The sequence below is a fragment of the bacterium genome (assembly GCA_036524115.1).
Classification (GTDB): domain Bacteria; phylum JAUVQV01; class JAUVQV01; order JAUVQV01; family DATDCY01; genus DATDCY01.
Map to the genome: position 1 here is coordinate 1 of DATDCY010000037.1, position 47,123 is coordinate 47,123.

The window sequence follows — 47,123 nt, forward strand, 5'->3', positions numbered from 1 at the left end:
CCTGGACGTCCTGCGGGTCCAGGGCCGCTGCCTCCGAGAGCTCGGCGACCGCCTCGGCGAGCCGGCCGGCGCGCGCGAGCGCCACACCGAACTGGTAGCGCGCGAGCGCCGAGGCCGGATCGAGGCGCGCAGCCGTCGCGAACTGCCGCCGCGCCTCCTCCTCGCCGCCGCGCGCGGCAAGCGCGCCGCCGAGGTTGAGGTGCGCCGCGACGTAGCCGGGGTCCAGCGCCACCGCGCGACGAAAGGCGGCGATGCTCTCCCCGTCGCGCCCCGCCGCCTCGAGTGCCGCGCCGAGGTTGTTCCAGGCCGTCGCCAGGCGCGGTTTGGCCGCGATCGCCCCGCGGTAGAGGGCGACCGCCCCATCCCCGTCCCCTCGGGCGAAAAGGATCTCCCCGAGGTTGACCATGGCTTCCGCCTTGCCCGGATCGAGCGCGATGGCCCTGCGGTAGTGCTCCTCGGCCGCCGTCAGATCGCCGTTCTTCTGGCGGAAGACCGCGAGGTCGTACTCGACCTCCGCCGACGGCGGCATGTGGTCCTTCGCGTAGAGGAACAGCGTCAGCTCGTCGTGCCAGATCCGTTCCTGCCGCACCGTGAGGCCGCCGAGGGCGAGGATGGCGAGGCACGACGCGGCCAACGCCCCGCGCGCCAGCCGCGGGCGAGCGGCGACACCCGCGCGGCACGACCAGACGAGGGCGGCGACGGGGCCGAGCAACGGCAGGTAGGTGTAGCGATCGGCCATCGTCGCCGCGCCGACCGGGACGAATCCGGCCACCGGCGCCAGGGCGACCGCGTACCACGCCCAACCGAAGACCAGCCAGGGGAAGCGACCGCCGAAGCGGACGACGAGGACGGTGACGAGCGCCAACGTGGCCAACGACACCGCCGACGCGGCCAGCCCCGGCCCACCCCGGACCGCCGCGTACATCGGCGAGAGCCCCGCGGGCACCAGGGTCAGCTCGAGGTAGCGCGCGTAACTGACGACCGCGTTCAGCACGCGCTCCGCCAGCGTCGCCGCGCGCATCGCCCCGCCGCGCTGCTGGGTGACGAGGGTGACCACCGCGACCGCGGCGGCGAGCGCGGCGAGCGGGAGCTTCTCGATGACGCGCCGGCGCCACGTCCGGGCATCCAGGCGCCCGAGGGGCCAGAGATCGAGCGCGAGCAGCAGCACGGGGAGCGTGACCAGCATCGGCTTCGCCAGCAGGCTCAGCGCGAGCAACCCGGCGCACGCCGCCAGCGCCGCCGGCCGCCGGCCGCGGACCCAGCGCAGGTAGGCGAGCAGCGAGAGCAGGCCGAAGAAGGCCGAGAGGACGTCCTTGCGCTCGGCGACCCAGACCACGGACTCCACGCGCAACGGGTGCGCGGCGAAGATGGCGGCCGTCAGGGCGCTGGCCCAGAGGGCGCCGGTGGCGCGGCGCAGCAGGGCGAAGACGAGCACCGCGTTCGCGGCGTGCAGCGCCACGTTGACCAGCCGGTGCTTCCAGGCGACGAGGCCGAACGCCGAGACGTCGGCCATGTGGGAGAGCCAGGTGAGGGGGATCCAGTTGGCCCCGTGCCGCTCCGTGAACGCCCGCCACACGCCCTGCGGCGTCAGGCCGCCGCGCACGATCGGGTTGTCGATCAGGTAGTAGCCGTCGTCCCAGTCCGGGAGGAACTCGTTGCCGAGCGACGGGAGGAAGCAGGCCGCGACGAGCGCGACGAGGGCTGCCGCGAGGAGCGCCGGCAGCGCCGTCCGCACCCGCGCGCGCGTACCTGCGTCCCCGACACCGTCCCTTCCGATCACGCGGTCATAGTATACTTGATGCAGGAATGAGCGCTCCGGCCCCGATCCGCCCCGGATCCTTCCCGCTCCGGAATCATCGCGCGCTGATGCCCCCCGCGCTCGTGTTGCCCGCCTTGGCAGCGGTGCTCCTTTACATTCCCGTCATCGGCTTCGGCGTGACGAACTTCGACGACAACATCTACGTCAGCGAGAACGACGCCGTTCGGGCGGGCCTCGGCCTGCGGGGGCTGGCGTGGGCGCTCGGCGGCTTCCACGCCGGCTATTACATCCCGGTCACCTGGCTGTCGCTGATGGCGGACGCCTCCCTCTACGGGCCGTGGCCGGGCGGCTTTCACCTGACGAACGCGCTGCTGCATGCCGCCAACGTCTTCCTCTACGGCTGGCTGCTCCAACGGTGGACCGGCCGCCTGGCGCCGAGCGTCGCCGCGGCGTTCCTCCTGGCCGTCCACCCGCTCCACGTCGAGTCGGTGGCGTGGGTGACCGAGCGCAAAGACGTCCTCGCGATGTTCCTGCTGCTGATCGCGCTCCATCTGCACCGCTCCTGGCTCGGGGACCCGGCGGGGGCAAACCGGGGGCTGTTCCTCGGCGCGTTCGCCCTGTCGCTCCTGGCCAAGCCCATGGGCGTCGTGCTGCCGGTGCTCCTGCTGCTTCTCGAACGCTGGCCCCTCGGACGGCGGACCGGGCCCGGCCGACAGCTGGCGGACCTCGCCCCCGTCGCCGCCCTGTCCACGGCCGCGGCGACGCTCACTCTCGCGGGACATTGGCTCGGGCAGGTCGTCGCCCCGCTTGGGACGATCCCGATCGGCCGGCGGCTGGCGACCTGCCTCGCCGGGTTCGGCTGGTATCTCCGGAAGGCGCTCTGGCCTGACGTCCTCGCAGTCCACTACCGGCTTCCTCCGGCCGGGCCGTCCGCGGCGGCGCTGTTCCTCTCCGCCGGTCTGCTGGCGGCCTTCTGCCTCGCGGCGTGGCGGTGGCGGCGGGAGCAGCCGGCGCTCGGCGTCGGCCTCGGCTGGTATGCGGCCGCACTCGTCCCGGTGAGCGGCCTGTTTCAGGCGGGGATCCAGGCCACCGCGGACCGCTTCGCGTACCTGCCGCTTGCCGGGGCGTACATGGCGGCGACGTGGACGGCGTCGCGGTCCCGGGTGCCGGCGGCCGCAGTCCATCGGGCGGTCGTGGTGGCGCTCGCAGCCCTCACCGCCATCTCGGCCGCTCAGCTTCCCTACTGGCGGGACTCCGGCTCACTCTTCAGCCGGGCGCTCACGGTGGACCCGGACGATCCCGTGGCCCGGGCCAACCTCGGCTCCTTCCTGCTGGAGCGCCGCCGGTATGCCGAGGCCGAGGAGCACCTCAGGCGTGCGCTGGCCATGGACCCCGGAAACGTCGGGACCCGCGTCAACCTCGCGGACGCGCTCGTCGCGCGCGGCATGACCGCCGAGGCGGTGGAGGAGTACCGGCGCGTCGCGGCGCCACACCCCGAGCACCGCAGGGCCCGTTTCTCCCTGGCCCTGGCGCTGGCCAGGCTCGGCGAGACGGACGCGGCCCTGCTGGAGCTCGACGGCATTCTTGCCGTCTCCCCCGGCTTCGCGGAGGCGCACTACCAGAAGGGGCTCCTTCTGGCCATGAAGGACCTCGACGCACAGGCGCGAGTCGCGCTGGAGGAGGCGGTGCGGCTCGATCCCGGCTTCGGCCCGGCGCACCACAACCTCGGCGTCGTCCTGATGAGGCTTGGGGAGACGACCGGGGGCGAGCGTCACCTGGCCGAAGCCGGCCGCCTTGGTGTCCGCGAGCCATAGCGCGGGGCCAAACCGGTATACTCTCGGCGACCATGTGCTCGTATCCAGTGGCGATCCCCGCGAATCCGCCGGGAAAGGACCGCGGCCACATCCTGTCGATCGTGCCCTGGGGCGCGGTGCTCGCCCTGGCGGCGACGCTTCTCGTCTACCTGCCGGGCCTGGGCAACGGCTTCACCAACTGGGACGACGACCACTACGTGACCGCAAACCGCTTTGTCCAGCGGCTGAGCGGCGCGAATCTCCTCCACCATGCGACCTCCTTCACCGCGGGCAACTACCACCCGCTGACGCTCGCCGTGCTCAGCCTCATCCACCGCGCCTTTGGACCCGACCCGCGCGCGTTCCATGCGGCCAGCCTTCTGCTGCACTGTGCGAACGTCGCGCTCGTGCTGCGCCTGGCCCTGCGCCTCGGAGCGGGCGCGAGCGCGGCCGGCATCGCCGCGCTCCTGTTCGGCGTCCACCCGCTCCACGTGGAGTCCGTCGCCTGGGTCGCCGAGTTCAAGGACGTGCTCTCGGCCGCGTTCTTCTTCGCCGCCATCCTCGCGTACCTCCAGTATCGCGACGGGACGCGACGGCGCCTCTGGTACGGCCTGGCCCTGGCGTCCTTCCTGCTCTCGCTCCTTGCCAAGCCGATGGCCGTCACGCTCCCCGTGGTCCTCCTGCTCTGCGACCGACTGCAGGGCAGGCGCCGGGACCGGGCGGCCCTGATCGAGAAGGCGCCGTTCTTCCTGCTGGCGCTGCTCTTCGGCGGCGTCGCTCTCGTCTCGCAACAGAGCGCGCTGCGGTCCGGCATCTTCGCCCTGGGGGAGAACCTCCGGATCGCCGCGCACGGACTGCTCTTCTATCTCGCGAAGGCGATCGTGCCGACCGGTCTCTCGGCTCTGTACCAGATCCCGCGGACGGCCGACGGCGGACTCCCGCCGGCGTTCACGTGGGCGCCGCTGGTGATCCTGCCGCTCGTTGCGCTTGCCGCCTGGTGGGGCCGCCGCTCGCGGACCGCCGCCTTCTCCGCCCTGTTCTTCCTCGTCACGCTCCTGCCGGTCCTGCAGATCGTCCCGGTGGGCCCCGCTGCGGCCGCAGACCGCTATTTCTACATTCCCTCCTTCGGGCTGTTCTTCGCTGCGGGACAGGCGTACGCCTGGCTGGGAGAACGCGCCGCGCGCGGCTCCCGTTGGGCGGGCGTGCTCCTGCCCGCCGGGGCGGCCGCGGTGGTCCTGCTCTTCGGGGGGCTGGCCCGCGAGCGCGTCGGCGTCTGGAAGGACTCGCTCACGCTGTGGACGGACGCGATCGCGAAGGACCCCGCGTCCGACATGGCGTATGGGTACCGCGGCATGGCACGCGCGGCCGCGGGGGACGACACGGCGGCCATGGCCGACTTCGACCGGGCGCTCGAGCTCGGGGCGCGACGGCGCTTCAGCGCAGAGGTCTACTACAACCGCGGCGCCCTCCATCAGGCGCGCGGCAGGATGGCGCAGGCCCTGGCGGACTATGACCGGGCGCTGGAGATCGACCCGCGGGCCGTGCGCGCCCTCGTCAACCGGGGCAACGTGCTCGACACGCTGGGCCGCACTGCGGAGGCGGTGCAGGACTACGAGCGCGCGATGTCCCTCGCGCCGGACGATCCGCTGCCCCGCTACAACCGCGGCCTGGTGCGCCAGATGGCCGGGGCGGAGGAGCAGGCTGTCCGCGACTACGACGACGCGCTGCGGCTGGACCCGGGGTTCACCCTCGCCCTCGTCAACCGCGGCATCGCACAGGGGCGGCTGGGCCGCCTTTCGGCCGCGATCGACGACTTCACGCGGGCGGCCGCGATCGAGCCGCGCTCCGCGACCGTCTTCGAGAACCGCGCCATGGCGTACGCGGCCGCCGGCGACCAGCAGCGGGCCGCGGCCGATCGCGAGCGTGCGCAGGCCCTCGCAGCCGAGAGGCGGCCCGACCCCCTCGGAGCAGCCGTCCCGTGATCGCTGCCGCGGGATCCGCGCCCTCGCCAGCGGCGGCGCCGGGACACCGCCGGCGCCAGCTCGTGGTGCTTGCGGCGCTCGCCGCGCTGAGCATCGCCGTGCACGCCTTCGCGGCGGCCGTCTGCGCCCCCGAAGCGCCGTTCCTCAAGTACCCGCTGGCGGCCGAGCAGTACCTGCGTGGCGGGCTCGGCGCGGAGCGCATCGCGGACTTCAGTCAGCTCTACCTGGCCCTGCACGTCGCCGTGCAGATGGCCGGCCTGGACCCGCTGTCGACGTTCCGGATCCTCCACGTCGCCTTTTCGACCGGCGCCGCGCTGCTGCTCTTCCTCGCGGTGCGCGCCGCCGCATCCACGGGCGTCGCGCTGGCCGCGACCGCCGGGTTCCTCCTCAACGCGAGCGTGCTGGTCTACACGCAGCTTCTCGAGCCCGAGGCGATGCTGCTGTTCCTGCTGCTTGCTTTCGCCTTCTTCGCGGTGCGGGAGGAACGGCGCTCTCTCGTGGCGGCGGGCGCTTTCCTCGCCCTGTGCGTGCTCACCCGCCCGACGTACCTCCCGCTCGCCGCCGCGGTGCCTCTCTGGCTGCGCCTGCGCGCCGGCGCGGGGCGGCCCTGGCGGGCGCAGGCGCTGTGCTTCCTCGCGCCGCTCGCGGTCGCGCTGGTGCCGGCCGCGGCGCTCTCGCCGGCCCGGCCGGGGAGCGACATGCCGCTGGTCATGAACCCGGGCAACGTCTTCTTCGAGGGGAACAACCCACTGGCAGGCGGCCTCGGGCTCGCCTACCCGCCGCTGGTCGACGACGTCGCGGGCGAGTCCCCGGAACAGCCCGACTACCAGCACGCGGTCTACCGCACGATCGCGCGCGGCGTCTCCGGCCGGCCGCTCGACGCCGCCGAGGTCAACGCCTACTGGAGCGCCAAGGCGCTGGCGTTCCTGCGCGACGAGCCCCGGGAAGCCGCACGGCGCCTTGCAGGAAAGGTGCGGGCGTTTCTCGGCGGCTACCGGCGGCACGACGTCCTCGCCGCCTTCCTGCTCGACCGGCGCCTGGGCGACAGCGCCCTGCCGGCGGTCCCCTTCGCCGCCGTCTCCGCCTTCGCAGTCGTCGGACTGGCGGTCCTCGCGCCCGCCTGGCGACGCTGGCTCCCGTTCCACCTCGTCTGGGCAACCCAGCTCGGCCTGGCGGCGCTCGTCTACGCCACCGACCGCCAGCGCGTCGCGGTCGCGCCCTTCTTCGTCTTCTTCGCCGCCGCGGCGGCAGCCTGGGCGCTCCAGCGCCGGAGGAATCTGGCGTTGCTCGCGGCCGTCGCCCTGCCCCTGACCGCCCTCTTCTCCCTGCGCAGCGACGTCATGCGCGAGGACGAGCACCTGTGGAGCGTCTACGCGAAGTCGGGAGAGCTGCGCGGCGAGGCGGCGGAGCGCCGCGAGCGAGGCGACCGTGCCGGGGCTGCGCGGGCGACCGCAGCCGCCCTCGCGCAGACGCCGTGGATGGCGGACTGGATCCGGCCGTCGGGCCTCTCGTTCGGGCCGGAGGGCCTCGCCGGAGCCGCTCTGGCGCAGGCTGCCACCGTATCTCCCGCCGACTTCTCGGGACAGCTTGACCGCGCCATCCTCCTCATCGAGGCCGGGCGGCCCGCCGAGGCCGAGCCGCTGCTGCTGGGCCTCGCCGCCGGAAGGCGCCGGTTCGCGCGCGTCTTCGACGGCTCATCCCGCCCCGAGTTCTATCTCGGGGTCGTCGCCGCCCTGCGCGGGGACCGCGATGGCGCCGTCCGGCGGCTGGAGGAGACGCTGGCGCGATCGCCCGGCGATCCGTTCGCCCTCGCATGGCTGGCGGCGCTCACCGGGCGCGACGAGCCACGCCGCCTGCTGGCACGGTACTTCGACGAAGCAGACGCAGCTTTTCTCGAGGGGCAGGCGCACCTGCGGCTCGGCCACCCGCAGGCCGCCGTCGAGGCGTTCGCGGCGGTCAACCGCATCCTCCCGGGGTACCGCCGCGGCAGGATCTACCTCGCGGTCGCGCTCGGGGCCGCCGGCCGCTACGAGCAGGCCGCGGAGCTCTATCTCGACACCGTCAGGGAGCGGCCGGAGCCGGTCCTGCTGGAGGCCGACGTGCGCCGGATCTTCGACGGCCTGGTGGCGGCACACCCCGCCAGCGCCGACGCGCGCCGCTGGCGGGAATTCGTCCGCTGCGAGTTCGAGGCCTGCCCGCGCTGATCGCGGCGCCTCAGCCGGCGCGCCGCGCCCGCGCGCGCCGCTTCAGTGCCTCCAGGTAGAGGTCGAACACCTGACCGAGGTACTCGAAACGCTGCCTCAGCCCGAGCTTGGACTTGCCCGCCGTCCGGTCGCGGAACACAAAGGGGACCTCCACGATCTTCGCCGCGTTCCCCTTGACGATGATCTCGAGCCCGATCTTGTATCCCCTGGGCTTCAGGGAGACGCCGGCCAGCACGTCGCGCCGGAAGAGGAAGTACCCCGACATCGGGTCCCGCACCGCGGTCAGCGGACGCGCCAGCAGCGTCGCGACGCGCGAGTTGAGTGCCCTGCTCCTGGGCCACCCCTCGGCGGCGCCGCCGGGGACCAGCCGCGACGCAATGGCCAGGTCCGCGCCCTGCTCCCTGACCGCGGCGAGAAGGGCCGGGAGGATCTCGGGGGGATGGCTCAGGTCGGCGTCCATGACGCAGATCAGCTCCCCGGCCGCGGCGGCGAAGCCCTCGACGACCGCCCGGCTCAGGTCCCTGCCACCGCGCCGCCGCACGACCCTGACGTTGAGTCGCGCCGGGAGCTCGCCCGCAACCCGCCAGGTCCCGTCGGGACTGTCGTCGTCGACGACGATGACCTCGTAGCGCTCCCCGGCGAGGGCGGCGGCGATGCGCTCGGCGAGCGGGCCGACGCACTCGGCCTCGTTCAGCGTCGGGACGATGATCGACAGCACGCGCTCACCTCGCGGGGAACCGGGCCCCTGCCCCCCCGGGCGCCGCGCCCGCCTGCCGCGCACGCTCCCGCCACAGCGCGGCCTCGTCGCGGTCCCCGGCCATCTCCAACGCCTCCGCGAGGAACTGCATCGCCCAGTCGAAGCCGGGAAGGATGCGCAGCACTTCCCGGAACTCGCCGGCGGCGCGCTCCGCCTCGCCGCGCCGCAGCCAGGCGAGACCGAGCTGCATGTGGGCGTGCCCGTTCTCGCGGGTGACCGCCAGCGTGCGCGTCCAGAGCGTGACCTCGTCGCGCCAGTAGCCCGACTGCGCCCAGGTCAGCGTGGCGAAGGCGGTGAGCACAGCCACCGCGACGCCAGCGCGATGCACAGCGCGCACGCGCAGGTGCGCGCCCAGATCCGCCACGCCCCAGACGACCGCCACGAAGACGCCCACGAGAGGCACGTACGTGTAGCGGTCCGCCCGCGCGAACTCGCCGACCTGGACGATGCCGATCACCGGCACGAGTGTCCCCAGGTACCAGAACCAGCCTGCCGCCAGGTACGGGCGGGCGCGCGCGCGCCACACGCACAGCGCGGCGGCCAGGAGCAGCAGCGCGCCGCAGGCGACCGCCGCCCCCACCCGGACGCCGGCGCCGGGGTGGGGATAGTAGGCGGCAAGGTCGCGCGGGTAGAGCGCCTGCACGAGGTACTCGGCGTAGGAGAGCAACGCATTCGCCACGCGATACCCCAGCGCATAGGCCGCCTCCCGCGTGACGGAGCCGAACGCGATCTGCGCACGGTACGACAGCGCCGCCGCGACGGGCACCAGCAGGAGGAAGGGGACCTTCTCGAGCAAGACGCGACGGCGCGAGCGACGCCATTTCTCCCGCGAGGCCGCCCCGCCCGCCGGGCCAAGCCGCCCGAGGGGCCAGAAGTCCAGCAGCAGCAGGACGAAGACGAAGGTCACGGCCATCGACTTCGACATCAGCGCTGCGGTATAGGCCCCGAACGCAGCGGCATAGCGCAGCGGTCCCGGCCTGCGGACGTAGGCCACCCAGGCGGCGATGCCGAGAAACCAGAAGAGCGCACAGAGGACGTCCTTGCGCTCCGAGACCCAGGCGACCGACTCCACGTGCAGCGGGTGCATGGCGAAGAGCGCCGCCACGAGCGCGCTGCGCCAGAGCGCGCCCGTCGCCGCGCGCAGCGCGATGAACAGCGCCAGCGCCGCCGCGGCGTGCAGAAGAACCGCCGTCACATGGTGCCCGGCCGGGTTCAGGCCAAACAGCGTGACGTCGGTCATGTGTGACAGCCACGTCAACGGGTGCCAGAACGCCGCGTCGGTCGTCGTGAAGGCCCAGCGGACGGCCGCCGGCGTGAGCCCGCCCAGGACCGTGGCGTTCTCGGTGACGTAGTAGCAGTCGTCGTAGTCGGCGAGGAACTCGTGGCCGAGAACACGCGAATACACCGCCAGCGTGGCGGCCCCCAGCGCGAGGGCGACGACGAGCGCCCGCGCGCCCTCGCCCGGGCGGGCCTTCAGCCTCAAGCGGCGACCTCGCCCTTGGCGTCCCCCCGGGCAGGGCGCCGCGGAACTCGACTCCAGCCGGTTCTCGGGAAATCCGCCAGGTGCATGCGCCGCCTCCGCCGCGGGCACTATAGCACACGCCGCCGGGCGCCCAGAGACGCGGATGCGGCCCGACGCCGCGACCTCGCCGGGTCACGGGCAACCTTGACATTCCGGGGCCCCGCCCGAAGAATCGTCGCGTCATGCCCGACAATGCCCGTCCGCGAGGCACCTGGTTCGAGCGGCACCCGGCGACGACGCTGATCACCCTCGTGCTCGCCTTCGCCGTGGCCGTCGACCTGGCGGCGCTGCGCATCTTCCTCGAACCGAAGACCTTCTCTTTCCGGAGCAGGCACCCCTACTACCATCACACGCTCGTCCCCGGGTTTTCCGGCGCCGCGCGCTGGGGGGACATCGAGTACCCCATGGTCACGGACTCGCTCGGCTTCCGGGACTCCGCAGCGCGACAGGTGTCCCTGCGTCCCGCCGGCACGCGGGTCGTCTTCATCGGGGACTCGGTCGTCGAGGCCCTCGGCGTGCCCTACGCGGAGAGCTTCATCGGCGTGCTGGCGGCCGAGCCGGCACGGAAGGACGTGGAACTGCTGAATGCCGCGGCGCTGAGCTATTCGCCGACGATCTACTACCTGAAGACGAAGTTCCTGCTCGAGAACGTGGGCCTGCGCTTCGACGAACTGTTCGTCTTCATCGACATCACGGACATCCAGGACGAGATCAGATACAAGAGCTTCACGCCCCGGCTGCCGGCGCTGCTCGACCGGGTCTCACTCGCGGTGGACGGCGCGCTCTACCGCAATTCCTTCGCCTACCACACGCTCTACGAGCGGCTGGTCCGCCCCCGCGAGAAGCGGATCGAGACCGTCTTCGACCCCGAACGCTGGTCCCACCGGGACATCGCCGTTTCGGGCCTGTCGTACAGCGACGAGGACCGTCGCCGGATGGAGGCCGTCCCGGAGCCCGAGAACGGCCGGTGGCACTGGACGATCGACCCCGAGGCCTTCCGGCAGTGGGGCGAGGAAGGACTGAAGATCGCCGGTTCGCACATGGAGGCGCTGGCGAGGCTCTGCCGCGACCGTGGCATCCGGCTGACGCTGGTGGTCTACCCCGCCCCGCTCCAGATCTACGCGCACGACCTCGACAGCCTGCAGGTGCGCTACTGGGAACGCTTTGCACGCGACAACGGCGCCAGCTTCGTCAACCTCTTTCCAGCGTTCATCGGCACCGCGACGCCCGATCCCGATGCAACGTACCGGAAGTACTTCATCGCGAATGACACGCACTTCAACGCCGAGGGCCACCGCTATCTCGCCCGGCTCCTCGACGCGTACGTCCCGCCGCGGCGCGCCGCTCCCTAGCCTTCGATCAGCCGCCGCCCGCGCCGGCGAACCACCGCGCGACGAGGCCGCCGGCGAGGCTCGAGGCCGGCCCCGACAGGTGGTCGTCGTAGTCGAAGTACAGGTGGCGGCCGGCGTCCTCCTCCCGCTTGATGAAGTCGGTGAGATCCAGGAACGGCACGCCCGTGTCCCCGCACTGCTCCCGAAGCAGACGGCGGTGCAGATGATAGGCCGGCCCGGTCATGTCGACCCCTTCCGGGTACCCGAGGCTGAACTCCCGCTCGAAGCGCTGGTAGTAGTTCGTCACCGTCCCGCGCTCCGGGATGTAGACGACCAGCAGCCGGCAGCCGAGCCTCGACAGGTATTCCCGCAAACCGCCCAGCGCCCCCCGGAGGTCGAACGGCGTCCTCAGGTCCGTCTCCAGATACTGCGAGCCCCCCATCCGGTAGGGGCTGAAACGGGCCGACTTCATGAGCGCGAGCACGCGTGGCGAGACGTGCTCCGCGAACTGCCGTTCAAACTCGGGATCGCTCCAGGGGTTGTTGGGGCTCGGGACCGGTTGGAGGAAGTTGGCCATGCGCCACGGCCAGCGCCAGGGAAGCTGCTCGCGGTTGCGCGCCATCGCCAGCAACTCCAGGAAGCGGGGCTTCCACGCGGGGTAGGTTCCGAAGGAACGAGGCCGCGGCACCCCCACGTCGGCCGGCAGGTCGTTGGCGTAGACGACGAGGAGGAGAATGTCCGGGCGCAGCTGCGGAGCGGCGTCGACAATCAGCCGGAGCTCCGACTCCAGGCCGGCGCCGCTCACCCCGAGGTTCAGGGCCTCGACGTAGAGCCCCTGGCGCCTCAGATCGGCTTCGAAACCCTCGGGAATCGTCTCCCCGTCGGGCGTCAGCCCGCCCTCCACGAAGCTGTCGCCGACGAACAGCACCCGCTGCGCGCCCGGCGCCTTGCGGGCCGCCCAGCGACCGCCCCGGAAGCCGTACTCGTTGAGCCGGTGAACCACCCGCACCCGGTCGAGAACGTCGTCGTGAACGACCCTGATCGAGCGGATCGCCTTGGTGTCGCCCCCCTCCAGCCCGATGCTCATGTAATCAATGCGGTTGAGCCCCCTGATTTCGGGGAGCGGGAACACGAGCCGCAACGCCACCTCCTGGAAGAGCAGGCAGACGGCCGCCAGCCCCAGCGTCCGCACCGCTCGACTGCGTCTCACCGCCCAGTCTCTCCCGCGCGCCGGCCGTCGGTCGCGGCAGGGCCCGGGGCGTCGGGGCAGAAGCGACGCGCCAGTTCCTCGGCAAACAGCCCGGCGACGACCCTGTTGGCCGCCGGGGTCAGGTGCACCCAGGACACGAGCTGGTCCCGGTCGTGATCGAGGGCGGCGATGACGTCGACAAAGGGCACCGAGCGGGTCCGAGCCCAGCCACGCAGGTCGTCCATCAGCCGCCGATGGAGCAGCAGCGCGTACTCGTAGTAGTCGATCGCCGATCCCCACGCCATCCGCGCGGCGAGCCGGTCCGCCTCCTCGGCGTAGGTCACGCCACGCCGTCCGAGGCGCTCCCGCAACGGACGGGGGTACGGTGCCGCGGCGGTGGCCTGCTGGTTCGCGACGACCAGGTGGATGCCCAGCGCCGCGCAGGCCTCGCGAATCACCTCGAGGTTCCTCAGGAAGATCGCGCTGCGGAGATCTGCGTCCAGGTCGAACTTGTCCGCCGCCTCGTCGACGATGTCGTGGCCGCCGATCAGGACCCTGTCGACGAACAGCGCCAGGAGCGAGTGCGCGGTGAGGGCGAGCCGCGCCCTGCCGCCCCAGGTCGTCGGCACTACGGTGCCGACGGTGTCGTTGCGCCCGTCGTAGAAGGTCACGGCGTCAGGCGCCAGGGGGAGGCCTTCCGCAAGAAACAGTGCCGCAGTCTCACCGGAGGTCTCGTGGGGTATGCCGAAGTTGATCACCTCGAAGCGACGGGTGCCGGCGCACCGGTCGTTGAGGAAACGCTCCAGATAGAAGGGGTAGGTCTCGTCATCGCGGTCGTAGTACCCGAAGGTCGAGGACGACCCCAGCGTGAGGACCCGCACGACGTCCGGCGGCTTCTGCGTGCCGAACTCCTGGCCTCGGAACCCGTGGCTGTTGATCGTCACGCGGATGCGCTCGCCCGTCTCCACGTCGCGGGTGGACTTGGTCTCGTTCGGGAAGAACTTGGCGTACCCGGTGTGCTGATCGCCGAGTCGCTCAACCGAGTCAGGGCGCGATTCCGCCAGCTCGTGCTGCTCGTTGTCGCGCCGGAAGCGCTCGTCGGTCACCGTCCTGCGCCAGCGGCGCTCGGCCTGGTCGGGGTTGGTGTTGCGATCCCAGGCGGTGCCGTACAGGAGCGCGCGCGGCCCGATCTCGTGCGAAACCCAGACGCGAATCCCGAGCTCGGCCAGCGCGACCACGGCGACCACCAGGTAGAGGGCGAAGAGGACCCGTGACGAAGACAGGGCCCGCAGCGCCGGCGAGATCTTCAACGACGGAAGGCCCCCCGTCGAACGCGCTCCGTCGGACAACACATTGGGAAGCTATGGTACCACTTCTTCAGGCGGCGAAGCTCGCCCGGCGCGGGGACGAACGGCGACGGCCGCGTCCGCGCGGCAATCCTTGACATTCGACGGCCCTGCCAGAAGAATCGGACGGACATGGGTGAAAGCGGGCCGGAGATCAGCGCCGTCATCCCCTGTTTCAACGAGGAGGCCGTCCTCGAGCGGACGGCGCGGGCCCTCGCCAGCGTGCTCGAACGGACGTTCCCCCGCGCCTGGGAGCTCATCCTGGTGGACGACGGCAGCCTGGACGCGACCTGGGAGGTGGCGCAGCGGCTTGCGCGCGAGCCGGGCATCCGGGCCACGCGCCATCCCGCCAACCGCGGCAAGGGCGCCGCCGTGCGGACCGGCGTGCTGCTCACGCGCGGCGACCCGGTGCTCGTCTGCGATGCCGACGGGAGCACGCCTCCCGCCGCGATCGGGGACCTGCTCGACGCCCTTCGGCGCGGCGCGGACATCGCCATCGGCGACCGCTGGGGCCGGGGCGCAGCCCTGGGGACGCCGCAGCCGCCGCTGCGGCGCTTCCTCGGCAAGGGCTACGCCCTCCTTTCGCGCCGGCTCACCGGCGTGCGCGTCACGGACTTCAACTGCGGCTTCAAGCTCTTCCGGGGCGAGGTCGCCCGCGCGCTCTTCGCGGCCTGCCGCTCGGAGCGCTGGACGTGGGACGTGGAAATCCTGGCGGCGGCGGCGAACCGCGGCCTGTCGATCCGCGCCGTCCCGGTGAGCTGGAGCCAGGGACCGCGCTCGACGGTCCACCCCGTGCGCGACGTCCTGCGCAGCCTCCGCGATCTGGGCGGCGTCTGGTGGCGTCTCAGGCGCCCCGGGGCCGGGCCGGCGGGGCGGTGACCGGCCGGTGAACGGGCCCGGACGGCGGTGGCCGCTCGTCGTGGTCCCCGTCGCGTACGTCCTGCTCCTGTGCGTCCCCCCGCTGCTGCGGGGCGACGGGCGGGTCCTCGGTTCGGAATCCGGCGACCTCTTCCTGCAGTTCGTCGGCCAGCGCGAGTTCGGCTTCGGGGAGATCGCGCGCGGCCACCTGCCGCTCTGGAACCCCCGCATCTTCAGCGGCATGCCGGCGCTCGGCAACATCCAGTTCGCGCTGTGCTACCCCCCCAATCTCCTCTTCCTGTTCCTCCCCCTGGCGTGGGCGTTCAACGCCTCAATCATGCTGCACCTGTCGCTCGCCGGCATCTGCATGGGGTGGTGGGTGCGCAGCCGGGGGGCCCCCCTGCTTCCCGCGCTCGTCGCCGGAATCCTGTACCTCGGGTGCGGCGCCCAGTTCTCGCGCGTGCTCGCCGGGCACCAGACGATGATCTGCCTGCTCCCGTGGGCGCCCCTGCTGTTCTGGGCCGTGGACGCCGTTGCGGCGGACGCACGCCCCGGGCCGGCGCTCGCGGGCGCGGCCGCGACGGCGATGATGCTGCTCGCGGGCTACCCGCAGTTTGTGTTCCACATCGGCGCGGCGGCGGGGCTCTACGCTGTTCTGCGCCTGACGGAGGTCGCCGCGAAGGGCCGCAAAGCGCTGCTGCTCGCGCTCATCCCGCTGCTCGCGGCGGGCATGACGGCTTTCCAGCTCGCGGCCACCGCGCAGGCGTCGGCCGGCAGCCTGCGCTCGGGAAAGGTCCCCTTCGAGTACGCCGCGATGTTCTCCCTCCCGTTGGAGAACCTGCTCACGCTCGTGAGCCCGTTCGTCTGGGGCGGGGCCGGCGGCGAGGGGTACTGGGGACGCTGGTACCTCTGGGAGACCCAGCTCTTCTTCGGCTGCACCGGGCTCGTCGCGGCGCTCCTGGCGCTGGGCAGGAAGGCGGACCACGACCGGTGGCCGATCCTCGGGGTGGCGCTGCTCATGGTCCTGCTCGCGCTGGGCGACACGACTCCGCTCTTTCGCGTGCTCTACGACCACGTCCCGCCGTTCGGGCACTTCCGCGGGGCCTCGAAGTGGGCGCTCCCGGCGAGCCTGTTCCTGGTCCTGCTCGCCGCGCGCGGGTTCCAGTCCCTGCTCGAGGAACCGGAGCGGCGGCAAGCGCTCCCATGGGTCCTTGCGGCGGCGGCTGTCGCCACGGGCGCGCTCGCCGGCCTCGGCTGGAACGCGAGCGAAACGGCGGCGCCGGCGTGGTGGCGAGCCTTCGTCGCGGCGGTCGCCGGCAGCCGTCAGAGCTACGAACTGGGCCCCGACCTGGCGGCGAGCGGCGAGTTTCTGCGATCGACTCTCGGGGCCGCGTCCCGCGCGCTCGCCGTCGCGGCCGTCACGTTCGCCGCCATGGCGGTCCTCGCGGCAGTGGCGCGGCGGCGGCGCGGATTCGCGCCAGCCCTCCTCGTTCTGGCCGTCGTGGAGGTGTTCTGCTTCGACCGCGCCTACCTGGCGACGTTTCCGATTGAGGGCGCCCGCCGGCCGGACGTGGCCGGCGCGCTGCGCGGCGACAGCGGCGACTACCGCGTCCACGTCGCGGACCACCCGGACAGCGCGATGAGCACGGGCGCCAGGGACATCTGGGGCTACGACCCCTTCGTTCCCCGGCGATACGCCGAGTTCGTGGCGTTCTCCCAGGATGCTCCCCTGGACACGCCCGCCGTGGACATTCCCCTGCAGCGTCTCGATCCGTTGCTGGCGCTGCTGCGGCTGCGCTATGTCGTTTCGCCCGCGGCGGCGGGCGGCCTCGATGTGGCCGGTCCGTTCCCGCACCTGCCCCGCGCTCTGCCGGTCCCCGGGTACGCCGTCGCCGCGCCCTCGCGGGAAGCCATCCTCGCGGCCCTTCGCCAGCCCGGGTTCGACCCTTATCGCACCGTGGTGCTCGAAGAGGCGCCGGTATTCCCCGCGGGATCGCCGCCGCATGCGGGCGATGGCCATGGGACGGCGCGGGCGGTGAGCGCCTCAACCGACGAAGTCGTCGTGGAGGCCGAGTCCAATGGCCCGACGCTGCTGCTGTTGACGGACCCCTTCTCCCCCGGGTGGCGGGCGACGGCCCTTCCCGGATCCTCGCAGGCGGAATACCGCATCCTCAGGGCGGACTATGTGCTTCAGGCCATACCGCTGGGACGTGGCACCCATCGTATCAGGCTGCAGTACGCGCCGCGCGGCCTCGGCTTCTGGGCCGCGGTCTCGCTGTGCACGACCATCGGCGTGGCCGCCGCCGGATTCGTCCTCCGCCGCCGGGGCCGGCGGCGACCGCCCGCCGGCCAGCCCGGCGCGCCGGCTACCTTCCGGTGAGCTGTCTCAGCCAGTTGAGGACGACCGCGATGTCGAGCGAGTAGAGGTAGTTGTACTCGATGTAGCACCCGGCCGAGCAGGACTGGCAGGGAATGACGGCGCTGTGATCAAAGGCGGCCTTGAACCCGTCCGTCAGGACGTTCTTCGCGTCCATCAGGCCGACCATGACGCTGCACGGGTAGAGCCGGCCGTCCGCATCGACGTTGCAGTAGAGCTGGCCCGCGGAGCAGCCCAGCCCGTGGTGCGTGGGCTTCAGGTACGCCTGCCGGAAGTCCGGCCAGTCGTGAAGGTAACGGAAGTAGCGCAGGGAGTTCAGGACGGGGGCGCCTTCTCTCTTGCGCGCCATGAGCAGCTCGATCGCATCGCGGTACTCCTGCGCCGAGGGCATGAGGTCCGGCGCCTCGGCGGATCCGAGCGCCTGGTGGTGCAGCACCTGCCACGTCGTCGAGAAGCCGCGCTCCCGTGCGGTCCGCAGGATGAAGTCAATCGACCCCAGGTTGTTCTTCGTGAGCACCGTGATCGTCCACACCGGCAGGACCGGGCATGCGGCGGCAAACGCGTCCATCACCTTGGCGAAGCTGCCGGGCTCCCGGTTGGCGTCGTGCACGCGCTCCTCGCCGTCGAAGCTAACGACCAGCACGTCGAGCCCCGCCAGGTCGCCGATCTTCTGCGGCACCAGCGCCCCGTTGGTGTCGAGGCTGGTGATGAGTCGCAGCGTCCGGCAATGCCGGATGATGGCGCCGATGTCGTCGCGGATCAGCGGCTCCCCGCCCCAGAGGGCAATGCGGGCGCCGCCGAGCCTGCGGAACTCGGTGATCACGGAGAGCACCTGCTCGGAGCCCGTGTGGGAGCAGCCGCTGGAGCGTGAGCCGGCAATCCGCGAGGCCCTCGTGCGCGTCGGGGCGGTCAGGGAAGAGGGCGACATCCTCGGCGTCACGGTGGAGCGGGCGCGCGAAGCGTACCCGATCTACGCCCTGGGCTACTGCGAGCGCTATGCCAGGGCGGAGGAAGCGCTGCGCCGCCACCGCAACCTCCTGCTCCTGGGAAGGAGCGGCACCTTCCAATACAACAACATGGACCACTCCCTCGAAGACGCGCTCAGGCTCTACGCGAGCCTCAGCCGCCCCGACGCCGCGCGCGGCGCAGGATGACGCGGCAGCGGGTTTGGCCAGGCACCCTCCATTGAGAGAGCGTACATGACCAATGTACTAGCGTGACTTCTGATACGAAACACTGGCGGCAAGCGCGTTCACGCGCGAGTCAGAGCCCAGGGCGGCGTGAATTCGGCTGGCGACAAAGCGATTCCCCGCGGCAGAGAGATGCCCGGCCGCCTGGAAGTACGGCGTATCCCCGGCTGAGATGAACTGGGCCTCGAGTTCCTCGCCCGGCAGTTGCCGGAAGTCCGGAACGAGATCGATGAAGATCGCCCCGGTACGGGCCGCCGTATCGCGCAGCAAGGCGCTCCAATAGAGGTAGGTCGGGGTGTTTGCGAAGCAGTCATCGTGGAGCGGCAAGTACACGACTGCGAAGACTCGATTGCGCTGCTGGTGTGCGTGGGCGAGCTGTTCGACGAGAGCCTGGACAATCGCCGGAAGGTACGACGCCGACAGAACCTCGCTCTCCGCCGCGGGCCGGCGCAAAGAGCGCGCCACCTCGGTGAGCCGCAGCAACCGCACCCCCGAGACCAGGGGGTAGATCCCGGGGTAACGCCAGATGCTCGACCGTCGAGGCACGGGCGTGTTCTTCGTCAGCAGTCGACCGTGCTCGAGCGCGAGTACCGGCTTGCCGAATCCGAGTGTCTCGGTCTGCTGCATGCGCTCGAACATCAAGCCATCGAATACCAGCAGCTGGATGTCATCTTCAAGGATCGCGCCGTCGCGCATGTACCAGAGGTACGCCTGGTCGGCGCCATAGCCGCCCTGCCCCATATTCACCGGCTCTATGAGCGGATCGATCCGCGCCAGCCGGTTGCACCAGGCATCCTCGGTGTCCACCCCGTAGCCGAACGTGAAAGAGTCGCCGGAACAGACGACCCGGATCTTGCCGGGCGGCGGCCCGGGCGCGATTTCCGCCGCGCCACGGAACCCGCGGGCGTTGGTGGCCACGCCGCGACCTGGCCCATACAGATCTGCGGCGCGGACGTTTCGCCTGGCAACCCACCCGAGATCGGGATCGTAGGTGCAATAGCGCCACTCGGCGACGGGAAGGCTTTCGCGCGCCGCCCGGAATGCGTGCAGAAGGCTCGCGGCCCCTTCGAGGAACACGACGACGCTCACCCCGAACGCGACACCTCCGAGCGCCAGCGCAAGGCGCGGCACACGCCGGACCGCGCGCGGCGCGGACGCGCCTTGTTCGCGCACATCACTCGGCATGTTGCGATTCTCCGCGCTGGATGCAGACGTGTCAATCAGCCTCGGAAGGCGGGACCGCCGACCGTTGACTTCCGGGCGCCTCCGGCCAGACAATCGCGGCCGTCCATGAGGGAACACTACGTCATCGCCGACGCTGGCATCGGCGGCCTCGCGGTCGCGCATCGCCGTGCCGCATGCGCCGGGACGCCGCCCCGCTTCTTTGCGGCGTTCCGGATACGCAGGCCGATCGCCAGGATCGGCTACTCGATCTTCCTCTATCGGACCGACCAATGAGGCGCCTTCCCTGGCCCGTCGTCTACGGCGGCGCCGTCGCCCTGTTCTTCACCTCCGTCAAGCTCTTCGACCCCGACCTCTGGTGGCACCTCGCCAGCGGGCGGCTGATCCTCGCGCGCGGGCTGCCGACCATGAACACCTTCTCGCACACCTGGCCCAACTACCCGTGGCGCATCACCGAGTGGGCCTTCGACGCGCTGCTCGCCCTCGCCGACCGCGCCCTGGGACTCACCGGGGTGGAGCTGGTGCCGGCGGTACTGGTGGCGGCGGCGTTCCTGCTGACCTGGGACACCATCCGGCGGCGCTGCGCCGGAGCAACGCCGGCAGCGTTCCACCTGCTGCTGCCGCTGGCGGCCGCGGCCTCGTGGTATCGCTTCACGCCCCGCCCGCACCTCGTCACCTACGTCGGCCTGGCCCTGCTCCTGAACCTGCGCGAGCGCAGGCTCCGGCGGCCGGCCCTCGCACTGTTCGTCGTCGCCTGCGTCTGGGCAAACTGCCACTCGGGCGTCGTGTTCGGCGCCGCGGCGGCCATGCTCGTCGCCCTTGCCACGCTGCTGCAGGGAGAGCGCGACCGCGCGCGCCGGGAGGCGGTCGCGGCCGCCGCGTTCCTGGCGGGCTCGCTGGTCAACCCCAACGGCTGGTACCCCTATCAGGACGCGGTGTTTCACCTGGGCGTCACCAGCGTGCTCCCCTTGAACGAATTCCGCCGGGCGAACCTGCACGATGACCCGTTCTTCTTCCTGCTCGCCGCCATGGCGATCGCGGCGATCCCGGCCCACTGGAAAAGGCGGCGCTTTCTGGACCCGCTTCTGGTGGTCGCGTTCCTCCCGGTGGCGATCTTCGCGATGCGCGTCATCCCGAAGTTCGCCATGGTGGCGCTGCCTGGGCTGATCCAAGCGCTCGAGGAGGCGCGGCTGGGGTTGCAGGCGCGACGGCGCGGCGCGACGGCCGCGGCCGCCCTGTGCCTGCTTGGCGTGGTATCGGCGTCCGCGGTGGCGCTGGAGGCACGGTCGGTCTTCGTCATCAACCGCTTCGGCTGGGGCGTCAACTGGAAGCACCTGCCCGAGGGGGCCGCGCGCTTCGTCGAGGACAACGATCTCGCCGGGAAGATGTACAACGACTTCGCGCAGGGCGGCTACCTGATCTGGCGGCTCTGGCCCCGGCGGCCGGTGTTCCAGGACGGACGCGTACCCTTCTACCCGCCGGCGTTCTTCCGCGAGATCCTCGACGCCTTTGGCGATCCGCGCGGCGGCCCATGGCAGGCGCTCATGGACCACTACCAGGTCGAGTATGCCATCGTGGACCGCATGCCCTTCGGCGACGGCCTCGACGCAGGCTCGCGCTTCGCCGCGATCGGCTGGGTGCCGGTGTACATGGACGGGGTCTCCTACGTCTATCTCCGGCCGTCGTCGCTCAACAGGGACGTCGAGCGGGAGCATGGGCTGATGTACCTGGGCTATCGGGAGTCGCCTGAGGACCTCTTCCTCGCAGGCCAGGTCGCGCCGGAGGAAGTGCGCCGGGAAGTGGCCGGCATCGACCCCGGCCGCCTCATCCTCCTCGAGGACTTCCGCGGCCTGACCATGGCCGCGCTGGGCGCCGGCGACACGGCGCTGGCGGCGCGCTTTCTCAGTGAGGGGATGCGGCAGTACCCGAGCGACCCGTTCCTCGGGTCAGTGGCGCAGCGGCTCGCCGCTCGGCCGGAGCGCCGCCCGCCGCCGGCGCGCTGAGCCCCGTCCCGGACGCCGGCGAGACGTCAGAACCCGACTTCGACCAGGGAGAGCGGCCGGTTGCTGATCGGCGCAACGGCGACGACGGTGCCGGCCCGCACGCCGACAAGTGATCCCGGCTCCAAGGGGACGTTGGCGCCGGGGAGCGACACGAAGCCGGTCCCGGCCGCCACGTAAAAGAGCGCGTTGCGGGTGAGCGTCCAGCGCTGCCCGGCGGCGATGTCGACCCGCGCGAGCCCGACCGCCGCGGCGAAGGGCAGCTTCCGCCGGACGATCCCCCCCGGGCCGACCGCCGCGGCCTGGCCGAGGTGCTCGACGGTCGGGGACGGCCCGCCCACCGCCCGCGGGTCATCCGGCGTCAGATAGAGATTGCCGGTGAACGGCGGCGACGAGATCACCAGTGTGGCGAGGTGCCCGCCGGATGTCGTGTTGAAGAAGGCGTGGCTGCTCCCCGGAGGGCTGATCACGATGTCCCCGGGCGCCACGGTGAACGAGCTGGCACGCGATTTCTTTCCAGAGGCGGCCGGCGGCCCGCTCCTGACCTCGCCGGTCCCCGCGACGATGACGGCCGCTTCGTAACCCTTGCCGTGCAGGTGCAGGGGACAGTGCTGCCCCGGCCCCATGATGTGCATGTGGACGCCGAACGCGGGGGTCCCGAAATACGTCTCGCTGAGATCGGTGTTCTCGGGCGCTTCGGCCACCAGCCGCTTGACGTCCTGCGCCGGACTGGCGAACAGCAGGAGGGCCGATTCTCCCGTCGGGGCGGCGGGCGCGCGCTGCGGTCCCGCGAACAGGACAAGTGGCGCCAGGAAGGCCACAGCCGCAGCCAGCCGAGTCGTGCGCTTCGACATCGGGGACGACTGTAGTCCCGCGCGCTCGACGGTGTCAACGACGAGCGGCGGACGGCGCGGGGCGCGAGGCGCGGGGGGAAACGGCGTGGTAGCATTCATGAATGATGTCACTGACGAAGGGCCGCGCTGCAATCGCAGTCCTCTTCCTGCTCGCCTTCGTCGTCTACGCCAACACCTGGCACAACCAGTTTTCCGGGGACGATGCGGCGGTGATCGCGCACGACGCGAGGATCCGGACGCTCGCCCGCGTCCCGGAGATCTTCACCCACGATTACTGGAGAATCCCGGGGTCGAACCTCTACCGGCCGCTGACGCTACTCACCCTCTCGGCGAACTACTTCGTCTCCGGTGAGTCCCCCTGGAGCTACCGCCTCGTCAACCAGCTCCTGCACTGCTGCAACGTCGTCCTTCTCTTCCGCCTGCTCGGCCTCTTCCCCTTCGCCAACCCCGCCCTGCCCTTCCTGGCGGCAGCCCTCTTCGCCGTCCACCCGGCAGCGACCGAGGCCGTCGACCTGGTCGTCGGCCGCGCGGAGTTGCTTTCGTTCCTCTTCGCGATCGCCGCCCTGCACCTGTACTGGACGCGGGCGGCCGGCAGGTGGCGGCTGCACCTCTCGGCCGCAATGTTCCTGCTCGCCCTGCTCTCGAAGGAGACGGCAATCGTCCTGCCCCTGCTCGTCCTGGCACACAGCTTTTTCTTCGAGGGCGGGAGGTTCAGAGCCACGCTCAGGACGCTGGCCGGACACTGGGGAGCGCTCCTGGCATATCTCGCCGTCAGGTACGCCGTCCTTGGCGCCCTCGGCCCGGCGCCGGGCGCGCAATTCTTCGACGGAATCCCGCGGACCGCGGTCGCCTTCACGATGGCGAAAGGGATCGCCTATTACTGGCGCATCGTCTTCTGGCCGAAGGATCTCGAGGTCTACTACGACTTCAACACGATCTCGCTGGCAACGTCGTTCGCCGAGCCCGCGGTCGCGCTGTCGGCCCTGTTTCTCGCGGGACTGGTCGCCGGGGCGTGGTTCCTGCGGACGCGGAACACGACGCTGGCCTTCTTCATCCTCTGGCCGTTCATCTGCTTGCTCCCTGTCACGAACGTCGTCATCCCGACCGGCGTCCTCGTCGCTCTCAGGGTGATGTACCTGCCCCTCGGAGGCTTCAGCGTCGTCCTCGCGTCGCTGCTGCTGGGCGCCCGGTCGGCGCTCACGAGGATCGCACCTGCCGTGCGGACGCCCCTGGTAGCGGCAGCCTCGAAGGCCGTCTTCCTCGGTGTCCTCGCCCTCCTGGGAATCCTCACGCTTCGACGCAACGCCGATTGGCTGGACACGGAGACGCTCTTTCGGCGGGAGCTCGAGATCTCGGCGAACGATCCGCACGCCATGGCCGTCTACGCGGGCGCCCTCCCGCCGCAGGAGGCAAGACCCCTGGCACTCCGGGTCGTGCGCGAAGCCCCCACGGACCCTTTCAACCACCTGCTGCTCGGGACCATCTACGAGCGCACGGGGGACACCGCCGCGGCCGAGGCCGAATACCGCCGCGCCCTGGAGCTGCAGCCGCTCGCGGATGCCCACGCCGCCCTCGGCGCCCTCTTCACCGGCTCGGACAGGCTCGACGAGGCCGAGGCGGAGTTGCGGGCCGCCCTCGCGCTCAACCCCTCGCTGCTCGGGGCGTACGAGAACCTGGGGACGGTCCTGCTCGCGAAGGGCGAGCGGGAGGCGGCCCGCGGCATGGCGCGCAAGGCCCTGGAGGTGGATCCACGATCGGCCGGCGCCTACAACCTCCTCGGCAACGTCTACCTCGAGGCGGCGGACTACGCACGCGCGGCGGATGCGTACCAGAGGGCCGCGGCGTTGATGCCGCAGATGTACCCTGCGCTGTTCAACCTCGCCGTCGCGCTCGAGAAGCTGGACCGCGGCAGGGCGATCGACGCCTGGCGCCGCTACATTGCCGTCGCAGAGGCCGCCGGCGTGGAGGCGGACTGGGTGCGAAGGGCGCGGGAGCGGCTGACCTCCCTCCAGGCCGAAGGCAATTGACCGCAGTCCTCTTCCTATAGAATGGCCGTCATGAGCGGCGCCGACGGACGTCTCGGGCCGGCCCTCCCCCGCCCGACGCGCTCGGGAGGGGATCGCCGGTGGCTCGCGGCGGCGATGGCGCTGCTGGTCGCCACGGCGACCGTGGCGGCCTTCTTCCCGGTCGGCGGCGCCGGCTTCCTCGGCTACGACGACCCCCACTACGTCACCGGGAACGAGGTCGTCCAGAAGGGCCTTCACGCGGCCGGGGTCCGTTGGGCCCTGACGTCATTCCTCGCCGCCAACTGGCACCCGCTGACCTGGATCTCGCACATGCTGGACGTCTCGCTCTTCGGCATGAGCCCCGGGGCGCACCACCTCGTAAACCTCGGCATCCACGTCGGGACGTCCGTTCTGCTCTTCGTCCTGCTCCGCGGCATGACGGGCGCCCCGTGGCCGAGCTTCCTGGCGGCCGCCCTCTTCGCGGTCCACCCCCAGCGCGTGGAGTCCGTCGCCTGGGTCAGCGAACGCAAGGACGTGCTCTCCGTGCTCCTGGGCATGGTCACGCTGGCGGCCTATCTGCGCTACGTGAGGCGCCCCGGCACCGGGCGTTTCCTGGCGGTCGCCGGCTTCCTTTCGCTCGGCCTGATGGCCAAGCCGATGCTGGTGACGCTGCCCTTCGTCCTGCTGCTGCTCGACTGGTGGCCGCTCGGCCGGTTTCGCGCGGCACCGTGCCAGGGCCGGCACGCCGGCGGGGCCGCCGTCCGCCTGGTCGTGGAGAAGACCCCGCTCATGCTGCTCGCCGCCGCCTCGAGCGCCGTGACCTACCTGGCGCAGCACCACGGCGGGGCCATCATCTCGGCCGGCCTTTTCCCGCCCGCGGCACGCATGGAGAACGTGCTGATCTCCTACCTGCGGTACGTATACACGTTCTTCCACCCGCTCGACCTCATCCCGTTCTACGTGCATCCGCGCACCACGCTTCCTCTGCTGACGCTGGCGGCCAGCCTGGCGTTCCTCGTGCTCGTCACGGCCCTGGCCGTCGCCCGGCGCGGCCGTCACCCCTGGCTGCTGACCGGCTGGCTGTGGTACCTGGGCGTGCTCGTCCCGGTCCTCGGCCTGGTCCAGGTCGGCCTCCAGGGCATGGCGGACCGCTACAGCTACCTGCCGAGCGTGGGCCTCTGCCTCGCGGTCGTCTGGGAGATCGCGGCGCTGGCCGGTCCGGTCCGTCGCGCAAAGGCCGCCGCCGTCGCAGCGGGCGTCGTTGCCGTGGCAGCGCTGCTCGCCTGCACGCGGTTGCAGTCCGCCTATTGGAGGGACACGATCACCCTCTTCACGCGCGTCGTGACCGTCGACCCGAGGAACTTCACGGGCTTCAACATGCTGGGGGCGGAGTACCTCCTGCGCGGAGAGCCCGCGAAGGCGGTGCCCCTCCTCCGCAGGTCGGTGGAGATCTGGCCCGCCTACCAGGACGGGCGCTACAACCTGGGGCTCGCGCTCGCGCGGCTCGGCCAGACCGAGGAGGCCATCGCGCAGTTCGAGGCGAACCTGCGGGTAAACCCGCGGGACGTCGAGACCCTCTTGAACCTGGGGCGGGGGCTCGCGAAGCTCCGCCGTTTCCCCGAGGCGCTGCGGCGTTTCGACGCCGCGCTCGCGCTGGCGCCCGACGAGCCGTCGGTGCTCTTCGAGCGCGGCCTCGTCCACGTGGAGCTCGGGCAGATTTCCGCGGCGGCGGACGACTTCGGCCGCGTCCTCGAGCTGGACCCGGCGTGCGTCGAGGCGCGCGAGAACCTCGATCTCGCGCGGCGGATCACGCGCGGGGACGGCACGGCGCCGCCCGGAGGATCAGGAGAACTGCCAGCGGCAGCAGCGGCAGGAAGACCCGGTCGAAGGTGACCTGGATCTGCAGCGCCGGGTCCCGCCAGGGGGTGAACAGGTAGACCGCGGCGATCGCCGCGCCGTAGAGCGCGCACGTCGCGACCAGCAGCAACCCCTGGGGATCGGAACGCGCCCCGCGCCGCCAGACCAGGAAGCAGACGATCGGCAACGTCACCCAGATGAGGTGCCAGGTGCCGACGTCGAGGGCGTGGGCCGCCAGTTCCCGCGCCAGCAGCGGCAGGCGCCCGAGCGCCTCCGGCAGGTTCTCCGGCCGCAGCCGCGCCAGGTAGTTCTCGTCGGACACCGGTGGGATGAACCGCACGTGCCACCACCAGACGGACATCAAGGCACACCAGACCGCCGGGAGGCCGAGCAGCGCTGCGAGGTCCCGGCGGCCGCCCCAGCCGCGCGCGAGGAGCACGAGGCCGAGGCCGGCGACCAGCGACGCGGCCAGCACCAGCCCCTCGTTCTTCACCGAGGCGCATCCGAAGAGGTAGACGCCCGCGAGGCAGAGGTCCGCGGCGTGGCCGCGCTCGAGCCAGCGCCAGAGCGCCTGCACGCCCAGCAGCAGGAAGAGGCTCAGCCACAGCTCCACGCCCGCCGCGAAGAGACTGCGCTGCCAGCCCGCCGTGAGGACCAGGAGCAATGCGGCGAGCAGCGCCGCTTGCCGCGATCCCCACGAGCGGGCCATCCGGTACAGTTGCAGCACGCCGAGCAGGGCAGCGAGCGCGGCGACGGCCTGGAAGTGCGCCTCGCGGAAGCGCCCGGCGACCTGCGCGGGAAGCGACGCCAGCCACGGCACCAGCAGCGGATATCGCGGGTGGATGTGCAGCCGGTAGGGGTCGCGGAACGTGTCGGAGACCAGCGTGCGCTCCGCGGCGAGGATCTTGGCCTTGAGCGCCCAGAGGATGCGGGCGTCCCAGTCCAGCAGAGGCGTGGCGAAGAGGAGGGCCAGCAGTGTCGCAAGCACGAACGCCACGGCCAGGGCCGTCCCTTTCTCGCCGAGCGTCCAGGGAGCGGCAGGCGCCGCCCCCTCCGTCCCTTCCGCGCGCCGGCGGCGCAGGAGGCAGGCGCACGCCGCAAGCGTCGGGACCACCGCCAGCCAGGATGCGCCAGCCGGGCGCACCCAGACGCCCCAGAGAAAGACCAGATACGATACGGCCACCCCGAGGCCGATGCTCTCGGCGGCCGCCGGCGGCCACCTTGCGGGCTTGCGGTCCACGTCGGGGCCCCAGCAGCGCAGGAGGAGGAGGCCGGCGCTCCAGAGGGCGACAAGCGGGACGAGCGCGGTCACGGCTGGCGCCGCTCCTGAAACTCCGGGACGAGGGTCCCGTCGACGTCCCGCAGCCACAGGACCCAGTCCACGGCAAAGCTCCCCGGATCGCGCCGCGGGTAGGACGACGGGGGCAGTCGCATGAGGACGTGGTTGTACTCCGGCTCGACATCGACCTGCCAGATCCGCCGCGGATAGAGGTAGTACGGCAGCAGCGCCGGGTCCCATTCCGAGAACAGCAGCAGCGATGCCGTCGGCGGGATGTGGGCGTCCGCGTACGCGAACACCTCGCGGTAGGGGCCGTAGTGCAGGTACTCCTTCGCGTCGGCCGGCCCGTGCCGCCACAGGCTTACCTCGTCGAACCGCCGGCTGCATTCGACGGCGGCGCCGGCGACGGCCGCGAGGAGGAGCACGGCTGCCACCGCGCGGGCGGGCCGCGCAAGCCCCCCGGGGTTGTGGGGGCCCCTCATCGCCGCCCTCCCGCCGCGCGGAAGTGCGCCTCGGCGTCCTCCCGCCGTCCCAGTTGCTCGAGCACCACGCCGAGATTGTAGTGCGCCTGCGCCGCCAGGGGAGACGACAGCACCGACGGCGCCGAGAGATTGTCGACCGCCCCCTGGAGATCGCCGGCCTGGGCGAGGACGACGCCGAGCTGGTACCGGGCCTCGGCAAAGCCCGGGTCCTGCGCGATGGCCTCGCGCAGGTGCGCCGCAGCCTCGGGAAAGGCGCCGTGCTTCGCCTGGATCAGCCCGGCCATGAAGTGCGCGAGGGGATAGCGCGGTTCGATCCTCAGCGCCTCTTCCAGGAAGGCCACGGCGCCCCCCCCGCGCCCGAGGTCCTCGAGAAAGAGCCCCGTGGCGTACGCCTGCCGGGCGCCGTCGCGGGCCAGGCGCACGGATTCGCGCAGGTGGGACAGCGCCTCGTCGAACCTGCCCTCCTCGGCCAGGATCTGCCCGATCCGGAAGTGCGAGAGCGGGTCCCTCGCGTTCACGGCGAGGGCGTGACGATAGAGGGTGACGCCGTCGCGCCAGTAGCGCACCTGCGCCTCGGTCATCCCCGCCAGCGCTCCCAGCCCTGCGGCCGCGAGCAGGAGCGCCGCGGCGACGTGACGGCGCAGGTGCGGCCCCGGGACGCTCCATGTCGCGGCGACGAGCACCCCGATGAGGGGCAGGTACGTGTACCGGTCGGCCCTCGCCTGGCCGCCGACCTGGACGAACCCGAGCACCGGCACCAGCATCCCGAGGAACCAGAGCCAGCCGATGAGCAGCCACGGCCGCCGTTGCCGCTCGCGGAAGGCGAGCCCGCACGCCGCCGCCAGGAGCACGGCCGCCCCGACGACGCGCTGCCACGGTATGCCGTCCTGGGGGTAGGGGTAGAACGCCGCCAGCCCTGCCGGCCACAACGCCTTGCCGAGGTATGCGACATAGGACGTCAGGGCGTTTCCCAGCCGGTCCGCCGCGTCCGCGGCCCCCAGCGAGGCCACCGCCCCGCCGCGCGCTTGAGCCGCCAGCGTCAGCAACGCGTCGAGGACGCTCAGCGCGAGCAGGGGCAGCTTCTCGCGCACGAGCGGCCGGAGGCTCGCGAGGTATTCCGCGGTGCGGCCGCGAGTGGACGCCCTCCCGAGCGGCCAGTGGTCGAGGAGCAGCAGCAGCGCCGGCACCGTCACCAGCATCGGCTTGCTCATGAGCCCGAGGGCGAAACTCGCGGTGACCCAGTGGAAGGACCGCTCTCCCGGGCGCCGGACGTGCCAGAGATAGGCCGCGACGGTCAGGAGGAAGAACGCGCCGGACAGCAGGTCCTTGCGCTCGGCGACCCACGCCACGGATTCGACGCGCAGCGGATGGAGCGCGAAGACGGCTGCCACGAGGGCGCCGCGCCAGACGGCGCCCGTGAGCCTCGCCAGCAGCGCAAGCAGGAGGACGGCGTCCAGGACATGGAAGGCGGCGTTGACGAGGTGATGGCGTCCCGGTGCCGGGCCGAAGAGCTGCACGTCCAGCATGTGGGACACCCACGTCACCGGGTGCCAGTTGGCGTTGTCGAGGGAGGTCAGCGCCCACCACAGCCCCTTCGCGGTCACCCCCTGGAGGACAACGGGGTTCTTCGAGACGTAGGCGCGGTCGTCGCCCGGGATGAACGGGAGGTTGTGCACCTGCGCGTAGGCGGCGACCGTCATGGCCGCCAGGATCAGCGCGAGGACGAGCGTGCGCCGGCGGTCCGTGCTCCCGGGTCCGGTGCCCGCCCTAGGCACGGCGCCCCTTGAGGGAGCGGGACGCGAAGAGCGCCAGGGTCGACGCCCCGAAGAGCGTGCACCCGATCCAGAAGAGCGGGGCCGCCGGGTCGCGCGAGACCTGGACGCCCACGTACTCGCTGCCGAACTCGTCGCGTCCCCAGCCGGTGAGGAAGACGCTCGTCCCGCGGTGGGCCAGTCGCCCGTTCATGCGCAGCCACCCCTGCTTGACCTCCCGACCTCCTTCGAGGACCGCAACGCGGACGCCGACGGACTTCAGCTCCCGGCGGTACGCCACGACCGAGCCCCGGTATGCCCCGAGCGACACCGGCGGCGCGCCCTCGCGAAGCACCAGCTCGGCAGCATCGCGACGGCCGTCGTGTTCGACGGTGAGGCGCACCGTGCCGCTCCCCGCGTCGAGGCCCTGCACCGACACGGTCAGGGAGCCGTCCGGGAGCCGGGCCGGCCGCCCCTCGGCCAGCTCGAGGAGCGCGACCTTGCTTCCGGCCGCGTCCCGGATGCCCATTCTGAGCTGGAGGGGGTAGAACTCCTCGGTGCGCTCGCGGGCCAGCAGCGTGAAGCCCAGCGGCACGTCCGCCTTCGTCCGCGGGTCATAGGCGCTCGAGGTCTCCACGCCAACGAACAGGTACTGCGTGCCGACGAACCCCCACAGCGCCTTGCCCACGCCGCCGGCCATCACGCAGATCAGGGAAAGGTGAAGGACGAGGTCCGAGCAGGTCAGGACCCACCCCAGGCGGGCCGCGTGCGCGCTCCGGGCGCGGAAACGCCGCCAGGTGCAGAGGGCGACGTTCACCGCAAGCAGGGCCACGACGGCCACGAAGGGCGGGCTGCGGTACCCGTCCAGGAGCCCCACCGCCCGCGCGAACGCCGGGAACCCGGCGCCGAAGGTCTCGCGATAGAACTGCTCAGCCCGGTCCGCGGGCACGAGCGTGCCGGGGACGCTGAACAGCGCGCACAGCAGCATCAGCGCCAGCGCCAGCTTTATCGAGTGGGCCTGCTCCCACGCCCGCCGCAGCATACCCGATTCTCGGGGCAGGTCGCGGGGTTGTCAACGCCGCCGGCGCTCGTCTCCGGGGCACGGGCCGGCCCGCCCGGCATTCGCTATACTTGCGCCCATGCCGCCCGCCGCTGCCCGCCCCTCCGACCGACGTGCCCGGGTCCTCGGCGTCGCGGGGATCGCCATCCTCGCGCTGGCCGCGTTCTGGCCGATCGGGCGCCACGAGTTCCTCGACTGGGACGACGGCATCTACGTCCGCGACAACGACATGGTGCGTGGCGGCCTGACGCTGGCGGGACTGCGCTGGGCCTTCACCGCGCTCGAGGGCGGGAGCTGGCACCCGCTGACCTGGCTGTCCCACATGCTGGACGTGCAACTCTTCGGGCTCGACGCGGGCGCGCATCACCTCACGAGCCTCGTGGCGCACCTGGCGGCATCGCTCGCGCTCGTCATCGTCCTCGGGCGGCTCACCGGGAGGGTCTGGCCCGGCGTCCTGGTCGGCGCGCTCTTCGCCGTGCATCCCCTGCACGTCGAGTCCGTGGCGTGGCTCTCGGAGCGCAAGGACGTGCTGTCGGCGCTCTTCTGGATGCTCACGATCGCCGCGTATGAGCGTTTCGTTCGCCGTCCCGCCAGGGCGCGCTACCTCGTCCTGATCTTCGTCTTCTGCCTCGCGCTGATGACAAAGCCGATGGTGGTGACCCTCCCCCTCGTGCTGTTGATCCTGGACTACTGGCCCCTCGGAAGGCTCCATGACCGCGGCGCGGCGCCGCTCCTGCGGGAGAAGCTGCCCCTGTTCGCGCTGGCGGCTGCCGGCGCCGTCGCGACCGTCGCGGCGCAGGCCGTCGCGGGAAAGACGGTGGCCACGCTGACGGTGCTCCCGCTGCCGCTGCGCCTGGCGAACGCGGCGACGAGCGCCGCGGCCTACCTGAGGGACATGGTCATCCCCCGGAACCTCGCGTTCTACTATCCGTATCCCATCGACGGCGTCCCGCCCGCCGCGATCGGCGGGGCGGTCGCGCTCCTCGCGGGGTGCTCGCTGCTGGCGCTGTGCCAGCGTCGCGCGCGGCCGTTCCTCCTGGCGGGATGGCTCTGGTACCTCGTGACGCTGCTGCCGGTGATCGGCATCGTCCAGGTCGGGATGCAGGCCCGCGCCGACCGGTACACCTATCTTCCGCTCGTGGGCATCTTCGTGCTCCTCGCGTGGGGCGGCGCGGACCTTGCGTCGCGATCCGCCGGCAGGCGCGTCGCATTCGCCGCCGCCGGCGTCCTGGTCGCGCTCCTCTGCGCCGCGCTCGCACGGGGGCAGGTCGGTTCGTGGCGGGACACGGAGACCCTGACGCGCCGGGCGATCGCCGTGACGGCCGGGAACTGGGTGGCCCACGTGAACCTCGGCCAATACCTCATGCGCCAGGGGCGCGACGAGGAAGGGCTGCAGCAGTACCGCGAGGCGGCCGCGCTCGTCCCGGCGCGCGCCGAGCGCCACTTCCAGCGCGGTCTGCGGCTCGCGGGCGAGGGCCGGGACCGGGAGGCGGCGGCCGAGTACGCCCGCGCAGCCGAGCTCTTCCCTCCCTTCGTCATGGCGAACTTCTCCCTCGGCCTGCTGGAGGCGAGACAGGGCGACGTGGCATCGGCCTCCCTGCACCTGCGGGCGGCCATCGCCTACCGGCCCGACTTCGTCGAAGCGCACTTCGAGCGGGGGGTGCTCATCGCGCAGGCCGGCGAGTGGGAGGAGGCCGCGGCGCACTTCTCGGAGGTTCTCCGCTACCGCCCCGACTTCCCCGGGGCCCGCCACAACCTCCAGGTCGTCCTCGAGGGGCTCGGCTATGGGCCGGATTACGTCGACCAGTTCCTGCAAAACCGCGGGGGGCACCCGGACGTGCAGCGCTGGAGCGCGCCCTGATGCACCTGCCGCGCACGACGGACCGACGGCGACTCCTCGTCGCCTGCCTCCTGGTCTTCTCCGCGGCGACAATCCTCTACCTCCCGGCGACGCGTTACCCGTACAACCTGCTCGACGACCGCGCCCTCGTCACGCAGAACCCTCTCGCCCGCAGCGTCGGCGGGCAGACGCCGGGCGGCCTCTTCTCCGTCCACGAGGGCTACTGGATCCCCGTCACCTGGCTCTCCTTCAGCATCGAGCAGTTGGTGGCCGGCGGGAGCCCCGGACTCTCCCACGGCACGAACGGGCTCCTGCACGCCGGCAACGCCGTCCTGCTGCTGCTGCTCCTGGCGCGGCTGACCGGCAGGATCGCGCCTGCGTCCCTCGTGGCCGCGGCCTTCGCCGTGCACCCCGCCGGCGTCGAGGCGGTGGCATGGATCTCCTCGCGCAAGGACGTCCTCTCGACCTTCCTCGCGCTCTTGTCGCTCCACGCGTATGTCGCCTGGACCCGCCGGCCCCGCGCCGGCTTCGCCGCCGGCGCGCTCGCTCTCTTCGTGGCGAGCGTCCTGGCCAAGCCGATGCTGGTCCTGCTGCCCGTACTCCTGCTGCTGCTGGATTTCTGGCCGCTGGGGCGCTGGCGGTCGGAGCGGCCGGCCGCGCTGGCCGCCGCGAAGTTCCCTTTCGCCGCCGTCGGCGCCGCGGTCGCCGCGGTGTATCTCCTGACCCAGAAGAGCCATGTCACGGGCCTGGCGATCGTCGGCCTCGGTTCCCGGCTCGCCCACGGCCTGGTCGCGCCACTCTTCTACCTGGGCATGCTGCTGCGGCCCGCCGACCTCGCCTTCATCTACCCGATCCGCGAGCACCCCTACCCGCTCTGGCTGGTGCTCCTCACGCCCTGCCTCGTTGCCGCGGCCACGTGGTGGGCCGTGCGCGAGCGGCACCGCTTCCCCTGGGTACTCGCGGGCTGGTTCTGGTACCTCGCGACGCTCGCGCCCGTCTCGGGGTTCGTGCAGGCGGGTGTCACGATCGTGATGGACCGCCTCGTCTACGTGCCGGGGATCGGCATCCTGCTGCTCGCGGCGGGGGCGCTCGGCGCGGCGCTCGGCGGCGCGACGGACAGGCGACGGCTCGCCATCGCCGCCGCCTGCGTGGCCGGCATCGCCATGCTCGCTGCAATGCAGAGCCGGCAACTCTCGTACTGGCGGGACGACGAGACGCTCCTCTCCCGAACCGTCGAGGTCGCGCCGGACAGCGGCATCGCCCAGTGGAACCTCGCGATCACCCTCCTCCAGAAGGGAAACCGGGACGGGGCGCTGGAGCACGCCCGAGCGGCGCGCCTGGCCGCCCGCGGGGACGGCGAGATCATCTACAACGCGGGCCTGGTGCTCGACAACCTCGGCCGGTTCGAGGAGGCCGCGGAGGCGTTTCGGGAAGCCATCGCCCTCGGCGACCCGAGCGCGCGGGTGCGGGCGGCCCTGGGCGTAGCCCTCGGCAGCACGGGGCGGATCGAAGAGGGGCTGCCGTTCCTGGAGGAGGCCCGAAGGCTCGACCCGCGCTCGAGCGAGGTCGCCTTCAACCTCGGCGTGGCGCTGCTGCGGCTGGGCCGGCCGGCGGAGGCGCTCGCGCCCCTTTCCGCGGCGGCAGCCCTCTCTCCCGGCGATCACCGCGCTCTCTTCAACCTCGGGATCGCCCTCCAGGGCGCCGGCCGACCCGCGGAGGCGGCGGACCGCTTCGCGGAGGTCCTCCGCATCGCACCCGGCCTCGACGCCGCGCGCCGGCACCTCGCCGAGGTCCGGGAAGTGCTCGGGCGGAACGCAGCCGCGGGGGACGCACGGTGACGACCCGCGCCGACCTGCGCTTCCTCGGCTCGATCCTCGCGTCGAATTTCCGCCGGCTGGCCCATCCCTTCAAGATCTCGTTCGCGGTCACCTACCGCTGCAACATGCGCTGCGCGATGTGCAACATCTGGCGCAAGACGCCGGCCGGCCGCGAGCTGGACGCCGCCGAGATCGACCGGTTCTTCCGGCACGCGACGGGCGCCTACTGGGTGGGCATCACCGGGGGCGAGCCCTTCCTGCGCGAGGACCTGCCGGAGATCATCGACAGCGTCTGCCGCCACTCGCGCCGCCTGCGTTCCATCCACTTCGCGACGAACGGGTCGTTCGGAGAGCGCGCCGTCGCGGCGGTCGGACGCATCCACGGGCACCTGCCGCGCCTGCCGGTCGTCGTCACCGTCAGCATCGACGGGCCGCGCGAGCTGCACGACCGGATCCGCGGCAGGAGCGGCGCCTGGGACGCGGCGGTCGCCACGTTCACGCGGCTGAAGGCGACGCCGGGCGTCAAGGCGCAGGTCGGCTTCACGCTCTCGCACGCCAACGTCGGCCGGTTCGAGGACGCCCTGGGCGCGCTGCGCGCCGCCTTCCCCGCCCTGCGCTTCGACGACGTCAACGTCAACATCTTCCAGCGCTCCTCCTTCTACTACGAGAACCTGGAGGTCCCGCGGCCCGACCCGGGGCTGCTGGCCGCGCAGATCGAGTGCATCCTGGCCCTCGACGGCGGGGAGGCCTCGATCCACAACTTCCTGCGGCGGCGCTACCTGCGCCTCCACGACAGCTTCGCCCGGACCCGCCGGTGCCCGCTCACGTGCCAGGCGCTCTCCTCGACGTGCTACGTCGACCCGTCCGGGGACCTCTACCCCTGCGCCGTCTACCGGAGGCGTCTCCTGAACGTCCGGGAACTCGATGCGCCGCTGGAGCAGGCCTGGTCGTCCGAGCAGGCGCACCGCATCGCCTTCGAGTGCTCCCACGACCAGTGCCCCGGGTGCTGGAATCCCTGCGACGCCTTCAGCGCCATCGGCGGCTCGCTCGTGCGCGCGGCGCTCGGCAGACCCCGGCGATGAGAACGCCGCATGTGGACCGCATTCGCAGGAGTCTCGGGCTGCTCGGCGCCGTCGCGGCCTCGAACTTCCGGCGCCTGCGCCACCCGACGACGCTCTCGTTCGCGGTCACCTGGCGCTGCAACCTGCGCTGCCGGACGTGCAACATCTGGCGTCGCGCGCCGACGGACGGGGAGCTGACGCCGGCGCAGGCCGACGACTTCTTCCGCCGCACGGACGGCTTCCGCTGGGTGGGCCTCACGGGCGGGGAGCCGCTCCTGCGCCCCGACCTCGCGGCGATCGTCGACGCCGCCGCCCGCTGCCGCACCCTGGACACCATCCAGATCAACACCAACGGGCAGCTCCGCGAGGCGGCGCTCGCGCTGCTCGAACACGTCCGCCGGCGCCATCCCCGCCTGCGCGTGGTCCTCACGGTGAGCGTCGACGGACCGCCCGATGTCCACAACCGCATCCGCGGCAAGGCGGGTGCCTGGGAGCGCGCCGCCGCAACGTTCGTCGCCGCCAAATCGGTCCGCGGCGTCAAGGCGCAGGTCGGCTACACGATCTGCGCCGACAACCTTGGCCGATTCGCGGCCGCGTACGAGGCGCTGCGCTCGGCGTGGCCGGCCCTGCGCTTCGACGACGTCAACGTGAACGTCTTCCAGACCTCGGGCCACTACTACGGCAACGAGGGGATGGCCCCGCCGGATGACACCGCCCTGTTCCGCGAGATCGACGCCATTCTCGCGCTGGACCGCGACCGCCCCAGCGTGAACAACGCCCTGCGCCGGCGCTACCTGCGTCTCTACCAGCGCTACCTCGCCGAGCGCCGCAGCCCGCTGCGCTGCCAGGCGCTCTCGGTGACCTGCTTCCTCGACCCGGCGGGCGACCTCTACCCGTGCGTCGTCTTCCCGAGGGTCCTGGCGAACGTGCGTTCGCTGGAGGGGGGCCTGCGCGACCTGTGGGGTACGGCGGCGGCCCGGGCATTGCACCGGCAGTGCTCGAGCGGCGGATGCCCGGCCTGCTGGAGCCCCTGCAACGCGTTCAGCGCCATCGGCGGCTCGCTCCTGCGGGCGGCGTTGACCTGAAAGCGCCGCGAGGGACCGCGGCACCAGGCGCGTCAGGGCGCCAGCAGCCGCAACACCTGGGGATAGAGTTCCCGCGCCAGGTAGCGATGGCCGGCGACGTTCGGGTGGTTCTCGTCGAGAAAGAGGGAACCCCAGAACCGCGCGACCTCCTCGGGGCGCTCCCGCGCCGCCTCCATGACCGCCGTGATCTCGACGATGCCGGAGCCGCCGCCGGCCACACCGAGCGCCTTGCTCAAGTCGCTGCGCAAGTCGGGGAGCGGATCCACGAACGTGATCCCGTGCTTCCGGCAGAAACCTCCGAGGATCTCCTGCGGCGAATCCACCCGGGCGACGTAGACCAGCTGGAAATCCCGCGGCGACGCGAGCACGACGAGCGGCACGTGCTGCGCGCCGGCCAGGGCCGCCAGCTTCTCCAGCCACGTCAGGTAGTCGCGCCACCCCCGCTCGACCTCCGGGAGGTCCGCCCTGAAGACGAGGTTCTCCTCGGTGAGGGTCTCGCGCCGCCTCGCCTCCCGCTGCAGCCGCTCGCCCGAGGGCTCCAGGAACTCGATACTCGCGATCACATCCCGCAGGAACAGGTACAGCGCGCTGTGCCCCGACAGGAAGTAGTGGTAGTACGGGCCGTCGATGACATCCGGCATCGTCGGCATCTCGCCCGCCCCCCCGAACCTCCTCAAATACGCGTACGGCTCGAGAACGTCGTTGAGGTTGAACTGGAGGATCGCGAGGTCCGGCTTGAACGCGAGGGCACGCTTGAAGTCCTGGTACTCCTGGAAGATCGAGTAGCCGGGGACCCCCAGGTCGAGCACTTCGTGCTTCCCCGGGGCGCCCCCGCCGTTCAACAGATGCTCCAGCACGCGCGGATAGGGCGCGTCGTCCGGCACCCCGTGGCCGAAGGACACCGAGTCGCCGAGGACGACGATCCGGGTCGTGCCGGCCGGCTTCTCCTGGGAGACCTCCGGACCCCGGAAGCCGGACGAATTGATGGTGACGTCGTCAATCCCGGCGAAGTACTTCCGGACGCCGCGCCGCAGCCGGTAGATCTTGTCCCGGTCGTACTCGAAGAGACTTTCGTCGCGAAGCCGCTCCGGTGAGTACTTCAACCTGCACAGCGCCTCCGCCGTCCCGAGCAGGACGACGAGCGAGCAGACCGACAGGAGGATGTTCTTGCTGAGATCGCCCGACATCGAAATGCCGCCCTTCCGCCCCGGCGCGTCCGCCTCAGGCGCGGAGTTCCTCCCGGAGCACCTCCCGGCTGTCGTAGACCAGGAGCGCGAAACGCACGACGTTCGCTGCCGTCACCGCGAGCGCCGCCCACCACAACACCGGCCGCAGCCACACGCCCGCCCCGGGACCGCCGGCGGCCGGCTCCCGCCAGAGCAGGACCCCGCCGAGGAGGAAGACGGCGAACTTGCCGGCGAGGTAGGCCGCGCGCGACGTCCGCGATGCCACGAGGAGCCGCCCGAGGCGCGAGGTGTTGATGCCGAAGGTGCCGACCCCGCGCCGGTAGAGCAGACTGCGCACGAAGTCCGAGGCGAACGAGCGAGCGATGAAGACCAGGGGCACCGCGAGCGGGACCAGCCGCTTCCAGGCGAAGAAGACGAAGAGCAGGTTCTCCGTGATGCGGTCGCCGAGGGTGTCGAGAAGCCCGCCGGTCAGCGTGGAGGTGCGCAGGCGCCGCGCCACCCACCCATCGACCCCGTCGAGCAGGAAGACCGCCACGAGAAGGGCCACCCCGAGTCCCCGCAGGGTCTCGCTCTCGGCGCTCAGCGCGGCCAGCGTGGGGAAAACCAGGACCGTCCGGAGCAGGACCAGGAGGTTGGCGGCATTCTTGACCATGTCGGGCGAGGATAAAGGAAACGACGTTCGACCATCAAGGCCAATCGCCGCCTGAAGAACTCGACTTCTCGGCGGTCACCGCGCCCCCGGAAGGCTGGTCCTCGGATGCGGCCCGCTCGAAAGCCTCCAGGTGCCGTCGCGCCCTCGCCGCCAGGGGAGACTTTCACGTTCCCCGTTCATCGCCTCGCCCTTCCGTCCGCCGCCTCGAGCCGCTCGGCGACGTCCCGGTACGCGTCGATGTGCCGGAAATACTCCGGAACCGACTCCAGCCACCGCGCGGCCTCCGGGAGCATTCCCAGGTCGATGTATCCCCTGGCGAGCCCCAGCATCGCCAGGGGACTCACGCCGGGGATCCGTTCCATCACCTCTTCGAAGCGGCGGATGCCCTCCACGGGCCTCCCGGCTTCGAGGAGCAGGAAACCCAGCGCGAGACGGGCGTCGGTGAAGCCCGGGCGGACCTCCAGCGCGCGCCGCAACGCACGCTCCGCGCGCCCGCGCTCGCCCGCGTCGGCGTAGGCCCCGGCCAGGAACAGCCAACTCCTGACGTTGCCCGGCTCCCTTCCCGTCTCGGCGGTCCACAGTGTGATGCCATCGGCGAAATCCCGGTTGCGGATCGCGGTCCGCGCGGTCAGGAGCACAAGCGCAGCAGCGACGACCGCTGCGGTGGCCGCCAACGCCCGTGCCCGGCCGAGCCAGCGAGTCGCCGCGAGCAGGACGGCTGCAAGGAGCAGGCAGAAACCCACGGAAGGTAGGTAGGCGAAGCGCTCGGCCATGAGGAACGGGGTCACCACCAGCAGGTTCGCGGTCGTCGCGAAGGCCGCGCAATGGAGCACCGCGCCGAGGGCCCAGGCCTGCCGCCGCCGCCACCCCGCCACGATGGCGACGACCGCCGCGATCGCCCCGGCGGCCACGGCCAGCCCCTGCACCGAACCGGCGCGGGAGACCGGGCCGATCATCGTGTCCACGAACGCAGCGTCCAGGCGCAATGGCGCGGCCAGCCGCACCGCGTAGAGGAATTGGACCTTCAGCGCCGTCAACACCCGTGCGGGCAGGTCCAGGAGGACCAACGGGTTGTCGACCGGGTCCGGGAGGTTCCGGGGCAGCGACCCCGAGAGGAGCGCCCATTTCCGAAACGCCAGCCAGCATGCGGTCACCACGCACAGCAAGGCATACAGGGGCCAGCGCTCCCGCGCGACCGCCCTGCGCTCCCGAGTGCCGAAGACGTCCAGGAGCAGAAGCAGCGCGGGGAACGTCGCGGCGCTCTCTTTGGACAGCAGCGCGAGCGTGTACCATGCAGCGGCGACGACCCGGTGGAGACGCCCCCGGCGCAACGCCGACCGGGCCGCGAGAAGCACGAAGAGGGCGGCAAGCAGCTCTGCCCTCCCGGTGACGATGTCGATGACCTCAGTATGGACGGGGTGGACAGCGAAGAGCGCTCCGGCAAGCCACGAGAGCGCCAGCGGGACGCCGGCGGCGACGAGCACGACGGAGGTCAGAACGGCCACCCCGGCGTGCAGCAGGACGTTGACCAGATGGAAGAACACCGGCGCAGGCCCGAAGAGCCGCGCGCCGAGGGCGTACGAGAGAATGGTCAGCGGGCGGTGGAGGCCGCTGCCGGCGCCCGTGCCCCAGTAGTCGGCCGCGACGATCGTCGGCAAGTCCGCCGACCACACCAGCGGACTATCCCGGACTATGGCCAGGTCGTCGCCGATGAACGCACCCGGGAACGAGTTGACGTAGGCGCACAGCGCCAGCGCCACGATTGTCGCCGGGACGAGCGCCGGCGACAAGGATCGGCCACGAAAAAGGGCCGGCGGACTCAGGGCCCGCCGGCCCGGGAACTCAACAGCCCCCTGGTCAGCAGGGATGGACGTTCGAGCCCTTCACCACCATCGGCTTCGCATACTTCGTCTTCTTCATCGTCTCCCCCCTTTCGCTCAACCGGCCATGAGGCCGACTCACACCCGTTGCCCGCGCCTAGAAGAACCGGTAATCCGGGACCGCGAGCGCCTTGTCCTGCACCGCCACGATCTCCTCCGGCGTCGGCACGGTCGACCGCACGGTGATCTCGATCGAAACGCGCCCCGGCGTCTCTCCGGCGACGTACTCGGTGGCGGTCTGACCATTCCGGTCCGTCAGGCCACGGTCGCTCCTGAGCTCGCCGGTCCCCTCGACGATCGCGTACTCCACTTCGACGCCGTCGTTCGGGTTGTCGTTGATGTCGGTCACGAGGACCTCAAGATCGGCGCGGCTGCGGCCGTCCGCCGGCAGCGTCTGCGGGTCGAGCTTGAGGGCGATCTTTGCCGGGGCGTCGCTGCGCAGCTCGATCTGGACGGAGTCGCTGATGCCGGCCGCGACGTCCTTGGCGGTGACGACGACCAGGCCGATCTTCTTGCCCGCGGTGTACACCGCGCGCGCCTCGCCGTTGCGGTCCGTCAAGTCCTTCACCACCCGGATCGAGCCCGTGCCGGAGGCGACCGCGAAGTCCACCTTCCGCCCCTCGACCGGCTTGCCCAAGAGGGTCACCCGCGCGGTCAGCCGCGCCGTGCTCTTGCCGTCCGCCGTCAGCCACTCATCGCTCGACGTGAGCTTGATCTCGTAGCCCTCGGCCTCCGCCGCCACCGTGACCGGCTGAAGCTCGAGCTGCGCCGTCGCGGTGATGTAGGTCTTCACCCAGCCCGAGCCGACGTCGTTGCTGAGCATGTCGCGGGCGACGAGAATTGCCGTCTTCGCAGCGAAACCCGCGACGTACGTGGCGCTCACCTTGCCGAAGAGGTCGGTCTTGCCGAACCGCATCTCCTTCACCGTGCCGCCGACCTGCTCCGTGAACGCGCCGCCACCCACGATCCCCGTGTACTGCGATGTCGTGAAGAGCATGAACTTCACGTCGTGGTCAGGGACCGGCGTCCCGTTGGCATTCGTCACGGTCACGTCAACCCGCGCCGTCGACTTCTCGTCGGCTTTGAGCTCCTGCGGGTCCGTTGTCACCGCCAGCCTCAGACTGGGGTCCATCGCGAACGGGTAGTCGTTGGTCGCCGTCACCGTCATCCCGTCCGCCACAAGGCGCCCGACGAGGGCAGCGCGCCCGTACCGGTCCCGCCAACCCACCTTGTACTCGCCGGTGTAGACTCCCGGGGCCGTCTCCGTGAGCGCCTGATTCACGATCGGCGTGATCACCTGGCGCCGCGACCCGTCGCGCATGAGCGCGACCACCGACACGTAGTACGGCTTGTCGACCTCCGGCGTCTCGAGCGTGTAGACCTGCTCCTCGACCCCGAGTTTCGCCGCCGGCTCCATGCCCGGGGCCGCGGGGTCGAAAGGCGTCTGCGCGATGAACACCTCGTACCCGCTGACGTTCTTCAGCCAGACCTCGCCTTCCTCGAACGCCTCCTTGTCGCCGCTGTAGATGCCCCAGCCGCGCCAGTCGATCTCCAGCTTCTTGCCGACCTCCGGATAGTGCACGAGGTCGAACGTCGCGTTCCCGCCCTTCGACCCCTTGAGCACGACGCCCACCGTGTCCCCCGCAACCAGCTTGCCGGAGAACCCGGCCACCTTCCGGGCGTTGTGGTGCACGGCAGACACCGCCGGCGGCTCGATTTCCTTGCCGGTCGCGACGTTCAGCAGCCGGAACTCCTTGATCACCGAGCGCATCGAATTGGAATACGTGCGACCGCCGAACTCGACCCCCAAGTCCATGGTGGCGGCCTTTGCCAGGATGGGACCGAGGCCCTCGTCGGAACCCTGGTTGGTCCTGATCTTCCTGCCATTGATGTAGAGCGAATCCCTCTTGCCCTGTTGCCAGGTTACCGTCAGCCTGAAAGTGCCGCCCCTGCCCACGCGGAACGGAACCCGCGGAATCCAGGCCATGCCCCAGCGCTTGCCGTCCGCGCGGCTGAAGGTCCGGAACGTTCCCCCGCCCAGGATAGCCGGCGCCGGCTGGTTCCAGCCGCCCGTGCTCTTCCAGTCGAAGAGCATCGCATAGAGCGTCTCGCCCTGCGCATCGTACAACGTGAACAACGTCTCGAAGGGGGCCTCCTCGGCCCGCTTGATGACGAAGTCGAGAGTACCCTCCTTCGGGTTGAACCCGGCTTTGGCCAGGTCGACGGTGATTCTCCCCTGAGGCGTGGTCCGGATGCCCCCCGACTTGGCCCGCCAGCCCGTGCCTTCCCGCCGGTCGCCGACCTCCCCGCCCTCGCGGGTGATCGCTGCCGACTCCTGGCTGAAATCCGTGTTCACCAGCACGGCGGCGCGAACCGGTCCCGCGAGGGCACCCGCGAGCGCCGCGACAACTGCCGCCCCGAGCAACCCACTTCGCCACCACCTTCTCATCGCCGTTCCCCCCTGGATCCCGCGTCCAGTCTCATTCCGCATCGTAGTACCCCGAATCCGTCCTTTTGTTGCCGGCCCGCGGGTTACCATGCGCCACCCCACGGCGACACCTTGTTCCAGCCGCCGCTCTTGAGATCGTCGTTGGCGCGGTGGCAGTTGTCTGCCGCCTCCCAGTAGGGGGCGTACTTGTTCCTGTCCGTCAGCGTCGCGTTCGTGTAGAGCGACTGCGACGCGCTCTTGTTCGGGCCCCAGGCGTTCGAGTTGCTCGTGGTCTTCCCCGCGTGGTTGATGTCGAGGCAGTTGGTGATGAGCAGCTTCGGCAGGCGCGAGGCGTGCGGGTTGTGGCACTTCGAGCACGGGAACTGATGGTACTGGTTCTGGTTCCAGCTCGTGGTGCTCACCGAGGACTGGACCGCGCCCCAGTTGTAGGAATTGTAGTTGTATTGGCCGGCAAACCGGGGCGCGTACATGCCGCCCGAGCCACGGTATCCGTACCCCGCTCTCGAGGCCCTGAGCTTCCAGTTGAGGTACCCCTGGTCCGGCACCTGGCTGTATGCCGTAGGCGTCCTCGACGAAATGAAGTTCACCATCGGCCGCCCGTGCGTGAAGTCGAAGATGTCAGCCGCGCCGGTGCCGGACGTCCCGGTGCCTCCGATCACGGCGTTGGCGTGACCGTTCGTCCCGTACCAGAAGGCCTCGCTGACGTAGTCCATCGTGTTCACGTTGGTGGTGTGGCACGCCGTGCAGAGGCCCGCGCTCGACCCCAGCGCCCAGCTGTTGGTGCTGGTCGGCCGGCTGCCGATCGCCAGGTTCGGGTTGTTCTCGTCGATGAAGTACCCGCCCTGCTCGGTGTACGCCGTGCCGCCGCGCGGCAGCGACCCGAAGCCCTTGTTCGTGTAGTTCTTGTTGAAGGGCGCGCCGTCCTCGGGGTACGGGCTGCCCTTCCAGGTGCCGCGCAGGAACGGCTTGGCGATTGTCGAGCCGCCGCCGTTCGTACCGAAGTGCACGTTGTGGCAGTAGCTGCAGCGGATCAGGCTGATGGCGTCCGGGGTCTCGGTCATTCTGCCGAACGACCCGCTGACCGCGGCGCCGCCGGCCGTGTTCGCCGTGTGGATGGACTGGATCGTCCCGACCTTGTAGGCGAACGCCGTCTGGGCGCTGTTCCATGTCGACCCTCGCCACCGCATCGTGCTGATCGTCCCGAAGTTGTAGTTGGCGGACGCCGCCAGGCCGTTCGTCTGGGTGTTCGTGCCCCACTCCGAGACCTCGTTCGCGTCGGCCAGGCTGCCGTTCTTGTTGAAGTCGTGGCAGTTCCAGCAGATCTCGGCCTCCGTCGTCCCCGAGGTCTGGTTGCCGCCGAGCACGTAGCCGACGACCCCGGTGTCGACCGTGTGGTTGTAGTGCGTCCACCCGGCCACCGCGCTCCCGAACGCGTTCTTGATCGCGACGACGTTGGCGTCGCCCTTCTTCGAATGCGTCGCGCCCCGGTTGCCACCCGGGTGGCAGTCGTCGCACCCGGCCGCGGTCGTGCTCCGGGTGAGCTTGGTGTGCGGATCGCCGATGGCCACCTGCGGCGCGTTGGTGTTGTTGACGTTGTCGTGGCACGACGTGCACTTGCCGGCGCCGAGCCGCAGCAGGTTCTTGCCGCTCGTGGTGTTCACCGCGGCGAACTGGTGCGCAGCGTCGTTGCCATGGCACTTCGTGCTCGCGCAGCCCCCGCTCGACGTCTGGTAGCTGGCGCTGGCCGTGCTCGGCGTGCCGCCGTTGAGTTCGACGCTGCCGTTCGTGTGCCCGCCGTAGGTGTCCAGCCCGTTGAGCACGCTCGTCGCCATGTAGACGTACGGCGAGGCCGGGTTGGCGATGCCGCCCGTGCCCTTCATGCCGTGGCAGAAGCTGCACTCGTCGTGGTTGTCGGTGAGGGCCGTCGTGTTCCCGAGCACCTGCGTATCGTGGTTGACCGGCGCCACCCCGCTCGCGTGGAGGTTGTTCGTGGGGTCGGAGGGACTGGTCGGCGGGTAGCCATGGCAGGTCCGGCAGGTCGCGCCGCCGAAGTCCCGGGCGGCCACCGTCCAGGCCGAGCTCTCCATCCGGTACCCCGAGCGGTAGTCGTGGCACACGGCGTTGTTGCAGCCGTAGGTCGTCGTCACGTAACCCACGCCGGTGACGTTCATCTCGATGCTGCCGTTGCCGTGGTAGCTCTGGCTGTCGAGGGCGCGCCAGAAGCTCCCCCCGAGCGAGTAGTTCGGATGGGCGTCCGCGGTGTCGTTGACGCCGTGGCACATCTTGCAGGTGTTGTGCCGCCCCGGCGTCATGACGCTCCCCGCGGTGTCGGTGGTGTTCCAGTGGTAGCTGTGCTCGACGTTGTTGTCCGTCGCGTTGTGCGTGCCCGTGCCGAAGTTCCAGCCCGCGGCCTCGGTCCCGTGGCAGCCGCCGCACTCGGACTTCGTCTGGGTCGGGTCATTGGTGCCCAGGTACGAGTCGGTGCTCCAGATGCGCGCCCACGAGCCGGCGTCGCCGGCGCCATCGTGGCAGCCCGTCACCCCGACGCCCGCGCCCGAGCAGCTGAACGCGGTGTCGTTGAAGGCCGTCCGCATCGTGGAGTTCAGGTGGAACTCGTTCGAGGCCTGACTCACGACATCCGTGGCGAACGCGCCGTCGGCGTGCGCCGTGGCCGTGGAGACGTTGTGACAGCTCGTGCAGCTGCCCACGGTGCCCGAGAAGGCGTCGTCGTGCGACTCGTGCGAGATCGTCGGCACGGTGGCGTTGTTGTGCAGACCGCTCCGCGGGTTGAGCCCCACCGTCGTCGTGTTGCTGTGGCAGTAGGTGGTGCAGTTGCTGAAGGAGAGGTCCCAGTCCGGCGTGCCCGTTGCGTGGCAGCCCAGGCCGGTCCCGGTCGACGTGCAGGTGCGCGCCGTCGTGCTGTAGTTGTACGACACCGTGCCGGTGATACTGATGCCGGCCTCGTCATAGGTGGCCGTCGCCGCGTCCACCGTGCTGGTCGAGTAGTTGATGTGCGCCGTGGACGTCGGCAGCGTGCCGTGGCACGTCGCGCAGACCTTGCCCTTGTCGAAGTGGTTGTTGTGGCTCCTCGACAGCGGCGGCACGTACGCCGTGTTGCCCGAGGAGGTCGGCGACGCCGCGTAGTAGTGGCACGCGTCGCAGGCGAGGCCGCCGGTGGTGTTCCACAGCGCCGACACTGCGGTCCCGTTGTTGTGGCAGTTCGTCGTCCGGCACGACCCGTTGGCCGCGCCGCCGATGGCCGGCGAGGCGCCAAGCGAGTAGGTCACCAGCGCGCCGGTGAAGTTGACGCTCAGGTTGATGTGCGTCGAGGCCGTCTGGATCGCGTGGCAGACCGTGCACGGCGCCGTCGCGAACCGCAGGTGCTCGTTGTGCGCGTTCGTGGTCATGCTCGCGCCGTCCTGGTGGCAGAGCGTGCAGTTCACCTGGGTCGTGTTCCAACTGTACGCGGTGTTGTTCGGCGTCCCGGTCGTGGCGCTCAGGCCGTTGTTGTGGCAGACGTTCGTGCCGCACGTCCCGAAGCTGCCGCCGTTCGCCTGGACGAGCCGGTCCGCCGGGCTGCCGTACGTGAAGGCCACGCCGCTGAAGGTCAGCGTGCCGTTGGCGTGCGTCGAGACCGTCTGCGGGCTGGGCCCGTGGCAGTCCGCGCAGGTGATGACATCACCGAAGGTCGTGCTCGCGTTCAGGTGCGCCGTGTGCGCCCCCGTGTTCATCGAGGCCACCGTGTTCCCGTGGCACTCCACGCACGAGTTCGTCCCGCCGATCGTCGTCCCCCACGTGTACGGCGAGTCCGCGTTCGTCGCCCGGCCGTTGTTGTGGCAGACGTTGACCCCGCAGTTCCCGTTGACCGACGGATAGTTGTAGTTCTGGTAGGTGAATGCCACGCTCCCGCCGGCAAGCGCGAACGTCCCGTTCAGGTGGTTGGTCGCCGGGGGCGTCCCCGGGATACCCCACGCCGTCGAGGCGTTGTGGCAGGTCGGGCACGTCATCTGCCCGCCGCCGGCCCGCGTCGCCGTCGAGGTGTGCGCCACGTGCGAGGACTCGGTCGTCGCGTCCACGTGGCACATCACGCAGCCGGTCTGGTTCGCGCCGTACCAGCGGTAGTCGTTCGGCGCCGTCACCGTCGTGTTCTTGTTGTTGTGGCAGTCGATCGCGTTGCAGCCGCTGCTCGTCGCCTGCACCTGGTAGCTCGCGTTGTACGCCGTCGCCACCATCACGCCGTCGGCGTCCGCAGTCCCCTTGCTCCAGATCCGCTTGAACCCGCCAAGCGCGGTGTCCGCCGGCTGCACCGCCAGCTTCTCCGCAAGGGAACCGTTCCACGACGTGTTGTAGTGGCCCGCGTGTCCCGTGCTCGG

32 protein-coding genes are annotated in these 47,123 nt (G+C 71.1%); 15 read left to right on the forward strand and 17 right to left on the reverse strand.

The annotated features are described in order from the left end of the window. A partial coding sequence (locus VI078_01655; protein HEY5997993.1) for a tetratricopeptide repeat protein occupies window positions 1-1,780 on the reverse strand: 1,780 nt, incomplete at its 3' end. 86 nt (window positions 1,781-1,866) lie between these two features. On the opposite strand from VI078_01655, the gene VI078_01660 reads away from it, so the two are divergent. The 3 genes from VI078_01660 to VI078_01670 are packed head-to-tail and all read left to right on the forward strand — an operon-like array spanning window position 1,867 to window position 7,738. Next, on the forward strand, window positions 1,867-3,573 hold the full coding sequence (locus tag VI078_01660) for a tetratricopeptide repeat protein (protein ID HEY5997994.1): 1,707 nt from the start codon (window positions 1,867-1,869) through the stop codon (window positions 3,571-3,573). A 47-nt stretch (window positions 3,574-3,620) separates the two neighbouring features. Continuing rightward, window positions 3,621-5,534 (forward strand): tetratricopeptide repeat protein, encoded by a 1,914-nt coding sequence (locus VI078_01665; protein ID HEY5997995.1) that lies wholly within the window; start codon window positions 3,621-3,623, stop codon window positions 5,532-5,534. Beyond that, window positions 5,531-7,738: a hypothetical protein gene (locus tag VI078_01670; GenBank protein ID HEY5997996.1), complete on the forward strand. Its 2,208-nt coding sequence runs from the start codon at window positions 5,531-5,533 to the stop codon at window positions 7,736-7,738. Before VI078_01665 ends, VI078_01670 begins: the two co-directional genes overlap by 4 nt. A 10-nt stretch (window positions 7,739-7,748) precedes the next feature. Here VI078_01670 and VI078_01675 read toward each other — a convergent pair whose 3' ends face one another. Then, complete coding sequence (locus VI078_01675; GenBank protein HEY5997997.1) at window positions 7,749-8,456, reverse strand: polyprenol monophosphomannose synthase; 708 nt, start codon at window positions 8,454-8,456, stop codon at window positions 7,749-7,751. A 4-nt stretch (window positions 8,457-8,460) separates the two neighbouring features. Then, window positions 8,461-9,978, reverse strand: coding sequence for a hypothetical protein (locus VI078_01680; GenBank protein HEY5997998.1), 1,518 nt, complete (start codon window positions 9,976-9,978; stop codon window positions 8,461-8,463). A 221-nt stretch (window positions 9,979-10,199) separates the two neighbouring features. Here VI078_01680 and VI078_01685 point away from each other — a divergent pair, with 221 nt between their 5' ends. After that, the gene (locus VI078_01685; GenBank protein ID HEY5997999.1) at window positions 10,200-11,369 is read left to right on the forward strand and encodes a hypothetical protein; all 1,170 of its coding nucleotides are present in this window, start codon (window positions 10,200-10,202) and stop codon (window positions 11,367-11,369) included. Between the two features lie 7 nt (window positions 11,370-11,376). Here VI078_01685 and VI078_01690 read toward each other — a convergent pair whose 3' ends face one another. Together VI078_01690 and VI078_01695 are read right to left on the reverse strand one after the other, a co-directional pair. Beyond that, window positions 11,377-12,558, reverse strand: a complete 1,182-nt coding sequence (locus VI078_01690; GenBank protein ID HEY5998000.1) for an SGNH/GDSL hydrolase family protein — start codon at window positions 12,556-12,558, stop codon at window positions 11,377-11,379. Then, on the reverse strand, window positions 12,555-13,847 hold the full coding sequence (locus VI078_01695) for an SGNH/GDSL hydrolase family protein (GenBank protein HEY5998001.1): 1,293 nt from the start codon (window positions 13,845-13,847) through the stop codon (window positions 12,555-12,557). Before VI078_01695 ends, VI078_01690 begins: the two co-directional genes overlap by 4 nt. Window positions 13,848-14,015: 168 nt before the next feature. On the opposite strand from VI078_01695, the gene VI078_01700 reads away from it, so the two are divergent. Continuing rightward, on the forward strand, window positions 14,016-14,762 hold the full coding sequence (locus VI078_01700) for a dolichyl-phosphate beta-glucosyltransferase (protein ID HEY5998002.1): 747 nt from the start codon (window positions 14,016-14,018) through the stop codon (window positions 14,760-14,762). A gap of 7 nt (window positions 14,763-14,769) precedes the next feature. Next, entirely contained in the window at window positions 14,770-17,121 is a 2,352-nt protein-coding gene (locus VI078_01705; protein ID HEY5998003.1) for a hypothetical protein, read from the forward strand. Here VI078_01705 and VI078_01710 read toward each other — a convergent pair. Then, window positions 17,108-17,941, reverse strand: coding sequence for a radical SAM protein (locus VI078_01710; protein ID HEY5998004.1), 834 nt, complete (start codon window positions 17,939-17,941; stop codon window positions 17,108-17,110). The two genes, VI078_01705 and VI078_01710, sit on opposite strands and share 14 nt — an antisense overlap. Here VI078_01710 and VI078_01715 point away from each other — a divergent pair. Next, a complete protein-coding gene (locus VI078_01715) occupies window positions 17,934-18,272 on the forward strand; it encodes a hypothetical protein (protein ID HEY5998005.1) in 339 nt (112 codons plus the stop codon). The two genes, VI078_01710 and VI078_01715, sit on opposite strands and share 8 nt — an antisense overlap. Before the next feature lie 57 nt (window positions 18,273-18,329). On the opposite strand, the gene VI078_01720 is transcribed toward VI078_01715, so the two are convergent. Beyond that, window positions 18,330-19,493, reverse strand: coding sequence for a hypothetical protein (locus VI078_01720; protein HEY5998006.1), 1,164 nt, complete (start codon window positions 19,491-19,493; stop codon window positions 18,330-18,332). 105 nt (window positions 19,494-19,598) lie between these two features. On the opposite strand from VI078_01720, the gene VI078_01725 reads away from it, so the two are divergent. Together VI078_01725 and VI078_01730 are read left to right on the forward strand one after the other, a co-directional pair. Then, on the forward strand, window positions 19,599-19,766 hold the full coding sequence (locus VI078_01725) for a hypothetical protein (GenBank protein ID HEY5998007.1): 168 nt from the start codon (window positions 19,599-19,601) through the stop codon (window positions 19,764-19,766). Beyond that, window positions 19,763-21,493 carry a hypothetical protein gene (locus VI078_01730; protein HEY5998008.1) on the forward strand — a complete coding sequence of 577 codons (1,731 nt, stop codon included), beginning with the start codon at window positions 19,763-19,765 and terminating at the stop codon, window positions 21,491-21,493. The genes VI078_01725 and VI078_01730 overlap by 4 nt, the downstream gene beginning before the upstream one ends. 26 nt (window positions 21,494-21,519) lie before the next feature. On the opposite strand, the gene VI078_01735 is transcribed toward VI078_01730, so the two are convergent. Continuing rightward, window positions 21,520-22,344: a cupin domain-containing protein gene (locus VI078_01735; GenBank protein HEY5998009.1), complete on the reverse strand. Its 825-nt coding sequence runs from the start codon at window positions 22,342-22,344 to the stop codon at window positions 21,520-21,522. Window positions 22,345-22,445: 101 nt separating this feature from the next. Here VI078_01735 and VI078_01740 point away from each other — a divergent pair, with 101 nt between their 5' ends. Together VI078_01740 and VI078_01745 are read left to right on the forward strand one after the other, a co-directional pair. Continuing rightward, window positions 22,446-24,371 (forward strand): tetratricopeptide repeat protein, encoded by a 1,926-nt coding sequence (locus VI078_01740; protein HEY5998010.1) that lies wholly within the window; start codon window positions 22,446-22,448, stop codon window positions 24,369-24,371. A gap of 30 nt (window positions 24,372-24,401) precedes the next feature. Then, window positions 24,402-26,243 (forward strand): tetratricopeptide repeat protein, encoded by a 1,842-nt coding sequence (locus VI078_01745; GenBank protein HEY5998011.1) that lies wholly within the window; start codon window positions 24,402-24,404, stop codon window positions 26,241-26,243. On the opposite strand, the gene VI078_01750 is transcribed toward VI078_01745, so the two are convergent. From VI078_01750 to VI078_01765, 4 genes are read right to left on the reverse strand one after another with little or no spacing between them, the layout of a single operon-like run. Next, window positions 26,158-27,519, reverse strand: coding sequence for a glycosyltransferase family 39 protein (locus tag VI078_01750; protein ID HEY5998012.1), 1,362 nt, complete (start codon window positions 27,517-27,519; stop codon window positions 26,158-26,160). The two genes, VI078_01745 and VI078_01750, sit on opposite strands and share 86 nt — an antisense overlap. Next, the gene (locus VI078_01755) at window positions 27,516-27,968 is read right to left on the reverse strand and encodes a hypothetical protein (GenBank protein ID HEY5998013.1); all 453 of its coding nucleotides are present in this window, start codon (window positions 27,966-27,968) and stop codon (window positions 27,516-27,518) included. The genes VI078_01750 and VI078_01755 overlap by 4 nt, the downstream gene beginning before the upstream one ends. Continuing rightward, complete coding sequence (locus VI078_01760) at window positions 27,965-29,743, reverse strand: tetratricopeptide repeat protein (GenBank protein ID HEY5998014.1); 1,779 nt, start codon at window positions 29,741-29,743, stop codon at window positions 27,965-27,967. The genes VI078_01755 and VI078_01760 overlap by 4 nt, the downstream gene beginning before the upstream one ends. Continuing rightward, entirely contained in the window at window positions 29,736-30,761 is a 1,026-nt protein-coding gene (locus VI078_01765) for a cytochrome c biogenesis protein ResB (protein HEY5998015.1), read from the reverse strand. The genes VI078_01760 and VI078_01765 overlap by 8 nt, the downstream gene beginning before the upstream one ends. A 97-nt stretch (window positions 30,762-30,858) precedes the next feature. Between VI078_01765 and VI078_01770 the strand changes: the two genes are divergently transcribed. From VI078_01770 to VI078_01785, 4 genes are read left to right on the forward strand one after another with little or no spacing between them, the layout of a single operon-like run. Continuing rightward, window positions 30,859-32,640, forward strand: coding sequence for a tetratricopeptide repeat protein (locus VI078_01770; protein HEY5998016.1), 1,782 nt, complete (start codon window positions 30,859-30,861; stop codon window positions 32,638-32,640). Beyond that, complete coding sequence (locus VI078_01775; GenBank protein ID HEY5998017.1) at window positions 32,640-34,457, forward strand: tetratricopeptide repeat protein; 1,818 nt, start codon at window positions 32,640-32,642, stop codon at window positions 34,455-34,457. Before VI078_01770 ends, VI078_01775 begins: the two co-directional genes overlap by 1 nt. Further along, window positions 34,454-35,518 (forward strand): radical SAM protein, encoded by a 1,065-nt coding sequence (locus VI078_01780; protein HEY5998018.1) that lies wholly within the window; start codon window positions 34,454-34,456, stop codon window positions 35,516-35,518. Before VI078_01775 ends, VI078_01780 begins: the two co-directional genes overlap by 4 nt. Further along, complete coding sequence (locus tag VI078_01785; protein HEY5998019.1) at window positions 35,515-36,582, forward strand: radical SAM protein; 1,068 nt, start codon at window positions 35,515-35,517, stop codon at window positions 36,580-36,582. Before VI078_01780 ends, VI078_01785 begins: the two co-directional genes overlap by 4 nt. Window positions 36,583-36,614: 32 nt before the next feature. On the opposite strand, the gene VI078_01790 is transcribed toward VI078_01785, so the two are convergent. The 5 genes from VI078_01790 to VI078_01810 all read right to left on the reverse strand — a co-directional run. After that, a complete protein-coding gene (locus VI078_01790) occupies window positions 36,615-37,769 on the reverse strand; it encodes an SGNH/GDSL hydrolase family protein (protein HEY5998020.1) in 1,155 nt (384 codons plus the stop codon). 34 nt (window positions 37,770-37,803) lie between these two features. Beyond that, complete coding sequence (locus VI078_01795; GenBank protein ID HEY5998021.1) at window positions 37,804-38,421, reverse strand: CDP-alcohol phosphatidyltransferase family protein; 618 nt, start codon at window positions 38,419-38,421, stop codon at window positions 37,804-37,806. Between the two features lie 176 nt (window positions 38,422-38,597). Then, a complete protein-coding gene (locus VI078_01800) occupies window positions 38,598-40,181 on the reverse strand; it encodes a tetratricopeptide repeat protein (protein ID HEY5998022.1) in 1,584 nt (527 codons plus the stop codon). A gap of 217 nt (window positions 40,182-40,398) precedes the next feature. Continuing rightward, a complete protein-coding gene (locus VI078_01805) occupies window positions 40,399-42,750 on the reverse strand; it encodes a hypothetical protein (protein ID HEY5998023.1) in 2,352 nt (783 codons plus the stop codon). A gap of 83 nt (window positions 42,751-42,833) precedes the next feature. Next, window positions 42,834-47,123 (reverse strand): hypothetical protein (locus tag VI078_01810; GenBank protein HEY5998024.1); only part of this gene is annotated, 4,290 nt, incomplete at its 5' end.

Coding starts and splice junctions, on each gene's coding strand:
- VI078_01740 (HEY5998010.1), top strand. CDS start 22,446: ATGATGTCACTGACGAAGGGCCGCGCTGCAATCGCAGTCCTCTTCCTG.
- VI078_01785 (HEY5998019.1), top strand. CDS start 35,515: ATGAGAACGCCGCATGTGGACCGCATTCGCAGGAGTCTCGGGCTGCTC.
- VI078_01730 (HEY5998008.1), top strand. CDS start 19,763: ATGAGGCGCCTTCCCTGGCCCGTCGTCTACGGCGGCGCCGTCGCCCTG.
- VI078_01745 (HEY5998011.1), top strand. CDS start 24,402: ATGAGCGGCGCCGACGGACGTCTCGGGCCGGCCCTCCCCCGCCCGACG.
- VI078_01685 (HEY5997999.1), top strand. CDS start 10,200: ATGCCCGACAATGCCCGTCCGCGAGGCACCTGGTTCGAGCGGCACCCG.
- VI078_01755 (HEY5998013.1), bottom strand. CDS start 27,968: ATGAGGGGCCCCCACAACCCCGGGGGGCTTGCGCGGCCCGCCCGCGCG.
- VI078_01660 (HEY5997994.1), top strand. CDS start 1,867: ATGCCCCCCGCGCTCGTGTTGCCCGCCTTGGCAGCGGTGCTCCTTTAC.
- VI078_01735 (HEY5998009.1), bottom strand. CDS start 22,344: ATGTCGAAGCGCACGACTCGGCTGGCTGCGGCTGTGGCCTTCCTGGCG.
- VI078_01775 (HEY5998017.1), top strand. CDS start 32,640: ATGCACCTGCCGCGCACGACGGACCGACGGCGACTCCTCGTCGCCTGC.
- VI078_01805 (HEY5998023.1), bottom strand. CDS start 42,750: ATGAGAAGGTGGTGGCGAAGTGGGTTGCTCGGGGCGGCAGTTGTCGCG.
- VI078_01700 (HEY5998002.1), top strand. CDS start 14,016: ATGGGTGAAAGCGGGCCGGAGATCAGCGCCGTCATCCCCTGTTTCAAC.
- VI078_01720 (HEY5998006.1), bottom strand. CDS start 19,493: ATGCCGAGTGATGTGCGCGAACAAGGCGCGTCCGCGCCGCGCGCGGTC.
- VI078_01795 (HEY5998021.1), bottom strand. CDS start 38,421: ATGGTCAAGAATGCCGCCAACCTCCTGGTCCTGCTCCGGACGGTCCTG.
- VI078_01770 (HEY5998016.1), top strand. CDS start 30,859: ATGCCGCCCGCCGCTGCCCGCCCCTCCGACCGACGTGCCCGGGTCCTC.
- VI078_01765 (HEY5998015.1), bottom strand. CDS start 30,761: ATGCTGCGGCGGGCGTGGGAGCAGGCCCACTCGATAAAGCTGGCGCTG.
- VI078_01725 (HEY5998007.1), top strand. CDS start 19,599: ATGAGGGAACACTACGTCATCGCCGACGCTGGCATCGGCGGCCTCGCG.
- VI078_01790 (HEY5998020.1), bottom strand. CDS start 37,769: ATGTCGGGCGATCTCAGCAAGAACATCCTCCTGTCGGTCTGCTCGCTC.